Annotated in this window: 47 protein-coding genes and 1 pseudogene (1 of these 48 running past the window's edge); 26 read left to right on the top strand and 22 right to left on the bottom strand. The window is 69.9% G+C overall.

Features of this window, described 5'->3' with window-relative positions:
• A protein-coding gene (locus J8I82_RS03460) for a non-ribosomal peptide synthetase (RefSeq protein WP_245179433.1) crosses the window boundary here: on the top strand, positions 1-1817 show its 3' portion. Its footprint begins 1291 nt before the window's first position; only the last 1817 of its 3108 coding nucleotides appear in the window; its start codon lies beyond the left edge, outside the window; its stop codon occupies positions 1815-1817.
• Between the two features lie 35 nt (positions 1818-1852).
• On the top strand, positions 1853-7909 hold the full coding sequence (locus J8I82_RS03455; protein WP_209754459.1) for a non-ribosomal peptide synthetase: 6057 nt from the start codon (positions 1853-1855) through the stop codon (positions 7907-7909).
• Positions 7910-7930: 21 nt separating this feature from the next.
• Here the strand turns inward: J8I82_RS03455 and fhuF are convergent, their stop codons facing one another.
• Positions 7931-8689 (bottom strand): siderophore-iron reductase FhuF, encoded by a 759-nt coding sequence (gene fhuF, locus J8I82_RS03450; protein ID WP_209754458.1) that lies wholly within the window; start codon positions 8687-8689, stop codon positions 7931-7933.
• A gap of 251 nt (positions 8690-8940) precedes the next feature.
• Between fhuF and J8I82_RS03445 the strand changes: the two genes are divergently transcribed.
• The 8 genes from J8I82_RS03445 to J8I82_RS03410 all read left to right on the top strand — a co-directional run bounded on the left by J8I82_RS03445 (position 8941) and on the right by J8I82_RS03410 (position 21133).
• A complete protein-coding gene (locus J8I82_RS03445) occupies positions 8941-12168 on the top strand; it encodes a non-ribosomal peptide synthetase (RefSeq protein ID WP_209754457.1) in 3228 nt (1075 codons plus the stop codon).
• Positions 12165-13856 (top strand): cyclic peptide export ABC transporter, encoded by a 1692-nt coding sequence (locus tag J8I82_RS03440; protein WP_209754456.1) that lies wholly within the window; start codon positions 12165-12167, stop codon positions 13854-13856. Before J8I82_RS03445 ends, J8I82_RS03440 begins: the two co-directional genes overlap by 4 nt.
• A 53-nt stretch (positions 13857-13909) precedes the next feature.
• Complete coding sequence (locus J8I82_RS03435) at positions 13910-14992, top strand: GNAT family N-acetyltransferase (protein WP_245179373.1); 1083 nt, start codon at positions 13910-13912, stop codon at positions 14990-14992.
• A gap of 23 nt (positions 14993-15015) precedes the next feature.
• Positions 15016-16422 carry a lysine N(6)-hydroxylase/L-ornithine N(5)-oxygenase family protein gene (locus J8I82_RS03430; RefSeq protein ID WP_209754454.1) on the top strand — a complete coding sequence of 469 codons (1407 nt, stop codon included), beginning with the start codon at positions 15016-15018 and terminating at the stop codon, positions 16420-16422.
• Positions 16423-16522: 100 nt separating this feature from the next.
• The gene (locus J8I82_RS03425) at positions 16523-18796 is read left to right on the top strand and encodes a TonB-dependent siderophore receptor (RefSeq protein WP_209754453.1); all 2274 of its coding nucleotides are present in this window, start codon (positions 16523-16525) and stop codon (positions 18794-18796) included.
• 69 nt (positions 18797-18865) lie between these two features.
• Complete coding sequence (locus J8I82_RS03420; protein WP_209754452.1) at positions 18866-19189, top strand: iron uptake protein; 324 nt, start codon at positions 18866-18868, stop codon at positions 19187-19189.
• Entirely contained in the window at positions 19186-20808 is a 1623-nt protein-coding gene (locus tag J8I82_RS03415) for a PepSY-associated TM helix domain-containing protein (protein WP_284182829.1), read from the top strand. The genes J8I82_RS03420 and J8I82_RS03415 overlap by 4 nt, the downstream gene beginning before the upstream one ends.
• The gene (locus tag J8I82_RS03410) at positions 20792-21133 is read left to right on the top strand and encodes a DUF3325 domain-containing protein (RefSeq protein WP_209754451.1); all 342 of its coding nucleotides are present in this window, start codon (positions 20792-20794) and stop codon (positions 21131-21133) included. Before J8I82_RS03415 ends, J8I82_RS03410 begins: the two co-directional genes overlap by 17 nt.
• A 119-nt stretch (positions 21134-21252) precedes the next feature.
• Here the strand turns inward: J8I82_RS03410 and J8I82_RS03405 are convergent, their stop codons facing one another.
• The 3 genes from J8I82_RS03405 to J8I82_RS03395 form a co-directional block, all read right to left on the bottom strand.
• Positions 21253-21582 carry a DUF2917 domain-containing protein gene (locus J8I82_RS03405; protein WP_209754450.1) on the bottom strand — a complete coding sequence of 110 codons (330 nt, stop codon included), beginning with the start codon at positions 21580-21582 and terminating at the stop codon, positions 21253-21255.
• Between the two features lie 14 nt (positions 21583-21596).
• On the bottom strand, positions 21597-22580 hold the full coding sequence (locus tag J8I82_RS03400; RefSeq protein ID WP_209754449.1) for an alpha/beta fold hydrolase: 984 nt from the start codon (positions 22578-22580) through the stop codon (positions 21597-21599).
• 189 nt (positions 22581-22769) lie between these two features.
• Complete coding sequence (locus J8I82_RS03395) at positions 22770-23375, bottom strand: TetR/AcrR family transcriptional regulator (protein ID WP_245179371.1); 606 nt, start codon at positions 23373-23375, stop codon at positions 22770-22772.
• A 337-nt stretch (positions 23376-23712) separates the two neighbouring features.
• Here J8I82_RS03395 and J8I82_RS03390 point away from each other — a divergent pair, with 337 nt between their 5' ends.
• The 4 genes from J8I82_RS03390 (at position 23713) to fahA (ending at position 29056) form a co-directional block, all read left to right on the top strand.
• Complete coding sequence (locus J8I82_RS03390) at positions 23713-24099, top strand: helix-turn-helix domain-containing protein (protein WP_133094433.1); 387 nt, start codon at positions 23713-23715, stop codon at positions 24097-24099.
• 466 nt (positions 24100-24565) lie between these two features.
• On the top strand, positions 24566-26287 hold the full coding sequence (locus J8I82_RS03385) for an FAD-dependent oxidoreductase (protein ID WP_209754448.1): 1722 nt from the start codon (positions 24566-24568) through the stop codon (positions 26285-26287).
• A 43-nt stretch (positions 26288-26330) separates the two neighbouring features.
• Complete coding sequence (hmgA, locus tag J8I82_RS03380; protein ID WP_209754447.1) at positions 26331-27650, top strand: homogentisate 1,2-dioxygenase; 1320 nt, start codon at positions 26331-26333, stop codon at positions 27648-27650.
• A gap of 143 nt (positions 27651-27793) precedes the next feature.
• Positions 27794-29056, top strand: a complete 1263-nt coding sequence (gene fahA / locus J8I82_RS03375; protein WP_209754446.1) for a fumarylacetoacetase — start codon at positions 27794-27796, stop codon at positions 29054-29056.
• Between the two features lie 18 nt (positions 29057-29074).
• Here the strand turns inward: fahA and J8I82_RS03370 are convergent, their stop codons facing one another.
• The 9 genes from J8I82_RS03370 to J8I82_RS03330 are packed head-to-tail and all read right to left on the bottom strand — an operon-like array spanning position 29075 to position 39059.
• On the bottom strand, positions 29075-29545 hold the full coding sequence (locus tag J8I82_RS03370) for an ApeP family dehydratase (RefSeq protein WP_209754988.1): 471 nt from the start codon (positions 29543-29545) through the stop codon (positions 29075-29077).
• A gap of 10 nt (positions 29546-29555) precedes the next feature.
• On the bottom strand, positions 29556-30380 hold the full coding sequence (locus tag J8I82_RS03365) for a beta-ketoacyl synthase chain length factor (protein ID WP_209754445.1): 825 nt from the start codon (positions 30378-30380) through the stop codon (positions 29556-29558).
• A gap of 9 nt (positions 30381-30389) precedes the next feature.
• Positions 30390-31592 (bottom strand): beta-ketoacyl-[acyl-carrier-protein] synthase family protein, encoded by a 1203-nt coding sequence (locus J8I82_RS03360; RefSeq protein ID WP_209754444.1) that lies wholly within the window; start codon positions 31590-31592, stop codon positions 30390-30392.
• Positions 31593-31641: 49 nt separating this feature from the next.
• Positions 31642-32526, bottom strand: a complete 885-nt coding sequence (locus J8I82_RS03355; protein ID WP_209754443.1) for a polysaccharide deacetylase family protein — start codon at positions 32524-32526, stop codon at positions 31642-31644.
• A complete protein-coding gene (locus J8I82_RS03350; protein ID WP_209754442.1) occupies positions 32523-35003 on the bottom strand; it encodes an MMPL family transporter in 2481 nt (826 codons plus the stop codon). Before J8I82_RS03350 ends, J8I82_RS03355 begins: the two co-directional genes overlap by 4 nt.
• Complete coding sequence (locus tag J8I82_RS03345; protein ID WP_431831524.1) at positions 35000-35626, bottom strand: LolA-related protein; 627 nt, start codon at positions 35624-35626, stop codon at positions 35000-35002. Before J8I82_RS03345 ends, J8I82_RS03350 begins: the two co-directional genes overlap by 4 nt.
• Positions 35627-35684: 58 nt before the next feature.
• Complete coding sequence (locus J8I82_RS03340; RefSeq protein WP_209754440.1) at positions 35685-36662, bottom strand: lysophospholipid acyltransferase family protein; 978 nt, start codon at positions 36660-36662, stop codon at positions 35685-35687.
• Positions 36656-38368, bottom strand: a complete 1713-nt coding sequence (locus tag J8I82_RS03335; RefSeq protein ID WP_209754439.1) for an AMP-binding protein — start codon at positions 38366-38368, stop codon at positions 36656-36658. Before J8I82_RS03335 ends, J8I82_RS03340 begins: the two co-directional genes overlap by 7 nt.
• A gap of 19 nt (positions 38369-38387) precedes the next feature.
• Complete coding sequence (locus tag J8I82_RS03330; RefSeq protein ID WP_209754438.1) at positions 38388-39059, bottom strand: COG4648 family protein; 672 nt, start codon at positions 39057-39059, stop codon at positions 38388-38390.
• Positions 39060-39447: 388 nt separating this feature from the next.
• Here J8I82_RS03330 and J8I82_RS03325 point away from each other — a divergent pair, with 388 nt between their 5' ends.
• Entirely contained in the window at positions 39448-39708 is a 261-nt protein-coding gene (locus J8I82_RS03325; RefSeq protein WP_209754437.1) for a phosphopantetheine-binding protein, read from the top strand.
• A gap of 29 nt (positions 39709-39737) precedes the next feature.
• Complete coding sequence (locus J8I82_RS03320) at positions 39738-40562, top strand: glycosyltransferase family 2 protein (protein WP_209754436.1); 825 nt, start codon at positions 39738-39740, stop codon at positions 40560-40562.
• 103 nt (positions 40563-40665) lie between these two features.
• Here J8I82_RS03320 and J8I82_RS03315 read toward each other — a convergent pair whose 3' ends face one another.
• The 3 genes from J8I82_RS03315 to J8I82_RS03305 form a co-directional block, all read right to left on the bottom strand.
• A complete protein-coding gene (locus J8I82_RS03315) occupies positions 40666-40842 on the bottom strand; it encodes a glycine zipper 2TM domain-containing protein (protein ID WP_029046952.1) in 177 nt (58 codons plus the stop codon).
• Between the two features lie 143 nt (positions 40843-40985).
• Complete coding sequence (locus J8I82_RS03310; protein WP_431831523.1) at positions 40986-41885, bottom strand: NAD(P)-dependent oxidoreductase; 900 nt, start codon at positions 41883-41885, stop codon at positions 40986-40988.
• A gap of 262 nt (positions 41886-42147) precedes the next feature.
• Positions 42148-43182, bottom strand: coding sequence for a Bug family tripartite tricarboxylate transporter substrate binding protein (locus J8I82_RS03305; RefSeq protein ID WP_209754434.1), 1035 nt, complete (start codon positions 43180-43182; stop codon positions 42148-42150).
• A gap of 258 nt (positions 43183-43440) precedes the next feature.
• On the opposite strand from J8I82_RS03305, the gene J8I82_RS03300 reads away from it, so the two are divergent.
• The 3 genes from J8I82_RS03300 (at position 43441) to J8I82_RS03290 (ending at position 46231) form a co-directional block, all read left to right on the top strand.
• A complete protein-coding gene (locus J8I82_RS03300) occupies positions 43441-45195 on the top strand; it encodes an IlvD/Edd family dehydratase (protein ID WP_209754433.1) in 1755 nt (584 codons plus the stop codon).
• A 3-nt stretch (positions 45196-45198) separates the two neighbouring features.
• Entirely contained in the window at positions 45199-45870 is a 672-nt protein-coding gene (locus J8I82_RS03295) for a GntR family transcriptional regulator (protein ID WP_209754432.1), read from the top strand.
• A gap of 190 nt (positions 45871-46060) precedes the next feature.
• Complete coding sequence (locus tag J8I82_RS03290; protein ID WP_165971468.1) at positions 46061-46231, top strand: hypothetical protein; 171 nt, start codon at positions 46061-46063, stop codon at positions 46229-46231.
• A 232-nt stretch (positions 46232-46463) separates the two neighbouring features.
• Here J8I82_RS03290 and J8I82_RS03285 read toward each other — a convergent pair whose 3' ends face one another.
• Together J8I82_RS03285 and J8I82_RS03280 are read right to left on the bottom strand one after the other, a co-directional pair.
• Positions 46464-46613: a hypothetical protein gene (locus tag J8I82_RS03285; RefSeq protein ID WP_209754431.1), complete on the bottom strand. Its 150-nt coding sequence runs from the start codon at positions 46611-46613 to the stop codon at positions 46464-46466.
• On the bottom strand, positions 46610-47554 hold the full coding sequence (locus J8I82_RS03280; RefSeq protein WP_209754430.1) for a LysR family transcriptional regulator: 945 nt from the start codon (positions 47552-47554) through the stop codon (positions 46610-46612). The genes J8I82_RS03285 and J8I82_RS03280 overlap by 4 nt, the downstream gene beginning before the upstream one ends.
• A 212-nt stretch (positions 47555-47766) precedes the next feature.
• Here J8I82_RS03280 and J8I82_RS03275 point away from each other — a divergent pair, with 212 nt between their 5' ends.
• Together J8I82_RS03275 and J8I82_RS03270 are read left to right on the top strand one after the other, a co-directional pair.
• Positions 47767-48744: a 3-hydroxyacyl-CoA dehydrogenase family protein gene (locus tag J8I82_RS03275; protein WP_209754429.1), complete on the top strand. Its 978-nt coding sequence runs from the start codon at positions 47767-47769 to the stop codon at positions 48742-48744.
• Complete coding sequence (locus J8I82_RS03270) at positions 48741-49628, top strand: beta-keto acid cleavage family enzyme (protein WP_209754428.1); 888 nt, start codon at positions 48741-48743, stop codon at positions 49626-49628. Before J8I82_RS03275 ends, J8I82_RS03270 begins: the two co-directional genes overlap by 4 nt.
• A gap of 48 nt (positions 49629-49676) precedes the next feature.
• Here J8I82_RS03270 and J8I82_RS03265 read toward each other — a convergent pair whose 3' ends face one another.
• On the bottom strand, positions 49677-49952 hold the full coding sequence (locus J8I82_RS03265; protein ID WP_209754427.1) for a hydroxyquinol 1,2-dioxygenase: 276 nt from the start codon (positions 49950-49952) through the stop codon (positions 49677-49679).
• Between the two features lie 281 nt (positions 49953-50233).
• Here J8I82_RS03265 and J8I82_RS03260 point away from each other — a divergent pair, with 281 nt between their 5' ends.
• Positions 50234-50548, top strand: coding sequence for an H-NS family nucleoid-associated regulatory protein (locus J8I82_RS03260; RefSeq protein WP_209754426.1), 315 nt, complete (start codon positions 50234-50236; stop codon positions 50546-50548).
• 77 nt (positions 50549-50625) lie between these two features.
• On the opposite strand, the gene J8I82_RS03255 is transcribed toward J8I82_RS03260, so the two are convergent.
• Positions 50626-51060 (bottom strand): hypothetical protein, encoded by a 435-nt coding sequence (locus tag J8I82_RS03255; protein WP_209754425.1) that lies wholly within the window; start codon positions 51058-51060, stop codon positions 50626-50628.
• Positions 51061-51276: 216 nt separating this feature from the next.
• On the opposite strand from J8I82_RS03255, the gene J8I82_RS03250 reads away from it, so the two are divergent.
• The 4 genes from J8I82_RS03250 (at position 51277) to J8I82_RS03235 (ending at position 56461) form a co-directional block, all read left to right on the top strand.
• Positions 51277-51978 carry a heavy metal response regulator transcription factor gene (locus tag J8I82_RS03250; RefSeq protein WP_209754424.1) on the top strand — a complete coding sequence of 234 codons (702 nt, stop codon included), beginning with the start codon at positions 51277-51279 and terminating at the stop codon, positions 51976-51978.
• A complete protein-coding gene (locus tag J8I82_RS03245) occupies positions 51975-53426 on the top strand; it encodes a heavy metal sensor histidine kinase (protein WP_209754423.1) in 1452 nt (483 codons plus the stop codon). Before J8I82_RS03250 ends, J8I82_RS03245 begins: the two co-directional genes overlap by 4 nt.
• A 132-nt stretch (positions 53427-53558) precedes the next feature.
• Positions 53559-53969 carry a VOC family protein gene (locus J8I82_RS03240; RefSeq protein ID WP_063240632.1) on the top strand — a complete coding sequence of 137 codons (411 nt, stop codon included), beginning with the start codon at positions 53559-53561 and terminating at the stop codon, positions 53967-53969.
• 71 nt (positions 53970-54040) lie between these two features.
• A complete protein-coding gene (locus J8I82_RS03235; protein ID WP_209754422.1) occupies positions 54041-56461 on the top strand; it encodes a heavy metal translocating P-type ATPase in 2421 nt (806 codons plus the stop codon).
• Between the two features lie 168 nt (positions 56462-56629).
• On the opposite strand, the gene J8I82_RS03230 is transcribed toward J8I82_RS03235, so the two are convergent.
• Positions 56630-57529 (bottom strand): polysaccharide deacetylase family protein, encoded by a 900-nt coding sequence (locus tag J8I82_RS03230; RefSeq protein ID WP_209754421.1) that lies wholly within the window; start codon positions 57527-57529, stop codon positions 56630-56632.
• Positions 57530-57542: 13 nt separating this feature from the next.
• Positions 57543-57671 (bottom strand): annotated as a pseudogene (locus tag J8I82_RS38235) (bifunctional UDP-4-keto-pentose/UDP-xylose synthase); the annotation flags it as partial.

Below are 57671 nucleotides of genomic sequence, written 5' to 3'. Positions count from 1 at the left end.
CACGCGGCACGCCGACGGCCCCTGCGCTGGATGCCGCCGACCTCGTACTCGACTATGTGGGACTGCAGCGCACGGTGCACGCCGCCGCGCAACGGCTGCGCGCGCTCGGCGTCGGCCCCGGTACGCGCGTGGCGTTGGCGCTGCCGCGCAGCGGCGCGCTGGTAGCCAGCCTGCTGGCGGTATGGGCCGCCGGCGGCGCCTATGTCCCGCTCGACCCGGCGTGGCCGCAGGCGCGGCGCCGCAGCGTGCTGGCGCAGGCAGCGCCGGTGCTGACGATCGCGCAACAGGCGTCGCCGGACGACGGCGCCATCATCGGTGCCGACGCCTTGCTGGCGGCGGCAACTGCGCCGGAGGACAGTGCGCCGGAGGACACGGCGCCGGCCAAGCCCTACGCCGCTGCCTACGTGCTGTTCACCTCCGGCTCCACCGGCGAGCCCAAGGGCGTGGTGATCGGCCACGCCCAGATCAGCCACTACACCGCGGCGGCTTGCGATGCGCTGTCGCTGTCGTCGTGCCAACGCTTCGGGCTGACATCGTCCGTGGCGGCCGACCTCGGCAACACCACGCTGTTCGCGGCCCTGTGGCAGGGCGGCTGCCTGGTCGTGGCCAGCGATGACGACATGGCCCATCCCGCGGCCTTTGCCCGCTACCTGCGCGGCCGCGCGGTGGATGCCATCAAGATCGTGCCGTCGCACCTGGCGGCGCTACTGGAGACGGAAGCGCCCGCGGTGCCGTCTACCATCATCCTTGGCGGCGAGCCTTTGCCCGCCAGCCTGGTCGGCACGCTGCGCCGCCACGCGCCCGGCTGCCGCATCTTCAACCATTACGGTCCGACCGAAACCACCATCGGCGTGATGGTCCATGCGCTGGGCGCGGAGGTGCCGGCGTGGCCAGCCGGCACGGCACCGCTGAGCCGCGCGCTGGGTGCGACCCGCGTGCGCCTGCTGGACGATGCGCTGCGGCCGGTGCCGGCCGGCGTAGCCGGGCAGCTATACGTCGGCGGTCCGCAACTCGCGCTCGGCTACCTCGGCCGGGCGGACCTCGATGCGGCGGCGTTCGTCGACGATCCCTTCGTTGCCGGCGAGCGCCTTTATCGCACCGGCGATCTCGCGCGCGCCACGCCGGCCGGACTGCAACTGCTGGGCCGTGCCGACCAGCAGGTCAAGATCCGCGGCATCCGTGTCGAGCCCGCCGAAATCGAAGCCGCGCTGCTGGCCCAGCCGGCGGTTGCGCAGGCAGCGGTGTGCGCGGTGGCGGGACCCGGTGGCGAAGCCGTGCTGTGTGCCTTCCTCGTGCCGGCAGCGGCCGGAGCCATCGACGCCCCCGCACTGCGCCACACGCTGGCCGCGATGCTGCCCGACGCGATGGTGCCGGCGCGCTTCGTTGCACTGGCAGCGCTGCCGCGCCTGCCCAACGGCAAGACCGACCGCGTCGCGCTGCGCGAGCTGGTTCGCGCCGACAGTGCGCCAGCTCCGGCCGCAGCGCCCGCCGCAGCGCCCGCATCCGACGCGGTGGAAGCGCTGGTGTGCGCGCTGATGGCCGAGCTGCTGGAACGGGGCCAGGTCGACCCGCACGCCGACTTCTTTGCCCTCGGCGGCCATTCGCTGCTGGTGATCAAGCTGGTGGCGCGCCTGCGCCGCCGGCTGCAGGTGGAGATCGCACCCGGCATGGTGTTCGACCACCCGAGCGCGCACGCGCTGGCCGCTGCGGTCAGGCGGGAAGCCTCGGACCGCGACCTCGACACGCTGGCGCATACGGCACTGGCCGCTGCTGCACCGCCTGCGCCGGCCGCGCTGCCGGCCACGATGGTGGCATAAGCGCTCCCTGAAATACATTGACCGATCCCGCCCCCATGTCAGACGCATTGAGTACCGCGCAAGCACAAGGCGCCGCACAAGGCGCCGCACAAGTCGCCGCACGCTTCGCCCGGTTGGAGCCGGCGCAGCGCGCGGCGTTCCTGGCCGCGCTGCACGGCAAAGGCGTGGCGTTTTCCACGCTGCCCATCGTGCCGGCGCCGCGCGCCGGCGCGCTGCCGCTGTCGTATGCGCAGCAACGGCTGTGGTTCCTGCAGCAGCTGGCACCCGCCAGCACCGCCTACCACATGCCGGGCGTGTACCGGCTCGAAGGCCCGCTCGACGCCGCGGCGCTGCGCCGCGCGTTCGCGCAGATCGGCGCGCGCCATGAAGTGCTGCGCACCACCTATGCGACCGATGCTGATGGCGTTGCCTGCCAGCACGTGCATGAAGACCTGCCGCCGGCCTTTGCCGTCATGGATGCCGATCCGGACGGCCTTGACGCAATGGTCGCCCGCATCGTCCATGAACCGTTCGATCTCGCCGCGGGACCGCTGTGGCGTGTGGCGCTGTTCCGCGAGAGCGAGCAGTCGCACGTGCTGGTCGTGGTGCTGCACCACATCGTTGCCGACGGCGCTTCGATCGTCCGCCTCGTTGCCGAACTGGCCGCCTACTATGCAGGTACGCAAGCCGGCACGCATGCCGGCCTGCCGCCATTGCCGGTCCAGTACGCCGACTATGCGGCCTGGCAGCGCAACTGGATGGAGGCCGGCGAGGCCCAGCGCCAGCTCGGTTACTGGCGCGAACGCCTGGGTGACAGCACGGCCGACGCGCTTGACCTGCCGGCCGACCGTCCGCGCCGCGCCGCACGCAGCGGCGAGGGTGCGGAGCACGTGTTCACCATCCCCGCCGCGGTGGCCGAAGCCTTGCGCACGCTTGCCGCCTCGCGCCATGCGACGCTGAACATGGCCCTGCTGGCCGCCTACGCGGTGCTGCTGGGCCGCCATACCGGCCAGTCCGACCTGCGCATCGGCGTGCCGGTCGCCAACCGCCAGCGCAGCGAGACCGAGGCGCTGATCGGCTGCTTCGTCAACATGCAGGTGATGCGGGCAGAGGTCGACCCGGACCAGCCATTCGCCGATCTGCTGGCGCGGCTCGCCACGCAGGCCGCCGCGGATCAGGAGCACCAGTCGCTGCCGTTCGACCTGCTGGTCGAGGCGCTGCAGCCCGAGCGCAGCCTCGGCCAGCCGGCGCTGTTCAACGTCACCTTCGACCATCGCACCGCCAGCGCGGCAGCACTGCCCCAACTGGCGGGGCTGCGCGTCACGCCGCTGCAGCTGCCGGTCACCGCCGCGCGCTTCGAGCTGAGCCTGGCCACGGCCGAGCTGGCCGATGGCAGCCTGTGCGGCCGCATTGCCTACGCCGCCGACCTGTTCGATGCCGCCACCGTGGCGCGCATGGCGGGGCATTATGTGCGCCTGCTGCAGACCTTCGCGGCCGATCCGGCGACCACGCCCGGCACCGCGGTGCTGCTTGCCGACGACGAGCGCGCCGAGCTGGCACGCTGGAGCCGGCCCGACTGCCCGGCAACACCGTTCGTGGCCGTGCCTGCGCAGGTGGCCGCGCACGCACGCCGCGCGCCCGCCGCGCCGGCGGTGCTGTATGGCGACGACATCCTGACTTATGGCGAGCTTGAACGCCAGGCCAACCGGCTGGCGCACCGGCTGATCGCGCAAGGCATCGGCGCCGAGTGCTGCGTCGGGGTGGCGCTGAACCGTTCGCCGCGCATGCTGGTGGCGCTGCTGGCGGTGCTCAAGGCCGGCGCCTGCTTCGTGCCGTTCGATCCCGCCTATCCGGCACGGCGCCTGCTCGACATGCAGGAAGATGCTGCGCCGCGTCTGCTGCTGACCGAGCGCGCGTTGGGCGATACCTTCCCGGTCGCGCCGGACCTGCCGGTGCTGCTCGCGGACGACGGCGGCGCTGCATCGTGGCCCGAACATGACCCAGGCGTGACAATCCATGCCGAACAGCTGGCCTACGTGATCTACACCTCCGGCTCGACCGGCCGGCCCAAGGGCGTGGCCGTGGCACACGGCCCGCTGGCGATGCACGTGATCACCACCGCCGCGTGCTACGACATCACCGCGGCCAGCCGCGAGCTGCATTTCCTGTCGTTCAGCTTCGACGGCGCGCACGAGCGCTGGATGGTGCCCCTCGCCAGCGGTGCCAGCATCGTGCTGCGCGACGACACGCTGTGGAGCGTCGAGCAGACCTACGCCGCGCTGCGCCGCCACGCCGTCACGCACGCGGGCTTTCCGCCGCGCTACCTGCACCAGCTCGCCGCGTGGGCCGAGGCGCAAGGCAACCCGCCGGCGCTGTGGCTCTATTCCTTCGGCGGCGAGGCCATGCCTCGCGCCGGCGTGGAACGGCTGACGCAGGCGCTGCGGCCGCAGCACATCATCAACGGCTATGGCCCGACCGAGACCGTGGTGACGCCGCTGGTGTGGAAGGCCGCGGCGGACGAAGCCGCCGCGCAGGTGACCGGGGCCTATGCGCCGATCGGCCGGCCGGTCGGCACGCGCAGCGCGCACGTGCTGGACAGCCGGCTGGAGCCAGCTCCGGTCGGCGTGCCGGGCGAGCTCTACCTCGGCGGCGAAGGGCTGGCACGCGGCTATCTCGGCCGCGCCGGCATGACCGCCGACCGCTTCATTCCGGATCCCTTCGGCGCGCCCGGCGCGCGCCTGTACCGCACCGGCGACCTGGTGCGCTGGCGCCAGGATGGCTGCATCGAATATCTCGGCCGCCAGGACCACCAGGTCAAGATCCGCGGCTTCCGTATCGAACTGGGCGAGATCGAGGCGCACCTGCTGGCCCAGCCCGACGTGCGCCAGGCGGTGGTGCTGCCGCACGAGACGCCGGCCGGCACCCGGCTGGTTGGCTACGTGGCCGCGCCGGCCACGGTGCAGGCCGATGCGCTGCGCAGCGCGCTCGCCGCGGCCTTGCCCGACTACATGGTGCCGGCCGCGGTGCTGCGCCTCGACAGACTGCCGGTCACGCCCAACGGCAAGCTCGACCGGCGCGCGCTGCCCGAGCCGCAGTGGCAGGCCGAGGCAGCCTACGCCGCGCCGGTGTCGGCGCCGGAGCGGATGCTGGCGGCGGTGTGGGCGGACGTGCTCGGCATCGCGCAGGTGGGCTTGCACGATAACTTCTTCGCGCTCGGTGGCGACTCGATCCTCAGCTTGCAGATCGTTGCGCGTGCCCGCCTGCAGGGGTGGCGGCTGACACCCCGACAAGTGTTCGAGCACCAGTCCGTGGCCGCCCTGGCGCAGGTCGCACAGCGCGTGGACGTGGTGGCGGAGGATGCCGCCAATGACGCGGCGGAACTCGGCGCGGCGCCGCTGACACCGGTGCAGCGCGCGTTCCTCGGGCAGCCGCTGGCCGCGGCCGCGCGCAACCGCTTCAACCAGTCGGTATTGCTGCAGTCCGGGTTGGCCATCGACACGGCGGCGTTGCGTGCCGCGCTGGCGGACGTGGTCGGCCACCACGCGGCGTTGCGCTTCCGCTTCGGCCATACCGAAGACGGCTGGCACCAGCAGGCCATAGCGGAGGCCGCCGATGCGTTCGTGCTGACGACCGCCGATGCGCCCGACGCGGCGGCCATCACCGCCGCCTGCGACGCCGAGCAGGGAAAGCTGGATATCGAGCAGGGTCCGCTGCTGCGCGCCCTGCAACTTCACGTCGCGGACGGCAGCGAGCGCCTGTTCCTGGTGTGCCATCACCTTGTGGTGGACGGCGTGTCGTGGCGCATCGTGCTGGAAGACCTGCAGGCGGCGTATGCCGCGCGGCTGGCCGGCCAGGCGCCGGCGCTGGCTGCTGTCGCCGCCAGTTATGCCGAATGGAGCCGCACGCTGGCCGGCCCGGCGCGCGCGCTGTTTGCCGGCGAAGGCGCTTACTGGCAAGCGGTGGCAGAAGGCGATCTTGCCCTGCCGGCCGATGCACCCGAGGCGTCGCAGCCGCGTACCGATGGCGCCCGCACGGCGAGCTTCGCGCTCGACGCGGCCACCACCGACGCCTTGCTGCGGCGCGCCCACGCTGCCTACCGCACCGGCGTCAACGACCTGTTGCTGGCAGGTTTCGCGCGCGCGTTGTGCGACTTCACCGGCCGTGACGAGATCCGCATCCATGTCGAGGGCCACGGGCGCGAAGCCGAAGCGGCCGGCACCACGCTCGATCTCAGCCGCACGGTGGGGTGGTTCACCAGCATCTTCCCGGTGCGGCTGGCGCGTCTCGACAATCTTGGCGATACCATCGCCGGCGTCAAGGAAGCCCTGCGCGCCGTGCCGCGGCAAGGATTGGGCTACGGCGTGCTCGGGACCGCGGTGGCGGCGCCGCAGGTGCTGTTCAACTACCTGGGCCAGTTCGACGGCAGCCTGCGCGCCGGGACGGGCGGCTGGCAGGTGGCGGCAGAGGACACCGGCAGCGGCGTGTCCGCCGGGATCCCGTTGCCGGCACCGCTGGCCTTCGACGGCCGGGGCCGGCATGGCTGCCTGCAGTTCCGCTGCACGTATCGCGGCGGCCAGTTCCGCGAGGCCACCATCGACGCGCTGCTGGCGCGCATCGCCCAGGCCTTGCGCGACGTGGTATCACATTGCGTGGCGCAACCCGCCACGCGGCTGACGCCGTCGGACGTGCCGGCCAGCGGCTTGTCGCAGCCGCAGCTGGATACGCTGGCGCTGTCCGCCGACGAGATCGAGGACATCTGGCGGCCGACGCCGATGCAGCGCGGCATGGTGCGCCATGGCGCGCGCCATCCGGCATCGCCGGCGTACATGGTGCAGGTGCAGGCGACCATGGACGGCCTCGACGTCGAGCGCATGGTCGCGGCATGGCAGGCCGCGATGCGGCGCCATCCGGTGCTGCGCGCCCGGGTGGCGTGGCTGCCAGTGCCTGACGGGGCCGAGCCCCTGCTGGTGGTACCAGTCCAGGCGCAGCTTCCGGTCACCCGCCACGACTGGCGCGACCGCAGCAACCGGCAACGGTCCGCCGCCGACGATACGGCATGGCAGGCGCTATGCGAGGCCGAGTTCCGCCAACCCTTCGACCTGTGCCGCGCACCGCTGATGCGCCTGACGCTGGTGCGCATTGCCGACGACGCGTGGCGCTTCCTCTGGACCTGGCACCACCTGCTGCTGGATGGCTGGAGCATGTCGCGGCTGCTGGGCGAAGTGCTGCGCGGCTATGACGGCGAACTGCCTGCCCAGGCGGCCTCGTCGCTGCGCCGCTACGTGGCGTGGCAGCAGGCGCAGCCCGGCGCGGACGAGCAATGGAAGGCGCGGCTGGCGCCGCTGCGGCGGCAGCCGGTCCGCATCACCCGCGATATCGAGCCCGCGCAGCACGGCCAGCGCGGCCAACGCATGGGCGCCGTCGAGCATGTGGTGCAGGCCGACGCGCTGCGCACGCTGGCCGCCTTTGCCAGCCGCCAGCACGTCACCGTCAACACGCTGGTGCAGGCCGCCTGGCTGCTGGCACTGCGCCAGGCCACCGGCGCCCGCACCGTCGGCATGGCGGTGGTAGGTTCGGGACGCTCGGCGGAACTACCCGGCATCGAAGACATCATGGGCCTGCTGGCCAGCACGCTGCCGCTGGTGCAGGACCTGCCCGACACGCTGCGCGTGGCCGACTGGCTGCCCGCGCTGCAGGCGGACAACCTGGCCCTGCGCGAGACCGAGCACGCGCCGCCGGCGTGGCTGCAGTCCTGGGCGGCTGGCAGCGACGACACGGCGCAGGCGCCGTTCGACACCATGCTGATCTACGAGAACTACCCGGTCGACAGCACGCTGCGCGAAACCGAGCGCGGCGCGCTGCGCTTCAGCGATGTCGACAACCGCGGCCAGATGAGCTACCCGGTGACCGCCATCGTGATCCCGCGCGAAACGCTGACGTTGCGGGTGGAATACGACACGGCGGCGCTTGACGACGCCGCGGCGCAGGACCTCGCACGGCAATGCCTGGTGTTGTTGCTGGCGCTGCCGGCACTGGCCGATGCGACGCTGGCCGAACTGCCGGCACGCATCGCCGGCGCCAGCGAGGGCCGGGCCAGCGCGCTGGCGGCGTAAGAGGAGCAGGAGGCGATGGTTTCAGCGCAGCAGCTGGCGCGGGCAGTCGCCACACAACGGGAAGCCGTGCAGCCGGTAGCGCAGGCAGCACAGCCGGCGCAGCCACAGCGTGGTGGTGATGCCGTCGCGGGTCACGCGGTGCGCGCGCATCGGCGCATGCAGCGGGTTGTCGCGGCCGTCGGGGCGCGTGCGGGTGTCCATCAGCCATGCCGCATCGTGCGCCAGCGTGGCCTCGGTGGCCGGCAGGGCCGGTTGCAGCAGGCCGGGCGCGTGGCGGAACACCTCGGCGACGACGGCACCGGCATTGGCCCACAGCAGCCGCGGCGACGCGCCGCTGGCTGCGGCAAGTGCCTGTACCAGCGGTGCCAGCAGGTCGTCCAGCAGCGGGCCGTAGCGCTGCTGCGGCGGCGCTTGATGCAGTGCCTCGCCGCCATGCGGCAACAACAGCGTCACGGCGCGGCCGTGCCGGTCGGCCCGGATCGCTGCGTCGCGCAGCGGCAGCACGTGGTGCGCCAGCGCGGCAGCGGCCACCACGCCGGGCAGCAGCGACGCGAAGCCATGCCGCGCCCAGACCGAGGCGGTCACGCGCGCATCGTCGCTGCCGTGGTGCGCGGCGCTGGCCTGCAGCGCGCGGGCGAGGGGGCCTGCGGGCGGCGAGCCGAGCGCGGCGATGGCGATGTCCGCAGGCGCGGGCGGGCCAGCCGCCACAGCTTCGGCGTATTGGCGCAGCGGCCCCGGAAACAGTTCAAGCAACAGCGGTAGCGGTAGTAGAGCAGACAAGAGGCAGCCCTGAACGGCGTTGTTTTTGTGCATGTAACGCCATCTTTCAAGTTGAAGATGAGAATGATTATCAGGTATATTCGCAATTGCATTTGTAGAGACAATCCCGTACCCGGGCGTTTTCCTGACCGCCGGCAGTGGCAACGCCGCGGTGGCGAAGCGTTTGCGGCCATGCCGAGTCCACGGCGGGCCCGCGTGGGTCGAGGCAGCCAGGCCAGCAGCGCCTGCATCGCCGCTCCGGAGAGGACCCGATGACCCAGCCCGATTTGACGATCCGCGCGCGCGCCGCGCATGGCCCGGCGCCGCTCTCCTTCGCCCAGCAGCGGCTGTGGTTCCTGCAGCGCTACGCGCCGGACGGCACCGCCTACAACCTGGTGCGCGCGTGGCGCCTGCACGGGCCGCTGTCGGCGCCGGCGCTGGAGCGGGCGCTGGCGCTGGTGACATTGCGCCACGCCGTGCTGCGTACCCGTTTCTCGGCCGGCGACGGCGAGCCCTGCCAGTGGATTGGCGATGCGGCACCCGCCGTGCAGTGGCTCGACCTTCCTGCCGGCGAGGTTGACGCGCTGCTGCGCCGCGAAGCCGCGCGCGTGTTCGACCTGCATGCCGCCGCGCCATTCCAGGTCACCGTGGCCAGGCTGGATGACGGCGCCCACGTGCTGGTAATGGCCATGCACCACATCGTTTCCGACGGCTGGTCGAACCCGATCCTGGCGCGCGACCTGGCACGCGCCTATGGCGCTGCGCTGGATGGCACCGATCCGGGCTGGACTCCGCTGCCCGTGCAATACGCGGACTACGCTGCCTGGCAGCGCGAGCGCCTCGCCGGCCCCGCGCTCGACGCCGCGCTGTCGCGCTGCGCGCAACGGCTGGGCACCGCCATTCCCGCGCTGGAACTGCCGCTCGACGCACCGCGTCCGGCGCGCCCGGCAGGCAAGGGCGGGCGTATCCGCTGGACGCTGTCAGACGGCGTGGTGGCCGCGCTGCGCGACTACTGCAGCGGCACTGCCGACGGCGGCCGCACCACGCCGTTTGCCGTGCTGCTGGCGGCCTGGCAGGCGCTGCTGGCGCGCTACAGCGGCCAATACGATTTCGCGGTCGGCGTGCCCATCGCCGCGCGCACCCATGAAGAACTCGACGACCTGATCGGCTGCTTTATCAACACCCAGGTCTATCGCGCACGGCTGGCGCCCGGCCTGACTGGCCGCGCACTGTGCCAGCAGGTGCGCGACGACGCCCGCGCCGCGCTCGACCATGCCGACCTGCCGTTCGAACTGCTGGTCGACAAGCTCGCACCGGCGCGCGACCCCAGTCGCACGCCGGTATTCCAGGCGATGTTCAACCTGCAGATGGGCGAAGCCGCGTCGTTTGCGCTGCCCGGCCTCCAGGCGAGCGCACTGCCGGTGCCCGACGACAGCGCCAAGTTCGACGTCACGCTCGACCTGCAGGCCGGCGCGAAGCGCGTGTCGGCCACGCTCGAATACGATGCCGTGCTGTTTGCCGGAGCGACAGCGCAACGCATGGCCCGGCACTACGAGCAACTGCTCGGCACGATGCTGGCGACGCCCGACGTGCCGCTCGACGCGCTGCCGCTGATGGACGCAGGCGAGCGCGCCAACACGCTGGCCAGTGCCAACGGCACCGGCCTGGCCCTCGATGCTGACGACGACGTGGTGGCCCGTATCGCGCGCGCCGCCGCGGCCACGCCGGACGCCATCGCCATCACCGACGGCAGTGCCAGCCTGACCTACGCGGAACTGGAAGCCGGCGCCAACCGCATCGCGCACTGGCTGGCGGGGCAACAGGTGGGCACCGACACCCTGGTCGGCGTCTGCCTGCCGCGCACGCCGGAATTGGTGGCGGTGCTGCTCGGCATCCTCAAGGCAGGCGCCGCCTACCTGCCGATCGATGCGCATCATCCGCCCGCGCGCAACGCGCACATCCTGCGCCACGCCAGCCCGCGCCTGATCCTGGCGGCGGCCAGCACGCGCGCAGCGCTGGGCGAAAGCGGCGGCGTGGTGCTGGTCGACGGCCAGACCTCGCCGTTGCCGCCTTGGCACGCGGCGCCCGCAATCTCCCCTGCGCCGGACTGCCATCCGGCGCAGCTCGCCTACACGCTCTACACCTCCGGTTCGACCGGCACGCCCAAGGGCGTGCAGATTTCGCGCGCTGCCTTTGCCAACTTCCTGCGCGCGATGACGCCGGTGGTGCCGATGGACGGCAACGACCGCCTGCTGGCGGTGACCACGCTGGGCTTCGATATCGCCGGGCTGGAGCTGTTCCTGCCGCTGGCCAGCGGCGCGCGCGTGGTGATCGCCACGCGTGACGACGCGCGCGATCCAGCGCGGCTGGCGGCGCTGATGACCGACCACGGCATCACCGTGATGCAGGCCACGCCGGCCACCTGGCAGATGCTGGTCACGCAAGCCACGCCGGCATGGCAGGGCCTGCGCGTGCTGTGCGGCGGAGAGGCGCTGGGGCGCGAGCTGGCGACGGCGCTGCTGGCGCGCGGCGCCGACGTTTGCAACGTCTACGGCCCGACCGAGACCACGGTCTGGTCCGCCGCGCATGCGCTGGCGGGCAAGGGGGAAGGCATGCCAGCATGGGCGGTGGCGCCGGTCGGGCATCCGCTCGCCAACAACCAGCTTTACGTGCTGGACGCGCGCCTGGAGCCGGTGCCCGCGGACGTGGCCGGCGAGCTCTATATCGGCGGTGCCGGCCTGGCGCGCGGCTATGCCGCCGACCCGTCGCGCACTGCCGCGGCCTTCGTGCCCAACCCGTTCCCGCAAGGCTCGCCCGGCGCCATGGCGGGCGACCGGCTCTATCGCACCGGCGACCTGGCGCGCAAGCGTGCCGACGGCATCGTCGAGTTCTTCGGCCGCCGTGACCACCAGGTCAAGGTGCGCGGCTTCCGCGTCGAGCCAGGCGAGGTCGAGGCCGTGCTGGCCGCCTGCCCGGGCGTGCAGCACGCCGTGTGCGTGGCCCGCCCCGGTCCGGACGGCATGCCGCGGCTGTGCGCGTACTACGTGGGTGGTGAGGAAGCGATCGACGACGCCATCCTGGCCCGCCTGCGCGAGCAGCTGCCCGGCTACATGGTGCCGTCCAGCCTGACGCGCCTCGACGCGCTGCCGCTCAATGCCAACGGCAAGGTTGACCGCCAGGCGCTGCCGGAGCCGGCTGCGGCACCCGCCGCGGCCGCGCTGTCGACGCCCACCGAGCACGCGCTGGCCGGAGTGTGGCGCGCGGTGCTTGGCGTGGCCCAGGCCGGCGGCGACGACGACTTCTTCCTGCTGGGCGGCCATTCGCTGCTGCTGGTGCGGCTGCAGACCCGCATCCGCGAGCAGCTGGCGTGCGAGCTGGCGCTGCCGGCACTGTTCGCCGCGCCCGTGCTGCGCGACATGGCCGCGGCGATCGACCAGGCCGGACGGCGCGATGCCGATGCCGACCTGGCCTTCATGAACGACCTGCTGGAGACCCTGTGAACCTGTTCCTGTCATTGCGCCGCCGCTTTGGCGGCCTGCTGTTGCTGGCGCTGGCCGCGGGTACGTGCAGTGCGCTCGCGGGCATCGCGCTGATCGCCGAGATCAACCGCATGATTGCGGCGCCGGCTGCGCTTGAAGCTGGCCGCATCCTCATCCTGCTGGGCCTGCTGGCCGTCTTGTTCGGCTGCGGCTTTGGCTCGCAAGCGCTGCTGACCGCGCTGGGCCACCGCGTGGTCTACGACATGCGCATGCGCATGCTCAAGCGCGTGCTCGATACCGACGTCGAGCGCCTGGAAGCGATCGGCGGCCCCACCGTCTATGCCACGCTGACCAAGGACATCGCCTCGATCGGCATGGCCTTCAACCGCGTGCCGTTCGTGTTCTACAACGGCGTGCTGGTGGCGGGCGGCCTGCTGTACCTGGGCTGGCTGTCGTGGCAGCTGTTCGTGCTTGGCGCCGCCGTGCTGGGTGGCGGCGTGCTGCTGGCGCAGCGCTGGGTGCTGCGCATGCGCGGCCTGATGAAGGCAGTGCGCGACACCGACGACCGCCTCTACGCCGGCTACCAGGGCGCCATCGATGGCCGCTACGAGCTGGCGCTGAACGCCTGGCGCAAGCAGAGTTTCTACCAGCGCGACTTCGAGCCCGCCGCCGAGTTTGCGCGCGCGCATGAAGTGCGCGCCGACCGCTACTGGGTGCTGAGCCTGTCGTTCACCGCGGCGCTGATCCTGGGGCTGGCCTGCGCGATCTTTGTCGCCGGCGATGCGCTGGGCATAGCCCGCGAGCGCATCACCGCCTTCGTGCTGGTGCTGATGTTCCTGCGCATGCCGCTGAACGACCTGGTCGGCACGCTGCCGATCCTGATGACCGGCAACGTCGCGCTGCGCAAGATCGACACGCTGCGGCTGGCGCCGTACACCGAGGACTTCGCGCTGAATGCCGGCCACAACGCCGCCGCCACGGCGCCGGCCCCGGGCACGCCGCTGCTGGCGCTGAAGGACGTGCGCTATGACTACCCGGGGCAGGGCGACGAGCGTGGCTTCCGGCTGGGCCCGGTGTCGCTGACGCTGGCCGCCGGGGAGACGGTGTTCATCGTCGGCGGCAACGGCAGCGGCAAATCGACGCTGATGAAGCTGCTGGCGGGCTTGTACCAGCCCACGGACGGCAGTGTGTCGCTGGGCGGCGCCACGCTAGGCGCGGCGCAACTGCCCTGGTACCGCAGCCATTTCGCCACCGTGTTCTCCAACGCGCATCTGTTTGCGCGGCTGGTTGGCCCGGACGGCAAGTTCGACGCCGCGGTGGCCAACGCTTTCCTCAAGCGGCTGCACATGGACCACAAGGTCTCGATCCGCGACGACCTGCTGTCGACCACGCAGCTTTCGCAGGGCCAGCGCAAGCGGCTGGCGCTGCTGGCGGCCTATGTCGAGACGCGCCCGGTGCTGCTGCTGGATGAGTGGGCCGCCGACCAGGATCCGGTATTCCGCGCCTACTTCTATGAATCGCTGCTGCCGGAACTCAAGCGCAGCGGCAAGACCATCGTCGCGGTCAGCCACGACGACCGCTATTTCCACGTGGCCGACCGCGTGATCCGCTGCGACAGCGGCGTCATCCGCACCGACAGCGCCGACAGCGCCAACGCCGGCACCGATGCCGGCGACAACGAACACAACGCACAACAGGCCGCCGCATGACGCGCGCCAACATTCAGAGGGAGTCAGCTCAAATGCAAAGCAACGCGTCTTCGATGACCCACGCCGTCGCAGGCCAGCCCTGGTCGTCCGCATCCTCCGCCATCCTGCAAAGCGGCTGGGAGGGTGCGACGCTGCAGCTGAGCCTGGACGGCACGCCGCTGCAGGCGTGGCAGTTCACGGCGGGCGCGCAGCCCCGCCTCGCGCTTGCCGGTCCCGCGTCGGACCACCCGCTGGCACGCGCGGCCGCGTTCGCCGCCTGCGAAGCGGCGCTGGCGCGCACGCCTGCCGCCGAATCCATCGCATTGGACGTACCCGGGGCCCTCGCCGCGGCCATGCTGTGCGAAGGCAGTGCCGTGCGCGATGCCAGCGGCCGGCTGGTATCGCGCGTCGAGCAGTTGTGGCAGCTGCCGGCACTGTGGCACACCGGCACCTCGGGTCGTGATTTCCCGCTGCAGTACGCCATGAGCGCGGGCAAGCGCCATCCGCTGCGCGCGCCCAAGCCGAGCGGCCAGGTCTATGCGCGCCATATTCCCTGGCTCGACCAGGTGTTCTCGATGCGGGTTGCCGACCTCGATGTCGACCTGCAGTGTTTCCATGGATGGATGAACGACCCGCGCGTGGCGGTGTTCTGGCAGGAGGAGGGCGACCTCGCCAGGCATCGCGGCTACCTCCAGGCGCAGCTCGATGATCCGCACACGATCCCGCTGATCGGCTGCCTGGGCGGCAAGCCCTTCGCCTACTTCGAGGTGTACTGGGCCAGGGAAAACCGCATCGGCCCGTACTACGACGCCGACGACTTCGACCGCGGCTGGCATGTGCTGATCGGCGATGGCGAGATCCGCGGCAAGGCGTATATCAGCGCCTGGCTGCCGTCGCTGATGCACTACATCTTCCTCGACGATCCGCGCACACAGCGCATCGTCGGCGAGCCGCGCATCGACCATGTGCAGCAGATCCGCAACCTCGACCGTTCCGGGTTCGCCAAGGTCAAGGCCTTCGACTTCCCGCACAAGCGCGCCATGCTGGTGATGCTGCTGCGCGAACGTTTTTTCGGCGAGCGCCTGTGGGTGCCGCAGGAAGACGCGCCGGCACAAGCCCCCGCAGAACTCGTCGCGCATCCCGCGCTTGCCGCCTGAACCCGCCGCGCAAGGAGACCCCAATGCTCTACTCAGCTTCGACCTGCGCCGCGAACGGTGCCCGCGTGGGTACCGGCGCACCGCCCGTGCTCGACCTGCTCGGCATCGGCTTCGGCCCGTCCAACCTCGCGCTGGCCGTGGCGCTGCGCGAGATGCTGCCGCAGCAGGCGCCGTTCCGCTTCGGCTTTATCGAGAAAAAGCCCGGCTTCGTCTGGCACGGCAACATGCTGCTCGACAACAGCCGCATGCAGATCTCGTTCCTGAAGGACCTGGTCACGATGCGCAACCCGGCCAGCCGCTATACCTTCATCAATTACCTGCACGAGCGCGAGCGGCTGCTGGACTTCATCAACACGCGCACCTTCTACCCGAGTCGCTACGAATTCAATGACTACCTGTCGTGGGTGGCGGCGGACTTTGCCGACAGCTGCCACTATGGCGAGGAAGTGGTTTCGGTCGAGCCCGAAAGCGCTGGCGGCAACGGCGCGCTGGCATGCCTGCGCGTGACCTCGCGCGCCGCCGATGGCGCGCTGACGGTGCGCCGCGCGCGCAATGTGGTGGTCAGCGTGGGCGGTGCGCCCAGCATTCCCGACACCTTCGTGCCGCTGCGCGGGCATGCGCGCGTATTCCATTCGTCGTCATACCTGGAATCGCTGGAGCGGCTGGAACAGTCCGGGCCGGTGCGCCGGGTCGCGGTAATCGGCTCGGGGCAGAGCGCCGCCGAGATCTTCCTCGACCTGCACGGCCGCGAAGGCAATATCGAGGTCGACCTGGTCAGCCGGGCGCCGGCGCTCAAGCCGGCCGACGACAGCCCGTTCGTCAACGAGATCTTCAACCCGCGCTATATCGACTACCTGTTCTCGCGCGCGCCCAACGAGCGCGAGCAACTGCTGAGCGAATTCGGCAACACCAACTACGCGGTGGTCGATACCGACCTGATCGAAGCCATCTATGAAGTGCTGTACCAGCAGAAGGTCACCGGCAAGGCGCGCCACCGCCTGCTGGCCGGCTGCGAGGCGCGCCACGCCGAGGCCGACGCCGACGGCGTGCGGCTCGACATCGCGCGCCGCGACGACGGCGCGCACCAGTTGCAGCGCTATGACGCGGTGATCCTCGCCACGGGCTACCGGCGCGAGCTGCACCAGTCGCTGCTGGCGCCGCTGGCGTCCTACCTGGACGACGCCAAAGGCTTCCAGGCTGACCGCGACTACCGGCTGCAGATGGCGCCTGGCTGCCAGGCCGGCGTGTTCCTGCAGGGCTGCTGCGAAGCGACGCATGGGCTGTCGGACACGTTGCTGTCGGTGCTGGCGGTGCGCGCGCAGGAGATCGCCGCGGCGGTGCTGGGCACTGGCGAGGGCGAACCGCGCGTGTTGGCGCCGGAGCCGGCGCGAAGCCGTCCCGCGCGGATGGCGCACGCCGGCACGCACTGAACACAAGAACAAGATCACGTAGCGGCGGCGGGCCGTCGGCCCGCCAGCCGGCTCGCATGGCCAATTTCATTCAACAACAGAGCAGGGGAGTAAGACGGGCATGAAACACAGCAACAGACGCGCGAACGCACGCGCGCGGGCAGCACGGAACGTGGCCGCAACGTCGTGCCGCACTGCCATGCGCTGGATCCCGGCCGCGGTCGGCCTGGTCTTCAGCGCATCGGCTTTTGGACAGGAAGCCACCACGGGAACGACGCCGGCAACGGCCGCTGCCCCTACCGGCAGCGCTGCCAGGCCTTCGGAGCATGCGCTGCCGGCGGTGACAGTCAACGGCGTGCGCGAGAATCCGGTCAACCCGCCGACGACGGCCGGCAGCAAGGTGCCGCTGACCGCGCGCGAAGTCCCGCAATCGGTGACCGTGGTCAACAGCGAGCGCATCAGGGAACAGAATCTGGTGACGCTGGAAGACGCGCTGGCGCAGGCCACCGGCGTGTTCGTGGAAAAGCGCGACCAGGAACGCACCATCTACTATTCGCGCGGCCTGGAGATCGACACCTTCCTGCTGGATGGCGTGCCGACCAAGTATGACTGGCGCAACACCGTGCAGCCCGACCTGTCGATGATCGACCGCGTCGAAGTGCTGAAGGGCCCGTCCGGCCTGCTGTCCGGCGCCGGCAAGACCGGCGGCGCGATCAACCTGGTGCGCAAGAAGCCCACGCGCGAGACGCAGGTGCAGGGAGCGCTGTCGGTAGGGTCGTGGAACAACTACCGCGCCGAGATCGACGCCGGCGGTGCGCTGAATGCCGACGGCACGCTGCGCGCGCGCCTGACCGGCGCTTTCCAGGACAAGGACTCGTTCATCGACAAGGCCAATATGCGCACCGGTGCGCTCTATGGCGTGGTCGAGTACGACATTACGCCCAGCACCATGGTGACGGTGGGCGCGAGCTACCAGGACTCGGAGGGACGCCAGCCGTGGACGCTGCCGGCCTACTACAACCCGGTTACGCGCCAGGCGAGCCTGCTCGACGTGCCGCGCTCGACCTACCTCGGCGCTGACTGGAACAGCGACCACTTCTATACGACCTCGGCCTTTGCCGAGCTGGAGCACAAGTTCGACAGCGGCTGGCAGGTCAAGGGCGCGCTGCGCTACCTCAACAACCAGATGCATCGCGAGCAGGCGTACGCCTACTCGCCGGTCATTCCGGGCGTCAACACCACTACGCTGTTTGCGGCCAAGCAGACCTACACGCAAGAGCAGACCAGCTTCGACGTCTATGCCAACGGTCCGTTCTCGCTGTTCGGGCGCCGGCACAAGGCGCTGATCGGCTTCAATTTCTCGGACTCGGAGCGACGCGACCCGCGCTACTCTTCGACGCCCTTCTCGCAGGTCGTGAACGTCTTCAGCCCGCGCAGCGACTTCGCCAAGCCGGTCTTCACGCCCAATGGCTCGGGCACCACGACCAGCACCCGGCAATATGGCGTCTACGGCGACGCACGCTTCTCGCTGCTGGACCCGGTGACCCTGGTGCTGGGCGGGCGCCTGAGCTGGTGGGATATCAATGCGCGCCAGTACACGCCGACCGCCAGCTTGACCAGGCAAGACGACATCAACGCCAAGTTCACCCCCTTCGCCGGGCTGATCTACGACTTCACCGAGCACTGGTCGGCCTACGCGAGCTACGCCGAGATCTTCCAGCCGCAGGACGAGTATTTCACCGCCAGCGGCAACCTGGTCGATCCGATCAAGGGCAAGCAGTATGAAGTGGGCGTGAAGGGCGAGTTCTTCGAAGGCGCGCTGAACACCTCGGTGGCGCTGTTCCAGGTGCGCGAGACCGGCCGCGCCACGGTCGACTACGTCAACACCACCAACCCGAGCAACCCATTCTACGTGTCGCAGGGCGAGACCAGGAGCCAGGGCTTCGAGCTGGAGGCCAGCGGCCGCATCACGCCGAACTGGACCGTCTACGCCGGCTATACCTTCAACGTCACCACCGACCTGCAGGACCGCTCCGGCCAGCTCAACACGGCGTTCTCGGCGATTGCGCCCAAGCACCTGTTCAAGCTGTGGACGCAGTACCGCCTGCCCGGCGACTTCAAGCGCTGGCGCATCGGCGGCGGCATGACCGCGGTCAGCCACGTGCAGAACACCGCGCTGTTCCCGGCGCCGATCGGCGCGGTCACGCTGCGCCGAGGCGGCTATGCGACCTTCGATGCGGCGATCGGCTATGACTTCAACAAGCATGTCTCGGCCGACCTGAATCTGACCAACCTGTTCGACCGCAGCTACTATGCGCGGATCAACAACCCGCGCGAAGGCAACATCTATGGCCAGCCGCGCGCGGCGATGTTCACCGTGCGCATGAAGATGTAAGCGCGGTGCCGGCGTGGCAGTGCGGCAAGATCGCACCGCCACGCCGGCCGCGTGTTGCTGGATATTCCAATGAACAATAGTCCCTCATCCCTGCCGTTGCGCAGCGCCATGGGTCCGGCGCTGGCGATGACCGCTCGCGCGCTGGCCGCCCTGGCCGGCAGCTACGCTTTCACCTGGGGCGTCACCGCCGGTGGCGCCGTGCTTGGCTGGCGCCTGGGCCTGGCGCGCAGCGAAGCTGTGCTCTGGTTTTCGATGCTTGCGTTCCTGCTGTTCCCGCTGATGTCGCTGTGGGCGCTGGTGACGCGGCGGCTGTGTCGCGTGTGGCTGGTGCTGGCGGCCGGCGCGGTTATCGGCGCCGGCGTGGCGCAAAGGCTCGGGGAGCGGCTGGCGTGAGCAAGACCGTGCGCAAGAACAATAGCCGTGCCGCGGCGAACAAGACTGCGGCACACGAAGGCGGGCTGCGCCAGGCCATGACCTGGGCGCATACCTGGATCGGCGTGCTGCTCGGCGGCGTGCTGATGGTGGCCTTTTTCATGGGGTCGGTCGCGGTGTTCGACCGCGAGGTCGACCGCTGGATGATGCCGGCCACGCGCATCGAAGCCGCACCAGTCACCATCGATATCGACACCGTGGTGCTGCGCGCGGTGGACGCGCTGGCCGCCGGCAAGCCGCTGCGCGAATGGGCCGTAACGCTGCCCGAGGCGCGCACGCCGGTGATGATCGCCCGCGTGCGCTATGCCGCGGCCGGCGGACAGATCCGGCTGGCCGACCCGCGCGCCGGCGCGCTGCTGCCGGATGTCGGCACGCTGGGGGCATCGTCCTTCTTCTACCCGCTGCACTACAACCTGCACCTGCGCGTGTGGAACATCGGCTACTGGCTGGTGGGGCTGGCTGCGATGGCAATGCTGGCCGCGATCGTGTCCGGCGTGATCGTGCACGTGCGCATCTTCCGCGATTTCTTCACCTTCCGGCCGCGCAAGCAATTGCAGCGCAGCCTGCTCGACCTGCACAACCTGACCGGCGTGCTGGCGCTGCCGTTCCATGCGGTGATTTCCTTCTCCGGCATCTGCATCGTCTACATGATCCTGATCCCGGCCGGCATCAACGCGCTGTACCAGCAGCCCAATGCCTTCTACGAGCAGGCCTTGTCGGGCTATTCGCGGCAGGCCGCGGGCGTGGCCGCGCCGATGGCGCCGCTCGGTCCGATGGTCGAGGCGGCGCGCGCGCGCTGGGGCGGGGCGGCGCCTGCCGCGATCCGCGTCTGGAACCCGGGCGACGCCAACGCGGTGGTCAAGGTCAGCCGCTCGGTGGGCGACCGCGTCAGCCTGGCGGACGACGCCGCCTACTTCGACGGCGCCACCGGGGCGCTGCTGCACCACGCGCCGCTGCAGCCCGCGGCGACCACGCAGCGTTTCCTGACCGGCATGCATTTCATTGCCTTCGACCACTGGCCGCTGCGCTGGCTGTACTTCCTGGGCGGGCTGGCCGGTTGCGTGCTGATCGGCACGGGCCAGCTGTACTGGCTCGACAAGCGCCATGCGCGCCATGGCGAGCGCGGCGTGCGCCTGGCCGCCGCGGTCACCGCGGCCATGACGACCGGGCTGGTGATCGCGACGCTGGCGATGATGGTGGCCAATCGGTTGCTGCCGATGACACTGCCGTCGCGCGAGTTCATCGAGGCCGGGTTGTTCTTCCTGGTCTGGCTGGCCACCGCCATCCACGCGCGTGTGGCGATGCGGCCCGGCAGCCGCACGCTGGTGCCGTGGCGTCAGCAATGCCTGGCGATCGCCGTGCTGGCGCTGGCAGCGCCGGTGTGCAACGGCCTCACCACCGGCGACTGGCTGCCGCGGGCGCTGGCCCGCGGGCAGTTTGCCGTGGCGGGTGTCGATATCGCGCTGCTGCTGACCGGCGCGCTGGCCCTGACGACGGCACGCCGGGTCAGGCAAGTGGAAGCGGCCCGCGTGGCGGCTGCTCCAGACCTGGAGGAGGCAGATCATGCCGAATGCGCTTGACCACCTGTTGCTGATCGCGCTGGCACTGTGCGCGTATGGCGCGTTCGTGCTGTTTGCCTGCGCCAGTGAGCGGCACTGGAACGAGCTATCGGGGCAGGGCGGCGATTTGCCGGACCGGTTGTGCCGGCGCCTGCGCGGCGCGGCCTGGGCGCTGGTGGCCTTTGGCGCCGCGGCCGCACTGCCGGGCAACGGCGCCGGCTTTGGCGTGCTGTTGTGGGCGCTGGCGATGATGGCCGGCGCGATGGCGGTCGCCTTCACGCTGACATGGCGGCGCGGCTGGCTGCAGCCGATCGCGCGCGGGATGCTGGCGGCGCTGCGGATCTGAGCCGGAGCCGGATACGGGCGGTACGCCGCCCGTCGGCGATAATGCAATTAACCGCCTGAAATCACAGCCGTCCACCAACGCGCGAGCGCGCAGGTGCCTGCAGACGAGGGTGTGGAGGCTCAGCGGGGGGTACCCGCGTAGCCGGCACGTTGCCTCGGGAGGAAACGTGCAAGCCAGTGCCGCCAGCCGCGCGCCCCCGCCGCTCCCGTCCTGCAGCGCGTGACACGCACGCTGGCACGGGTGATGGCATAGAGCTCCACGGTGGCCGCCTCTGGCACCGTGAACGATTCGCTGGCGGCGAGGGATGTGTCTTTCGGATCCCCGTCACGGATCAGCCACAACTCGCCCTCGGTACAGCGCACCGCGACGTGCTCGCCCGCGTCGGCCACCAGCCGCAGAGAACTGCGTGCGGGCAGGGTGGCGGTCATATCGTTGCTTACCAGGAACATGATGTTCTCCGGGTTCAATTCATTGCGATGGCGGCCGTCGGCGCTGTCACCGTGCCTGCGGCCATGGGCCGGACAAAGGCGGCGATCCGGTCGATCACTGCGGAATCCTGCAGGATGCGGCGATGGCCCAGCCCCTCGGTGGTGACTAGTTCCGCGCCGGGCCAGGCGCCGGCGATCGCGGCCCCGTCTTCCCAGCGCACCTCCTTGTCGCCACGGTCATGGATCACCAGCGTCGGCGGCACCGGGCGCGAGCGCCCGATTTCCGGTACGTTGAACGCGGACCATGGCATGCCGAGCCAACGCTCGCTCTGCCGCTGCATCCGTGCCAGCACGGCAGGCGCGATACCGAGCTGCCAGGCCAGCGCCGCGCATGCGGCGTGCATGTCGGCCGGCGCACCGAGCAGCACCGTGGCGCGTGCCGGCAGGCCCTCGCGCAATGCCAGGGCGGTGGCCGCGCCGCCGAGCGAATGTGCTACCACGGCGTGGACCGGCCCGGCGTGCCAGGCGGCGGCCAGCAGCGAGCGCGACATTTCGAGCACAGAGGTCTGCGCCGCGCCGCGCGTGCCTGCATCGGAAGCGCCATGCGACAGCGCATCGAAGGCCACCACGCGCATCCCGGCTGCCACCAGGCTGTCGGCCGCCGCATGCCACTGCCCGGCATGGCCGCCCCAGCCGTGGGCGAGCAATACCACCGGGCCGGAATCGCCCCAACGGTAGACGCGCACCCGGCGGCTGGGCCCGTGACCGGTCACCAGGGCCCAGTCGCTGCGGGCGCTGTCCAGGAAGCGGCGGGCAGCCGACGTCGGGGCGGCACGCGGCGGCGTGAACCAAAGGCGCTCGAGCGCACGCGCGGTCGCGGATGGCGATACCAGGCTGCCCGCCTGCCAGCGTAGCCGCTGCCAGGCGGGCAGGGCGACGGGTCGGTTACCTGGTGGCCTGGCGCCGGGCGCCGGGGCGGCGGTAGTCGCCGGGGAAGGGGAAGAGACTGCTTGCGTCACGACCTGCACCTCCAATCGGTTGCTTGGATTGGCGCGGCATCATTGGAGCCGGCGCCAGCCGGCGGCTCTCCGCGCGCATTTTAAGACCGACCAGTCGTGCTTTTTTTAGTATAAAAAAAGCCGCCGGAAGGCTGTTTGCCCGCCAGCGGGATAGTGCCGGCGCCAATTTGTCGTTTCCTGGTTTTTCCCTCAGCCCGGCGTCGCGCCCTCGGCGGCGCGTGCCACCAGCGCGCCAAACGCGCGCCGCGCCATGGCCTCGGCATCGGCTCGGCCCAGCAGTTTGAATGACTGCTGGAACGCCATGCCGATGCCTGACAGCTCGAAGGCAAACTGCCGCGGCTCCACGACCGTGCCGAACTGGCCTTCGTCGATCGCATCGGCCACCACGCGCGCCACGGTGCTGTGCCAGTCCTTCAGCGACTGCACCACCAGATCCCGGATCGTTCCCGGCCGGTCGCGGTATTCCTGCCCCAGCGCCATGAAGAGGCACCGGCCCTGCGTCACCGTCCCGCCCAGCCACTCCAGGTAGCCCTCGAAGAGAGCCTCCAGCCGCGGCATGCCGCGTGGCTGGCGCATTGCCGGCCGCACCACGATCTCGCCGAAGCGTTCGATGGCGCGGTCCAGCACGGCCTGCTGCAACGCCTCCTTGGACTTGAAGTGCGCATACAGGCCGCTCTTGGACATATTGGTGTCCGCGGCGAGCGTGGCCAGCGACAGCTGCTCGAAGCCGACCTTGGTCGCGGTGTCGAGCGCCTGCTGGATGATCGCGTGGCGGGTGTGTTGTCCCTTTTGCATGTTGTGCAGAATAGCACGACCGGTCGGTTTGTCAACGAAACCGGATGCATGGTAGTTGCCCCGACTTGCGAAGTTGTGCAGCGAAGGCCATAACGTCATACGCAGGGCGTGTGACGTCAACGCAAACCGGCAAGGGTCGTTAATTTCTTGGCGATGCGGCGACGTTGTGCACGATGCGGCCTTTTGCCTTCCGTTTGCCGGCCGGGGCAAGAGGCGAATTGCGGACTTGGAAGAAATCTGCACAAAGTGTTTCGGCGGTTACATACGGAACGCTTTGCGTGCTCTATACTCGAATGCACGTCCGCGCACTTTTTTTCACTGGTGACTGGAGACCGACATGAACAGTACAGCCGTGCCGAGAGGCGCTAGCGAACCGTTCCGGCAACTGCGGGCGCTGCGCCGCGCGCGCAAGCTCAAGCAAGAGGACGTCGCCCGCAAAGCGGGCATCTCGCGGGAAGCCTACCTGCGGGCAGAATCGGGGCAAGCCGATCCCCGCATGTCGACATTCCTCGCTGCCTGCGAGGCGCTGGGCCTGGAAGTGGTGCTGGCCCCGCAGCATCTCGCAGCAGACGTCAACGCCTTTATCGCCAGCCGCAACGGCGGCGTGACGGCAGCCTCGATGGCCGGCCAGCCGGCCGCGGGCGGTGCGCAGGCACCCGCCGCGGCACCGGCACAGGGCGGCGGATTCGGCTCCGGCACCGGCGAAGGCCACAAGCCGGTCTGATCCGGCCGCTGCCTGGCCGGCCACGTCTCCCACGGGCCGGCGCAGGCGGACGGCATTCCAGACCACCATCCAGCAACCGGCGCGGCGCGGCCTTCGCTCCGCGCCGGTTGTGGTTGTCATCGACCCGGGCGCTGTCTGCGCCGCCCGGTGCCTCCATCACGCCGCCGCGGTCGCTGCGCGCGGTGATTGCCGGCGCCTTCTGTACGACTTCCCTGAAACCGCCGCGTCCCATGCCTGACGCGCGCTGAAGGTCGCACTTTTCCCCTTTTTTCTCGTTCCGGCCTACAACTCCAGTGGGTGCGCTGCCTTGCGCATTCGCCGAGCGGGTTTGACACGCCTGTTTTATAGAATTACGATATGGTAAATCAATTACGGAATACGTAATTCCGTACCGAACTCACCCAGACCGGCAGGGCCCGCCAAAAAGGGTTCCCGGGGCGCCAGCGCAGCGCCGCATGGAGACGCCGTGAACACCACCGCCAACCCGCAACGCACCTTCGCGTACCAGCCCGGCGCCGAGCAACGCTCGCAGCCGGTGGCCGCGCATGGGATCCGCCCGGTGGCGGTGGTAGGCGCCGGGCCGGTCGGGCTCACCGCCGCGATCGACCTGGCGCAGCGCGGCGTTCCCGTGGTCGTGCTGGATGACGACGACACGCTCGCCGCCGGCTCGCGCGCCATCTGCTTTGCCAAGCGCACGCTGGATATCCTCGATCGCCTCGGCTGCGGCGAACGGGTCGCGGCCAAGGGCGTCAGCTGGCATGTCGGCAAGGTGTTTTTCGGGGACGAGGAGGTGTACCGCTTCGACCTGCTGCCAGAGGCCGGCCATCGCCGGCCGGCCTTCGTCAACCTGCAGCAGTACTACCTGGAAAGCTTCCTGGTCGAACGCGCGGCCAGGTTACCCGGCATAGAACTCCGCTGGCGGCATCGCGTCGTCGACGTTGTGCCGGGCCAGGACAAGATCGCGCTGACGGTCTCGACGCCTGACGGGGACTACCTGCTGCATGCGCGCTACGTGGTGGCCGCCGATGGCGCCCACAGCGCTGTGCGCCAGTGCCTTGGCCTGGAAAGCAAGGGCCGCGTGTTCCACGACCGTTTCCTCATCGCCGATGTGAAGATGGCGGCGCCGTTCCCGGCCGAGCGCTGGTTCTGGTTCGACCCGCCCTTCAACCCGGGCCGGTCCGCGCTGCTGCACCGGCAGCCCGACGATGTCTGGCGCCTCGATTTCCAGCTAGGCTGGGATGCCGATCCTGAAACCGAGAAGCAGCCGGAGCGCGTGATCCCTCGCATCCGGGCCATGCTGGGCGATGACGTGGCCTTCACGCTGGAGTGGGTCAGCGTCTATACCTTCTGCTGCCAGCGCATGGATGCCTTCCGCCACGGCCGCGTGCTGTTCGCCGGCGACGCCGCACACCGCGTCTCGCCGTTCGGCGCGCGCGGTGCCAACAGCGGCATGCAGGATGCGGAAAACCTTGCGTGGAAGCTGGCACTGGTGCTGGCCGGACGCGCTGGCGATGCGCTGCTCGACAGTTATGCCAGCGAGCGCGAGGCCGCGGCCGACGAGAACATCCGCCACTCGACGCGCTCGACCGATTTCATCACGCCCAAGAGCGCCGTAAGCCGGACCTTCCGCGATGCGGTGCTGCGCCTGGCGCGCCGCCATGCGTTCGCGCGCCAGCTGGTCAACAGCGGCCGGCTGTCGCTGCCCACGGTGCTAGGGGATTCGCCGCTCAACACGCCGGATCGCGATGTGTTCGCGGGTGCGATGGTGCCCGGTGCGCCATGCGTGGATGCACCGCTGCAGCGCCACGGCGACGCGCAGCCGGGCTGGCTGCTGGGCGAACTGGCCGGACTGGCCGATGGCTTTACGCTGCTGGTCTTTGGCGACGGCGGCGCGATCCCGGACGATGCGCGCCGCCGGCTGGCAACGGCCGCGGTGCCGGTGCGCCTGCTGTTCGTGGAGCCGCCGGGCCAGCCCGCCACACCGCCCGCCGCACCGTCCGATGGCCCGCGCCACGTGAGCGATGCCGAAGGCCTTGCTGCAGGCCGCTACGACGGACGTCCGGGCACCTGCTATCTGATCCGTCCCGACCAGCACGTCTGTGCCCGGTGGCGAGCCTTTGATGCCGAAGCCGTGCAGGCCGCGCTGTTGCGCGCCTTGTGCATGCCAGCCAACGGCCAGATTCACTAGAGAACCCTGAACCACCGACCGACACCGCAACGCTGACGACACCATGAACCTCACGCACACCCAGCTCGCCGAGCACGGCTACATGTCCGGCTTCGCCAACGAATTCGCCACCGAGGCGCTGCCCGGTGCGCTGCCCGTGGGCCAGAATTCGCCGCAGCGCGCGCCTTACGGCCTCTATGCCGAGCAGCTGTCCGGCACCGCCTTCACCGCGCCGCGCGCGCACAACCGCCGCTCGTGGCTGTACCGCATCCGCCCGGCGTCGATGCACAACCCGTTCACGCAGGTCGAGCAGTCGCGTTTCCTGAGCCGCTTCGACCAGGTGCCGCCGTCGCCCAACCAGATGCGCTGGAGCCCGCCGGCAATGCCGTCGGTGCCGACCGATTTCGTGGACGGCATCGTCACCATGGCCGGCAATGGCGGCCCGGAAGCGATGAGCGGCTGCGGCATCCACCTGTACCTGGCCAACCAGTCGATGCATGACCGCTTCTTCTACAACGCCGACGGCGAGATGCTGATCGTGCCGCAGCAAGGGCGCCTGCTGATGGTGACCGAGCTGGGCCGCCTGGAAGTGGAACCGCAGGAGATCGTCGTGATCCCGCGCGGCGTGCGTTTCCGCGTTGAGCTGCCGGATGGCGAGGCGCGCGGCTATATCTGCGAAAACTACGGCGCATTGTTCAAGCTGCCCGACCTGGGCGTGATCGGCTCCAACGGCCTGGCCAACCCGCGCGATTTCCTGTCGCCGGTGGCCAGCTATGAAGACCGCGAGGGCGATTTCGAGCTGGTGGCCAAGTTCCAGGGCAACCTGTGGCGCGCCGGGATCGGCCATTCGCCGCTGGACGTGGTGGCCTGGCACGGCAACTACGTGCCGTACAAGTACGACCTGCGCCGCTTCAACACCATCGGCTCGATCAGCTTCGACCACCCGGACCCGTCGATCTTCCTGGTGCTGCAGTCGCCGTCGGACACCCCGGGCGTGGACACCATCGACTTTGTCATCTTCGGGCCGCGCTGGCTGGCGATGCAGGACTCGTTCCGCCCGCCCTGGTTCCACCGCAATATCGCCAGCGAATTCATGGGCCTGATCAGCGGCGTCTACGACGCCAAGGCCGAGGGTTTCGCACCGGGCGGCGCCAGCCTGCATAACTGCATGAGCGGCCACGGCCCCGATGCCGAGACCTTCGAAAAGGCCAGCGCTGCAGATACCTCGACGCCGCACCACATCGAAAACACCATGGCTTTCATGTTCGAGACACCGGGCGTGATCCGCCCGACGCCTTACGCGGCGCAGTCGGCCTCGCTGCAGCAGGAGTACTACACCTGCTGGCAAGGCCTGAAGAAGAACTTCAACCCGAACGTCCGCTAAACCGCTAGCGCCCGCCATCCCCGCCTGGTTTGCCCCTCTCCTGCATGCGGGAGAGGGGCCAGGGGAGAGGGGCGGCGCCCGCCAGGCACGATGAATTACCGGTACGCGCCACGCCGTGCCATTCCAACTATCCGGAGCCACACATGACCGCCCCCCAAACCAGCTGGATCGATAGCGCCAACGACGGCCAGACCCATTTCCCGCTGCAGAACCTGCCTTACGGCGTGTTCTCCGTCAAAGGCCAGTCGCCGCGCGTCGGCGTTGCCATCGGCGACCAGATCCTCGACCTGGCCGCGCTCGATGACGCCGGCCTGCTGCCGGCCGCAGCAAAGGGCACCTTCGCCGGCACGACCCTGAACCGCTTCATCGCCCTCGGCAAGCCTGCCTGGACCGAGACCCGCAAGCGCCTGTCCGCGCTGCTGTCCGGCGAAGACGCAGCGCTGCGCGACAACGCCGCGTTGCGCGACCAGGCGCTGGTGCCGATGTCGGCCGCGGCGCTGCACCTGCCGGTCGACATCCCCGGCTACACCGACTTCTATTCGTCGAAGGAACACGCCACCAATGTCGGCCGCATGTTCCGCGACCCGGACAACGCGCTGCTGCCGAACTGGCTGGAAATCCCCATCGGCTATAACGGCCGCGCCAGCTCGGTGGTGGTGAGCGGCACGCCGCTGCATCGCCCGAACGGCCAGATCAAGCTGCCGAACGAAGCGCGCCCGGTGTTCAGCGCCTGCCGCAAGCTGGATTTCGAACTGGAGATGGGCTTTATCGTCGGCAAGGAATCGGCGCTGGGCGAGCCCGTCAGCACTGCCGACGCGCCGGCCCATATGTTCGGCATGGTGCTGCTCAACGACTGGAGCGCGCGCGATATCCAGCAGTGGGAATACGTGCCGCTGGGGCCGTTCAACAGCAAGGGCTTCGGCACTTCGATCTCGCCGTGGGTGGTGACGATGGACGCGCTGGAACCGTTCCGCCGCGACAATCCCGAGCAGTCGCCGCAGCCGCTGCCGTACCTGCAGCAGCAGGACAAGAACGCCTATGACATCGCGCTGGAAGTGGCGCTGCAGCCGGAACGCGCGCCCGCGCCGAGCACGATCTGCCGCACCAACTTCAAGGCGATGTACTGGACCATGGCACAGCAGCTGGCGCACCACACGGTGTCGGGCTGCAATGTGCGCGTGGGCGACCTGATGGGCTCGGGCACGATCTCGGGCACCACGCCGGACTCCTACGGCAGCATGCTGGAGCTGACCCGCAACGGCGCCGAGCCGGTGACGCTTGCCGACGGCAGCCAGCGCGGCTTCCTGCAGGACGGCGACAGCGTGATCATGACCGGCTACTGCCAGGGCGAGGGCTACCGCGTCGGTTTCGGCACGGTCTCGGGCAAGATCCTGCCCGCGCGCTAAGGAGTGTCAGCCGGCGCTTCAGCCGTCATGCGAGCCATGCCGGGCGGCATCGAGGATCACCGCTGCCCGGCCTGACAGCAAGGCCTGGCCCTCCGCGCTGACGGTGAAGGCGTACAGCACACTGGCGCCTTCGCCGCTGACGCGCCGCGCTTCGATCAGCAGCGGCGCGTCGATATCGTCCAGCCTTTCCACCAGCAGTTCGAGCTTGCGTACCGACGCCAGATAGCCGGAGCGCGGACGCGAAGGGCTGACTTCCTGCGCGGCCAGCAGCGCGCCGTGCACGGCCATCGCCTGTGCCGCGTATTCGATGCCGCAGACCGCCGCCAGCCGCCCCTGCGCCCGCAGCGGGTTGTCCGCCCGCACATGCGTGCCGGACATGCAGCGCACCACGTTCTCATCCCAGTCCAGCACGCCATCGAGCAGGCACATCGTGCCCTGGTGCGGAATGCGCGCCGCGATCCAGTCGCGGCCGCGCGCGGGGGCGGGCAGCTTCACGGTATCAGGCCCCGGCGGCGGTGCCGAGGCTGGCCACGCTGGCCCGGATCTGCAGCCTGTCCAGGTAGTCGAGCACGACCGTGCCGGTGTCTCCGCGTGCGATGGCGGCCAGCAGCGGCAGCGCGCGCGCGGCCGGTGCCGACTTGCGCAGCGCTTCCAGGGAGGCATCCGGCATCGCATCGGCGCCGGCCTGCGTCAGCGAGACCTCGATCTGCGCCAGCGACTGCGGCGTTGGCTGCGGTGTCATCAGCAGCGCTACGCCGAACGGGTCGGGGATGGGCCGATGGCTGTGCAGCGGCTCGGGGTAGCCGGTGTCGTAGGCAATCAGCAGGCAGGGCTCGGCATCGCCCGCCACCTGCAGCGCGCATTCGAGCAGGCCGGCGCCGAAGCTGCCGTCCATCGCGCACAGCACGTTGGAGGTGCGCATCGCGCCGGCCGCGATCGCCCAGTAGCCCGCGGTGGCGTTGTGGACGGAGTTGTGGAAGCGCGTCGGCGACATCAGCGGGTCCGGTTCGGCCAGCGCTTCGCAGATTGCGTGGAAATTCTGGCCGTCGGCGCTCGACGAGGTAAAGATCGTCGGCAGTTGCGCGGCATCGCGGCCGCTGGCGGCGACGGCCTGCTGGCCGACGCCCAGCGCCAGGCGCACGGTCGGGCCGGTGCGCCGGCGCTCCGCGGGCGGCAGGCCGGCGGGCGGCGGCAATTCCGTAGGCGCGTGTGTGTAGGGAGCGCGGCCCGCCAGCATCTCGCGGGCTGCATCCCAGCCATTCATGCCCGGGCCGAGCAGGCCGATGCTTTCGATATAGACGGGTTGCAAAGCGGGTTGCGGCATGGCGCTGGCTCAGTGAGACGCCGCGTCCGCGCGCGCGAACAGCAGGCTGCAGTTGGAACCGCCGAAGCCGAACGCATTGCTCATGGCATAGCGCAGCGGCGCGCTGCGGCTCTCGAGCAGGTAGTTCACGCCCAGCGCCGGGTCCGGCTGCGTGGTGTTGATGCCGGCCGGCAGCAGGCCATGGCGCAATGCCAGGGCGCAGATGACGGCCTCCAGTGCGCCGGCAGCGCCGAGCGCATGGCCGGTCGCGCCCTTGGTCGAACTGCATGGCGTACCCGGCAGCACCGCGGCCATGGCCAGCGCCTCCGCGGCGTCGTTGCTGCGCGTGGCGGTGCCGTGCAGGTTGACGTAGCTTACCCGCGCCGCGGCGATGCCGGCGCTGGCCAGCGCCTGTTCCATGGCCAGGCGGGCTCCGAGTCCTTCCGGGTGCGGGGTCGACATATGGTGCGCGTCGCTCGACTCGCCGATGCCGGCCAGCAGGATGGCATCGGCAGCCGGCGCTTCCGGGGCGCGCTCGAGCAGCCCGAACGCCGCGCCTTCGCCGATCGAGATGCCATCGCGCGCCACATCGTATGGGCGGCACGGCCGCTTTGACAGCAGCTCGAGCGAATTGAAGCCATACAGCGTGGTGTGGCACAGGGAATCGACGCCGCCGACGATGGCCGCATCGATCCATCCTGCCTCGATCATGCGCCGGGCCGAGCTGAAGACCTTGGCGCCGGACGAGCACGCCGACGAAACCGCTGCGGCCGGGCCGCCAAGGCCGAGATACTCGCGCACGAAGCCGGGCAGGGAATAGGGGTTATGCGTGCCGCCGTAGTGGAAGCCCGGCGGCAGCGCGCCGGTATCGGGATCGCGCTGCCGATAACCCAGTTCCGTCTGCAGCACGCCGGCGGTGCTGGTGCCGAGAAAGACACCGATGCGGTCCGCGCCATAGCGGGCCGCGGCTTCGCGTACGCGCTCGGCGAAACGATCGGCCTCGAGCCCAAGCCATGCCAGGCGGTTGTTGCGGCAGTCGAAGTGCGACAGGTGCGTTGGCAACGTCACCGCATCCAGTCCCGGCACTTCACCAACATAGGTATCCAGGCGCACGTCGCCAAAGCGGCAGGGCGCCAGGCCGCCACGCCGCTCGCGCAGCGCTGACAAAGTGGCGTCTGCACCGGTACCGATGCAGCTGGTGGCCGTGAAGTGAGAAAAGAGTAGCGGAGACAAGGCTTTGCGCGATCTTGGGGGTAGGCTAATTGTAACAAGCCCCGGCAGGTCAATTTGTCGGCGACTGTCCGGTATGGCTGTCGGCATGCCCTGATTCCACCGCTGCGCGCAACGTCACGCAGTGCAGTCCGGCGCGGTCGATGGCGGCGAACAGCGCGGGCAGCACCGTCGTGCAGTGCGGATTGCCGGCGGGATCCAGGCCGGGATTACCGTCATGCAGCAGCAGGATGTCGCGGCCCGCGAGCTTGCCGGTAAGGCGCTGCGCCACGCGCGCCGCGATGTCGCCGGAGCGGGTGTCGAAGCCGCGCCGCGTCCACGCCGCCAGGTGGAGCCCGAGGCGGCACAGCACCGGTTCCAGGAACGGGTTGCGCAGCCCGGCCGGCGCGCGGAAGAAGCGCGGCGCCTGCCCGGTGATGTCGCTCAGCACCTGCTGGGCTGCGCTGATGTCGCGCAGCATCCGGCCCGGTCCGAAAAGAGAGAAATGCAGCCGGTGATGCATGCTGTGGTTTTCCACCGCATGGCCGCGGCGCACGATCTCGCGCACCAGCGCCGGATGCGCCGCGGCGCGTTCGCCGACGCAGAAGAAGGTGGCGCGCGCGCCGTGCTGGTCGAGCAGGTCGAGCACGCGCGGCGTCAGCGCCGGATTGGGGCCATCGTCGAAGGTCAGTGCTACGCAATCCTGCGCGGACGGCGGCAGCTGCAGCAGGTTGGGCCCCAGCCACGAGCTGCGCGGCCACAAGCCGCCGGCGCACATCGCCACGTGGGTGGCGGCAATGCCTGCCAGTGCCGGGATCATGCTGCCGGGATGCGTGAGCATGGCGCCGATGCCGGCCACGTGGACCGCGGCTGCGCCGTACAGCAGCGGGCTGGGTCGCCACGGGCGGCTTTGCGGCGTGTGGCGCCAGGCGCCGCCGGATGCGGAAAAGCGGTTCATGTCGTACTCCCGGCCTGTGCGGGCCCGGCATTCCCGGCATTCCCGGCATTCCCGGCATTCGCGGGCCGCGCCAGGATCGCCGAAAACCACAACGCCAGGATGGCGCCGGGGCCGACGGTCAGGCCGAACGCCTGCAGCAAGGGCAGGCTCGACAGCGCCAGCAGCCCGAAAGCGGCCACCGTCGTCAGGTTTGCGAGCAGCAGGGAGACCAGCGTGTGCGGGGAATGGGCCGCGCCAGGCTCGCCCGCTGCGGCGCCATTGAAGAATAGCGCGTAGTTCGAACCCACTGCCACCAGCAGCAAGAGGCCCACCAGGTGCAGCAGCGTCAGCGGCTGGCCCAGCGCTGCCAGCCCGCCCAGCACGACCACTGCGGCGGCGGCCAGCGGCAGTACCGTGGCCGCCACGCGGCGCGGCGAGCGCAGCGCGACCGCCAGCAGGGCCACGATCGCCAGCAGGCCGGCCAGCGACAGCAGCAGCGCCTCGCGCAGGTAGCCGGCGTAGAGACGGTCGGATTCGCCCTTGAGGTCGACGAACAGCGTATCGGGCACGTCGGCGCGGGCGACGGCGGCGCGTACCGCGGCACTGTCGACGCCGTCGCCGGCATGCGCCGTGGCCGGGGCCCGCAGCGGCAGCGTCGCGCTCCAGCGCCCGTCGCGATGCGTGAGCAGCGCATCCACCGCCAGTGCCATCGACGTCCCGCGCAGGTCTTCGCGCCGCAGCAGCGGGCCGGCGCGCGCCTGCCCGGCTTCGGCCAGGAATGGTGCGAACAGGTCGGCGCGCACCGGCTGGCTTGAGACGGCGGCGCGCAGCCGCTGCGCCAGCTCGGCGGGCGGCGGCAGGCTGGCCTGGCGCGCGCGCTGGGTGGCGTCGCTGGGCAGGTAGCGGGCGGGGCTTTCATAGCCGCCGATGAAGTTCTGCGCCACCAACGGGTCGAGTTCGTGGGCCACGCGCTCCGCGCCCTGCAGCACGCTTTCCTGGTCGGGGCCGGACAGCACCACCAGGAAGCGCACGTCGGGCGCGCCCAGGTCGGCGCGCAGCGAGGCGTCGAGGGCCTGGTCGCTCGCGGGCACCGGGCTCAGCCCGGCCAGTTCGCGGCCCCACAGCGTGCCGCGATGCGTCGCCAGCACAGTGCTTGCCGCGACCACCAGCACCAGTACCAGCCAGCGCAGCCGGTGCGCGCGGCCGGCCAGCCATGCGAGGCGGCGCCCCAGCGGCGTCACATCGCGCAGGTGCAGCGTGGCAGGCACCAGCTGCGGCAGCACGAAGCGCGTCACCAGCGCCGCCGTCGCCAGCCCTGCAATCGAATACAGCCCGAGCTGCGCGAGCCCGGGAAAGCCCGACAGCAGCAGCGAGGCAAAACCGCAGACCGAGGTCAGCACGCCCAGGCGCACCGTGGGCCAGAACCCGCCGAGCCAGGCGCGGTTGTCGCGCTGGCCGTTGCGCGTGTATTGCGCCGACTGCACGAACAGGTAGATCGAATAATCGACCGCCTCGCCGATCAGCGTGGTGCCGAAGCCCAGCGTCAGTCCGTGCACGATGCCGCCAAAACCCAGGCTCACCGCCGCGATGCCGGCCAGTGCGCCGCTCAGTACCGGCACCAGTCCCATCACCAGCAGTGGCACCGAGCGGTAGACCACCAGCAGCAGCGTGACGATGATGGCCACGCCGATGGTCGACAAGCGCTCGACGTCGTGCCGGATGGTGTCGCGGGACTGAACCGAGAAGACGCCCGGACCGGTCATCGCAAGCTGGTAAGGGCCGTCTGCCGCCGCCCTGGCGAAGGCATCGCGGATGGCGTCGATAGCCTGCGCCTGTGCGTCCGTATCCGAACCCGCGGCCGCGCTCTGCGCCAGCAGCACCGCGCGCTTGCCGTCGCGCGAGGCCCAGGCGCCGGCATGCAGCGCGGGGCGCTGGCCGGCGTCGAGCTGCGTCAGCATTGCCGCGACCTCGCCGGTGGGGTCGCGTGGCAACAGCGCCTTGGTGAAGAGGCCTGCCGACGAGGCCAGCAGCTCGAGCGAATCGTTCACGGCGCGCGCCAATCCCTGCTCGCTGAAGCGCTCCGGCGTGACCGTCGGGCTGAGCAGGTAGCGGTGTTCGTAGACGTACTTGCGGTCGGCGTCCTGGTTCAATGGCTCGCCGTTCTGGATCGCGGTGAAGCGCGGATCGCGCCGCAATTGCGCCGCCATCGCGCGAGAGACCGCGGCGCGGCCATCGGCGTCGCCGCCTTCGATGCCGACCAGGATCAGCCGCGAGACCAGCCCGTCGCGCAGCTGGCTGACCAGCAACTGCTGTTCGGCACTGGGCAGCCGCGGCAGGAAGGCGGACAGGTCGGCGGTGAAGCTGGTGCGGCTGATCACCGCCGCACACGCCAGCAGCGCGACCAGCCACAGCGCAAGCGCCAGGCGCGCGCCGGGCAGCGTAAAGCGACGCGGCGCCGAGGGGGGCGCGGGGGGCGGCGTACGGGGGGCAGCGCTCATGGGCGGCCGGCGGCGCGGATCGTCATGACGGAGCGGTCGCCGTCGGCCTGGCGGATCTCGACGCGGTCCAGCGCGTCCTGGCTGCCGTCGATGCGCACCTGGCTGACGACCGCCGCCATGCGCGAGTCCGCCGGCGTCAGCGTCAGCGTCCAGCGGCTGGCGCGGCCTTCGAGGCCGAGCTTGTAGTAGCGTTCCAGCGTGTGGCGGTTGCCGGCGAGCGTGCCGCGGATGCTTTCGATAAAGGCCGCCAGCTCGGGGTAGTTATGCAGCGGCATGGTGAAGCGCTTGCCGTCGCGTTCCACCGTCAGCATGTCGCCGTCGAGCACCATGTTTTCGGCCTTGGGCGATACGGTGCGCTTCTCCAGGTGATCGGGCGCGGTGAAGAGCAGTTCGCCGGAAGACTGCACCGGCTTGGCGAGCATCGCCAGGTACTTGGTCTCGGTGAAGCGGACCCGGCCGGATTTGCGCTGCGCCAGCGTGGACATCAGCTGGTCGACGCCGAAGGCGGGCGCGGCCTGTCCCGCGGCAGGGGCGGCAGGCGCGGCCGGTGCCGCGGCCCTGCCTGGCACCGCGATGCCGAACACGGCGCCTGCCAGCAGCAACGGCAGTAGCGGGCGGACCAGGCGCCGGACGGAACAGATCGGATCAGTGTCGAAGGCTTTCAAGACGCTCACGGGGCGCTCATGGCTCGTTGCCCGGTGGCGGCTGCTCGGAGAGCGGCGGGCCGGCGTGCCAGAAGTCATAGAAGTTGAACCAGTTGTACGGCGCCTTGCGGCTGAATTTCTCCAGCAGCCGCACGTAGCCGTCCAGTGCCGATTGCACTGCGGCTTCGCGCTGGCCGCGCGCGGTCTGCGAGAAGTCCGCCAGCGGCACGAAATGGACATCGTAGCGGTTGCCGCCGCGATACAGGCCGGTGATGAAGAACACCGGCCGGCGCAGCATGGCGGCCATGCGCAGCGGCCCGGTCGGGAAGCCGGTGGGCGCGCCGAGGAAATCGCATTGCTGCACCGGATCGGTGGCGCGCTGCGACAAGGTACGGTCGGCCAGCATGCCGATCATGTAGCCACGGTCAAGGTAGTCGCGCACGCGCAGCATGGTATCGAAGCGGCCCAGCGCGATCACGTCCTGGCGCATGGCAGGGTTGATCGACTGCAGCACGTCGTTGAGCTTGTGCGCGTTTTCCTCGTACATGGTGATGGCGACTTCCATGTCCGGGTGCTGCCGGCCGAGCGCGCGCACGACCTCGAAGCTGCCCAGGTGGGCGCCCAGCAGGATCGCGCCGCGGCCGCGCGCCATGGCGGCTTCGAGCAAGCCTTCGCCATGGAGGCGGATGTCGAACAGGTCGAAGCGGCCATTGAGCAGGTAGATGCGGTCGTGAATGGTCGAGGCAAAGGTGAACACATGCCGGTAGCCGTCGATCCAGTTGGCCTCGCGGCCCAGCGCGCGGTCCAGGTAGGCGCGCGAGGCATGGCGCGCCGCCGGCGAGAACAGCGTGAAATAGGCCGCGATCAGGCGCAGCACCACGCGCCCGGCCGGACGTCCCAGCGCCAGCGAGATCCACGTCATGAGGCGCAGCAGCGGGATGTTGCTGCGCTCCTTGCGCCGGGACCAGTCCGTGGCCTGCACCGGCGCCTGTCGTTTCCACAGCCAGGTCAGCATGGCGTGCCCTCCGATGCAGAGGCGCGCAGCTGTAGCGTGCCGCTGGCCACTTCGCGTCCCGCGCTGCGCAGCGTGATGCGCAGGCGTTCGCTGCCGTCCGTGGCCGGCTCGGCGTCGTGTTCGATTTCCACCCGCTCCCCGGGGCGCACGGGGCTGAGGAACTTGATCGTGCCGGCCTGCGTAGGCACCAGCGGCCGCCCCAGCGCGGATCCGAGCGCGAGCAAGGCGTGGTCGAGCAGCACCACGCCGGGCACGATCGGATTGCCGGGGAAATGGCCGGCCATGGCGGGGTGGCCGGCGTCGATGACAAAGGCGGGCAGCGCGGGTGCGCGGTCGCGGGCTTCGGACAACTGCGCCACCAGCGCCGCCAGCGCGTCGCGCGGCAGCTTGCCGGCGGCATTGCGCGGCAGGCGTTCGGCGAACAGCAGCGGGCGCGGCAGGAAGGCCGGGTCGATGCGTGCGCGCAGCGCCTGCAGGATCGCCGCCGAGGTCACGCCCGGCGCGACGACGACTGCCACCAGCCGTACCACGTGACCGTGCGCATCGCCTTCGTGGCTGTCGCCGGGCATGAAGAAGGCGCCGTCCTGCACGCCGTCGATGGCATTGAGCTGGTGCTCCAGGTAGGCCAGCGAGGTGCGCTTGCCGGCGATATTGAGCAGGTCGCCCTTGCGGCCGTGCAGCAGGAAGTGCCCGGCATCCAGCGGTTCGATGGCATCGCCGAGCGCCACCGGCTGCTCGAGATGACCGCCCTCGGCCCATGTAATGGTGTCTTCGTCGCCGTCCGCCGTGCGCGGCTGCAGCCGGACGCCGGGCACCAGCGTCCAGATCTCTTCCTGCGCGGTGCGGCGGGTGGCAAGCTGGCCGGTCTCGGTGCTGCCGTAGATTTCACGCAACGGGCCGCGGAACAGGTCTTCCGCCGCTGTAGCCAGCTCGCGGCCGAGCGGCGCGGTGGCGCACAGCAGCAGGTCGGCGGCTGGCATGGCCATGTCCGCCTGCACCAGCGTGCGCAGGTGCACCGGCGAGCTGACCAGCGCGCGCGGCGCGGGCACCGCGGCCAGTGCGTCGCGGACGTCGGCGGGGTAGAACGCCGGCGCCGACGCCAGCGCGGCGCCGCCCTGCAGCGCCAGCATGACGGTGGCTTCCAGGCCGAACATATGCTGCGGCGGCACCGTGCCGACCAGGGTCCATGCGCGCCCGTCGCACAGGCCCAGCCGTTGCGCCGCGGCACGCGCGCCCCCGGCCATCGCGCCCCAGGTCTTGCGGTGCGGCACCGGGGTGCCGGTCGAGCCCGAGGTGAAGACGTAGGCCAGGACACGGTCGGCAGGAATCGACGGCACATCGGCGCACGCGTCCGACGCCGCGGCGGCAACGCCCTCGTGATACTCGAACACCGGCATTGCCATTGCCGGGGCCGGCTGGTCCCGCAGGCAAAACACATCCGGTGCGAATGCACAGAGCTGGCGCACCGTCTCGGGGGTTTGCGACGACGGCAGCAGCGTGGCCTTGCCGCGCAGCAGCGCGGCGCACAGGCCGACGGTGAAGCGGTAGCGGTCGGCGCAGGCATTGAAGACATGGCCTCCCTCCGGGAGCGCGGCGGCCAGCAGCGCCACGTCGGCCAGGAACCTGCGCGCGGTGACGGGGCGGCCGTTTACCCATGCCAGGATGGCGGCAGGAGAGGTATGCGCGATGAGCGGAATTGCAGTCATGGCGGAAGTGCGGCGCGCGTCAGCGCTGCATCCCGGTGCGGGCCGGTGCCACGGTCCGGGCAGCCACCTCGGCCCGGGCGGCCCGGGCCGCCATCACGGCGCGATAGCCGTGCACCGCATCGAGCAGGCCGCCGTGGCGCATGCCGGGGAAGGCGATGCGGCGGCATGCCGCTTCGGCCGCGAACATCGCGGCGATCAGCAAGGGAGTGCCCAGGTTGGCGAAGTTCGACCATGTCGCCACCGGTGCCAGCACGAACAGCAGCGTCGAGGCGCCGGCCATGGCCGCGAAAAACAAGGTCCAGGCCTGCGTCACGCGCCTGGCATAGAGGGCGTGCGACGGCGTCAGTTCGCCGTGCAACGCGGCGGCGATCTGCGCGCACAAGGGGGTGCGGCCGGCACGCAAGGTCAGGCCGAACATCAGCCCCAGCGCAACGTTGACACCCGCGTGCTGCATCAGGTAAGTCCAGCCGAAATGGTGCGACAGCGGCGTACGCCAGAGCCAGAGCGCTGCGCATGCCGCAAACAGTGCGAACAGCGCTGGTTTGCGCCCGGCCGTGCGCAACGCCGTCAGGAAACCGATCGCAACGAACGGAAGGGCGCCAAGAAACAATGCGGCGACTTCGGCTCCTGCCCGATGGGCGGCATAATGCAGCGCGCATTCATAGGCGACGAACCCGGCGACCCCGAACATCCATCCCCGGCCGGCTACCAAAGGGGATGCCTGCCGCGTAGCGGCCCTGGCGATCGGCTGGTCCGGCGCGGACCGACCGTGGGGGAAGGAAGATTGGCTCGAGGACATCGTTAGTCGTTATCATGTATGGCAAACGGCACTTCAATCGGTGGCCCAAGATTGGCAAAACTCAAAAGCCGCACGAGTGTGCCAGGCTACCGAAGCGAACGCTTTATACCTTAAAAGACCTCCTGCGCGGGGCCAGGATTCCCCAAAGCCCAGTTGATGTTGTTACCAAACTTCTCTCGGCTAGCCCGCCATCGGGGCCTTTGGTAGCATCGGCTGGCCCCCACGGCGCGCCGGGACGATCCGGACCGGCTGCGTGCCGCGGCGGCCCCTCTGTTGCAACATGACCGAACTCGAAACCGAACTCGCCCGCCTGATCATCGACGAACTCGACATCGCAGACCTGCGACTGGAAGACGTCACCGCCGACACGCCGCTTTACGGCGAAGGCTTCGGGCTGGACTCCATCGACATCCTGGAGATTGCCCTGCTGGTGTCGCGCAAGTATGGGGTCGAACTGCGTTCGGACAACCCCGACAACAAGACCATTTTCGCCTCGCTCGGCAGCCTCGCCGCCTACGTCGCGGCGCAGCGCGCCAGCTAAGCCCGCCCACCCGGGATCCGGAGCGCGACATGCCCCAGCATGCCACGCCACGCCCCGCGCCGGGCGCCGACGCAGCGCACCGTTCCCACCTGGTGCTGATCCCCAGCTTCAACCCCGGCACCCGTTTGCACGGCACGCTGCAGGCGGCGCGCGCGGCGTGGGCGCCGGTCTGGGTCGTGGTCGACGGCAGCACCGATGGCAGCGAGCGCTGGCTGCGCGCTGAAGCCGCCACCGACCCGGCGCTGCGCGTGCTGACGCTGCCCACCAACCAGGGCAAAGGCGCGGCCGTGCTGCACGGCATCGAAGCCGCGGCGGCCGAGGGCTTCACCCATGTGCTGGTCATGGATTCGGACGGCCAGCATCCCGCCCATCTGATCGCCGAGTTCATGGCCCTGTCGCAGCGCGAGCCGGACGCGCTGGTGCTGGGCCGGCCGGTATTCGACGACAGCGCGCCTCGCGAACGGGTCTACTGGCGGCGCATGTCCAATTTCTGGGCCGATGTCGAGACGCTATGGGCCGGGATCGGCGATTCCCTCTATGGCTTCCGCGTGTACCCGATCGCGCCGCTGCGCGCGGTGATGCGCGAGACGCGCTGGATGCGGCGTTTCGATTTCGATCCCGAGGCGGCGGTCCGCCTGTGCTGGCGTGGAGTCCGCCCCATCAATGTGGCCGCACCGGTCCGCTACTTTGCACGGGGCGAAGGCGGCGTCTCGCACTTTCGCTACCTGCGTGACAACCTGCTGCTGACCGGTATGCACCTGCGGCTGCTGGCAGGTTGCGTGGTGCGGCTGCCGGTGCTGCTGTGGCGGCGCTTGCGCCTGGCCGGCAAGGCGGCGCCCCGGCACCTGCGCTGAGCACGGCCGCCGGCCGATGCCCGCCAAAGCAAGGAAGGCCGCGCAATGCGGCCTTCCTGCCTTTCCGAGGTTGCAGTGCCGATCGGCGCGAGACTGTCAGCGGTTACTTGCCCAGTTCGTGCCCGATCACGCCGCCAACCACGGCGCCGCCGATGGTACCGGCCGTGCTGCCGTCGGTCAGTTCATGGCCGGCCACGCCGCCGGCCACTGCGCCCGCTGCGGTACAACCAGCCAGCGCCATGCTTGCGCCTATCAGGAGCGCGCCTGCGAGTTTCCACATGATGGTCTCCTGCATCGTTGCCGGGCCGGCCCGGGTGGACGGGCCCATACGTCCAGCTTAGGCACGGTCCGCCCGGCGGCCTTTCAGTCACGCGCCGAAATCGCTGTAGGAATCGGACGACGCCAGGTGGCGCAGGCGTTATGTCAAGCGTCCTTTGCGTGCTGACGCAGGCGCTTGATCAGCGACGAGGTGTCGGCGCGGCCGCATCCCATCTGCTGCAGGTCGGCATAGAACTGGTCCACCAGCGCGGTCACCGGCAGCGCGGCGCCGTTGCGGCGCGATTCGTCCAGGCACAGGCCAAGGTCCTTGCGCATCCAGTCCACCGCGAAGCCGAAATCGAACTTGCCGTCGATCATGGTGGGGCCGCGGTGTTCCAGCTGCCAGGAGCCGGCGGCGCCCTTGCTGATGACATCCAGCACCAGCCGCATGTCCAGCCCGGCGCGCTCGCCGAAGGCAATGGCCTCGGACAGGCCCTGGATCAGGCCGGCAATGCTGATCTGGTTGACCATCTTGGCCAGTTGCCCGGCGCCGGCCTCGCCGATGCGGGTGACGGCGCGGGCATAGGCGGCGATGACCGGCTCGGCGCGCGCGTAGACGTCGGCATCGCCGCCGCACATGATGGTCAGGATGCCTTTTTCCGCGCCGACTTCGCCGCCCGAGACCGGGCCGTCGACGAAGTGCAGGCCGCGCTCGCCGGCCGCGGCGTAGAGCTCGCGCGCGACATTGGCGCTGGCCGTGGTGTGGTCGACGAAAATGCAGCCGCTCGGCGCGCCGAAGAAGGCGCCATCAGGGCCGGTCAGCACCGCGCGCAGGTCGTCGTCATTGCCGACGCAGGAACACACCACCTGTGCGTCGCGCACTGCCAGTGCCGGAGTCGCTGCCGCCTTGCCGCCGAACTGTTCGGCCCAGGCCTGCGCCTTGGCGGCGGTGCGGTTGTAAACCGTGACCTCGTGCCCCTTGGCGGCGAGGTGGCCGGCCATGTGGAAACCCATGACGCCCAGGCCGAGAAATGCGACACGCATGCTGCTGCTCCGTTGCTTGATCTGTTTGTGGAATCGGTGAGGGCGCGGGCTGGGGCCGCGCGCCCGGCCCCAGAGTATACGGGCGGGAGCAGGCGGGGCACAGATACAGCAGGGCGGTATGGGTGCATAACAGGGTGACCAGGGAGGGATTTGCAGCCAGGTCACTGTTAAATCGGAAATACCCATGTCATGGGTATCCGGACCGCATGAGTTCTTAACCACGGGCAGGCAAGAGCAGGCAAGAGCAAGCGGTACGGCGCCTGTTCTTGCTTTCGGGCGGCGGCTACTCCGGCTTCACCCCCGCCTCCCGGATCACCGTATTCCACTTGCCGACCTCAGCCTTGATCCGCGCACCCGCCTGCGCCGGCGTGGTCCAAGTGGCAATTGCGCCTTGCTTGAGCAGGGTGGCCTGGACCTCCGGCTCGGCCAGGATCTTCTTCAGGTCGGCGCCGAGCCGGTCGATCACCGGTGCCGGCGTGCCCGCCGGCGCGACGATGCCGAACATCGAGCTGACTTCGAAATCCTTCAGCCCGGCCTCGGTGGCGGTCGGCACGTCGGGCAGCGCATTGACGCGCTCGGACGAGGCCACCGCCAGGGCGCGGATCTTGCCGCTCTTCACGTAGGCCTGGGCCGCCGGAACGGTCTCGACCATGCTCAGCACCTGCCCGCCGATCAGGTCGGTCATGGCCGGTCCGCTGCCCTTGTACGGCACGTGCAGCATCTCCACGCCGGTCATGCGCTTGAACATCTCGCCGGCCAGGTGCTGCGGCGAACCGTTGCCTGCCGAGGCAAAGGTGATGGCGCCGGGTCTGGATTTCGCCAGCGAGACCAGTTGCGGCAGGCTGCTGGCGCTGACCGAAGGATTGACCACGAACACCAGCGGCACCGTGCCGACGATCGAGACCGGCGCAAAGCTCTTCTCCAGGTCGTAAGGCACGCGGCTCTTGTACAGCGCGGCGTTGATGGCGTGGCTGGTGAGCGCGCCCATCAGCAGGGTATAGCCATCGGCGGGCGACTTGGCGACCAGCTCGGCGCCGATATTGCCCGCGGCGCCGGCGCGGTTGTCGACCACCACCTGCTGGCCGAGCGTAGTCGACAGGCGCTGGGCCAGCGTGCGGCCGATCACGTCGGTGGCGCCGCCGGGCGGATAGGGCACGACCAGCCGGATCGGCTTGGCGGGATAGGCGTCCGCGGCCATGCCCGATACCGGGGCGAGCAGCATGCCGGCAAATGCGAGAGAAGCGACCAGGACGGAGCGGCGAAGGGTGCGGCGCGCCGCAGTGGCGGCGCGGACGGCCGTGGGCGTAATGCCAGGCATGTGGGTCTCCTGTGCCGGGAAATCGTTGGAATGGAATGGATCGGCGGGCGGCGGGTGGCCGCCGGCGGATGACGCCCGGCTCGTTATCGGGGCCAAGTGTAGGTCGGGCCGCTTGATTGATGAATCCGTATTTTTCTATCGACTGATCTCCATAATGAATTAATCAACACAGGACGCTGCCGGGCTTGCGCTAGACCTGCAATGGCCGCTAAGCTATGTGGCCATAGATTATCAATAATTTCATTGGAGATTGCCCGCATGTCCGCCAACGACCCCAGCAAGCCCGACGCCCCCCCGCCGCAAGGCCTGGCCAAGGGGCTGACCAACTACGGCGACACCGGCTTCTCGCTGTTCCTGCGCAAGGCCTTTATCAAGGGCGCCGGCTATACCGACGACGCGCTGTCGCGGCCGGTGATCGGCATCGTCAACACCGGCAGCAGCTATAACCCCTGCCACGGCAACGCGCCGCAGCTGATCGATGCGGTCCGGCGCGGCGTGATGCTGGCCGGCGGCCTGCCGGTGGATTTCCCGACCATTTCGGTGCACGAGAGCTTTTCCGCGCCGACCAGCATGTACCTGCGCAACCTGATGTCGATGGACACCGAGGAAATGATCCGCGCGCAGCCCATGGACGCGGTGGTGCTGATCGGCGGCTGCGACAAGACCGTGCCGGCGCAGCTGATGGGCGCGGCCTCGGCCGGGGTGCCGGCGATCCAGCTGGTGACGGGCTCCATGCTCACCGGGGCGCATCGCGGCGAGCGCGTGGGCGCCTGCACGGACTGCCGCCGCTACTGGGGCCGCTATCGCGCGGAAGAGATCGATGCCGCCGAGATCGCCGACGTCAACAACCAGCTGGTGGCCAGCGTCGGCACCTGCTCGGTGATGGGCACGGCCAGCACCATGGCATGCGTGACCGAGGCGCTCGGCATGATGGTGGCCGGCGGCGCGTCGGCGCCCGCGGTGACGGCCGACCGCATCCGCGTGGCCGAGCGCACCGGCACCACGGCGGTGGCGATGGCCAGGGCGCGCCTGACGCCGGACCGCATCCTGACCGGCAAGGCTTTCGAGAACGCGCTGCGCGTGCTGCTGGCGATCGGCGGCTCGACCAACGGCATCGTGCACCTGACCGCCATTGCCGGCCGTCTCGGCATCGATATCGACCTGGCGGGACTGGACCGCATGAGCCGCGAGACGCCGGTGCTGGTCGACCTCAAGCCTTCCGGCCAGCACTACATGGAGGACTTCCACAAGGCCGGCGGCATGGCCGCGCTGCTGCGCGAGCTGCGCCCGCTGCTGCACCTGGACACGCTGACCGTGTCCGGCCGCACGCTCGGCGAAGAGCTTGACGCCGCGCCGCCCCCGTTCGCGCAGGACGTGATCCGCAGCGCGTCCGACCCGATCTACCCGGCCGGCGGCCTGGCCGTGCTGCGCGGCAACCTGGCACCGGGCGGCGCCATCATCAAGCAGTCCGCCGCCGATCCGGTGCTGATGGAGCACGAGGGCCGCGCGGTGGTGTTCGAGAACGCCGAGGACATGGCGCTGCGCATCGACGACGAGGCGCTCGACGTCAGGCCCGACGATATCCTGGTGCTCAAGCGCATCGGGCCCACCGGCGCGCCCGGCATGCCGGAAGCGGGCTACATGCCGATCCCGCGCAAGCTGGCGCGCGCCGGCGTCAAGGACATGGTGCGCATCTCGGACGGCCGCATGAGCGGCACCGCGGCCGGCACCATCGTGCTGCACGTGACGCCCGAAGCGGCCATCGGCGGGCCGCTGGCGCTGGTGCGGAGCGGCGACCGCATCCGCCTGTCGGTGCGCGAGCGCGACCTGACGCTGCTGGTCGACGACGCCGAACTGGCCCGCCGCGCCGCGGCGCAGCCGGTGGAGCGCCCGCGTGCCGAGCGCGGCTACCGCAAGCTGTTCCTGGAGACCGTGACGCAGGCCGACCAGGGCGTCGACTTCGACTTCCTGCGCGCGACGCAGACCGTCGATACCGTGCCGCACCAGCGCTGAGCCATGCACGACATCAGCCCACAGGCCGAAGCCGGCGCCATGCAGCAGGCCGTCGATACGCTGGAGGAAGACATCGTCTTCGGCCGCCTGCATCCGCGCGAGCGGCTCACCGAGGACGACCTGATGGCGCGCTTCGCCCTCAAGCGGCATGTGGTGCGGCAGGTGCTGGCGGGGCTGGAGGCGATCGGCGTGGTCGAGCGCAAGCGCAACGTCGGCGCGGTGGTGCGCGCGTTCTCGGCGCGCGAGGTGCTGGAGCTGTACGCACTGCGCGAGGTGCTGGAATGCCATGCTGCCGCGCAGATCGACCTGCCGGTGCCGCCGGCGCGGCTGGCGCCGCTGGCCGCCGTGCAGAAGCAGCACGACGCCGCCGTGGCCGCCGGCGATGCGCGCGCGGTGTTCCGCATCAACCAGGCCTTCCACCGCGAGCTGTTCGCGCTGACCGGCAATGCCGTGCTGCAGCAGGCCATCGGCGACTATGCGCGCCGCACCCATCCGATCCGCTTCGGCACGCTGGCGGCCGCGGCCTATCGCGAGCGCGCGCGGCAGGAGCACTGGGCCATGATCGAGGCGTTGCAGCAGGGCGACCGCGAGGCGCTGGTCGACCTGTGCCGCCGCCATCTGCTGCCGTCGCGCGATGCCTATCTCGCCGCGGCGCAGGCCCGGGGCGCGGCCTGAGCGCCGCGTCGACGGTGCCTGGATGCCGCCTGGATGCCGGAATGGGCAGTGCCCGCAGCCCGCGCCGCATGGCTGCGGCATCACAGTGAAGTCAGAACCCGCCTACGCCGCCGTCCGCCATCGTCCTATCCCTAGCGCGCGTGACTCTGCCTACATTGGAAGCAGCGTCACCACCGCAAGGAGCCGATTCATGTCATTCGCGCTATACATCATTGGCTTGCTGGTACTGGTCGGCGGCATCGCCTGGGCGATGTCGACGGCCGGCCTCGCGACCGTTTATATCGGCATTGCCTGCCTGATCGTGCTCGGCGTGGGCATCATGATGGCCGTCTCCCGCACGCGTACCAAAGACCCTTCCTGAAGCCTGCGGGCCCGGCTGCATGCCGGGCCTGTCCTGGCGCCCGTGCCGTCCGTCGCGCAGCGGCGGACGCAGCCGGCTGGCCTGCCATGCCTGCTGTATCGCCTGGGCGATCTGGTTGAACGCCTGCTTCGAAATCACCGCTTCCTCGCGCATCGTTTCCAGCGACAGCCCCCTTGCGCAGCGCAAACAGCATCAGCAGGCGCCGTTCCAGCGCCTCGGTAGTCGCCGAATTTCACCCGCATCTCGGCCAGGCCTTCGCCGGCGGGCTGGAAGCGGTCCTCCAGCACGCCGGCAAGCAGACCAGCCGCGCGGCCGTGACCTGCACCACCGCGACGATCAGCAGCGCGCCGGCCAGGATCAGGATATCGACGATGATGCTCATGCGCTGGCCGTCGTGGCGGCGGCGTCGGTGCCGGCAGCGGGGGGATGCGCCAGCTGCGCGCGCACCGCCGCGGCAAGTTCGGCGGCGGCGGGCGACAGCGTGCGGTTGCGCGAGGTCACCAGCCCGATCGAGCGCTCGGTCACGGGCGCGGTCAGCAGCCTCTCTACGATGCCGGACTGGCGCACCGTGCCGGCTGCGATCTCCGGCAGCGCCGCCACACCGAAGCCGCATTCGACCATGGCTGCGATGGTGGCAAGGTGCTCGGCCTCGAACACCGGCTGGAAGCGGATCCTGTTTTGCAGGAAGGCCCATTCGGCGTACTGGCGCACGCTGCTGGGATGCGTCATCGAGACGTGCGGGGCGGCGGCGGTATCGGCCCAGCGCAACGGGCCGCTGCTGCGCGCCATCGGGTGCGCCGAGGGGATCAGCAGCACGAAGCGGTCGGACAGCAACGGCTCGTATTGCAGGTCGGCCTGCTGCGGATCGGCCGCGGTCAGCGCAAAGTCCACCTCGCCCGCGCGCACCAGGTCGAAGGCCGGGCCGGAGAGCGTGTCGATCACCTTCAGCGCTACTTCCGGGCGCGCCCGGTGGTAGGCCATCAGCACGCGCGGCAGCATGCGGGCCGCGAGCGACGGCAGCGCGGCCACCGCCACCTGGCCGCGCTCGGCGCTGGCAATGCCGGTGACGGCGTCGATGGCGCCGCGGAAGGCGGCCTGCAGCAGCGCGGCCTGCTGCATGAAGACCTGGCCCGCGGCGGTCAGGCGCACGGTGCGGGTGGTGCGGTCGAACAGGCGCACGCCGAGCGATTCCTCGATACGCAGGATCTGCGTGGACAGGGCGGACTGCGACAGGTGCAGCTGGCTGGCGGCCTGGCGGTAATTGAGCGTACGGCCGAGCACCAGCGTGGTCTCGATGTCCCGCATCGACAGGTTGATTTTCATGGTCAGGAGGTGGCGGGCGCTGTGTGCGCCGCAGAGGACATGAGAGGCACGACGGGTCTGATCGTGCGATTGATCTGATTTGTGGATCATTTTATCCATAGAATCGACTTCATCAATCAAAGCGAGTTCTCTACACTGCCGGGATTCCGTTGCCCGGCGTGCCACTGCGGCCGGGCACCCCGCCAATCCCGCAGGATTCCCCCGGAGTACCTATGCCGAACCCGACCGAACCGGTCACCGCCAGTCCGCTGGTCCGTCCCGGCGCCGCCCACGCGGTGGTGGTGGGCGGCGGCACCATGGGCGCCGACGTCGCCGTGGTGCTGACGCGCGCCCTGTGCCGCACCACCGTGATCGAGCCTGACGCCACGCGCGGCGCCGCGCTGCCCGGGCGGGTGCGCGACAACCTGGCCGCCATCGGCCGCGCCGAAGGTGCCCCATGCCTGTCCGTGGCCGCCACGCTGGACCAGGTCGACTGGGAGACCGTCGACCTCGTGATCGAGTGCATCCCCGAGCGCCTGGAACTCAAGCAGCAACTGTTCGCCGAGCTGGTCTGGCGCGCGCGGCCGGACGCGGTGCTCGCCAGCAACAGCTCCAGCTTCCCGATCAGCGCGATCGGAGCCGGGCTGGAGTCGCGCGAGCGCATGCTGGGCCTGCATTTCTTCATGCCGGCGCACCTGGTGCCGCTGGTCGAAGTGGTGATGGGCGAGGACAGCGACGAAGGCTGCGCCGACGCGCTGATCGCGTTCATGCGCCGCTGCGCGATGGTGCCGGTGAAAGTGCGCAAGGACCTGCCCGGCTTCCTTGCCAACCGGCTGCAGCATGCGCTGTCGCGCGAGGCTTTCAGCCTGATCGACCGCGGCATCGCCTCGCCCGAGGACGTGGATGCGGCGGTGCGCTTCGGCTTCGGCTTCCGCTTCCTGGCCGCGGGCCCGGTGCTGCAGCGCGACCATGCCGGCATCGACGTGCATGCCGCCGCCGGTGCCACCATGTATCCGAGCTTCTGCAATGACGACCAACCCGCGCGCTGCCTGGCCGAGCGCGCGGCCGACGGGCGCCACGGCATGAAGCGCGGCGAGGGCTTCTATGTCTGGAGCCCCGAAGCCATTGCCGCCGAGCGCGCGCGCTACGATTGCCTGCTGCGTGCCGGCCTCGACCTGATCGCCCCTGAATTGCCCGAGATCCAGCCATGACCCAAGCCAATCCATCCGCCTCGGCACCATCCGCCGCCACCCGCGCGGCGCTGGCCGATTCGCCGCTGATTGTCACGGTGGCGCCCAACGGCGCCTACAAGCAGGTTGCCGACCATCCCGCGGTGCCGCTGACCGCGGCGGCACTGGCACAGGAAGCGCGCGCCTGCGTCGAGGCCGGCGCCGCCATGATGCATATGCACGTGCGCGACGCGCAGGGTCGCCATTCGCTCGATGTGCAGGCCTACCGCGACGCGCTGGCCGCCGTCAGGCAGGCGGTCGGTGACGCATTGCTGGTGCAGGTGACCAGCGAAGCCGCCGGCGTGTACAAGGCCCCCGCGCAGATGGCAATGGTGCGCGAGCTGCGGCCCGAAGCGGTGTCAGTGGGCCTGCGCGAGGTGGCGGTGCCGGAGATCCCGGAAAGCGAGCTGGCCGCGTACTTCGCCTGGCTGGCGCGCGAGCGGGTGATGACGCAGGTGATCCTGTACGACGCGGCCGACGTGCGCCGCTGGCATGGGCTTCGTGAACGCGGGCTGGTGCCGGCGGGTGCGTGGTCGCTGCTGTATGTGCTGGGGCGCTATTCCGCGGGGCAGGTCTCGTCGCCACACGACCTGCTGCCGTTCCTGCAGGTGGCCGCGGAAAGCGACGATGCGCTGCCGTGGGCGATCTGCGCCTTCGGCCGAGAGGAGAATGCCTGTGTGACCGCGGCCGCCGCGTTCGGCGGCCATGTGCGAGTGGGCTTCGAGAACAACCTGCTGCTGCGCGACGGCAGCCGCGCGCCCGGCAACGCCGCGCTGGTGGCGCAGGCCGTGCAGGGCGGGCTCACGCTGGGCCGGCCGATCGCCGACGCCGCGGATGCGCGCCGGATCTACGGCGCGGTGCGCTGATGCGGTCCCGCGTGCGCGGCGTGGCGGCCGCGTGGCGGGCGGCGCAGGTCAGGCGCCGTCGCTGAAGCTGTCGCGCGGGCCGTTCGGGTTGTGCGCGCCGTCGGTGAACGTGCTGCGCGTGCCGGTGGCGGTGTGTGCGCCATCGGTAAAGCTGTTGCGGGTGCCGGTGGCCGTACGCGCGCCGTCGGTGAACGGGCTGCGCGTGCCCGTGACGCTGTGCGCGCCGTCGCTGAACGGATCGACGCCGCGCGGTGCAGCTTGCGCGGTGCCGACCACGGCCGCAACCAGTGCGGTGGCGACAAAGACTTGCCTGAGTGCTTGCATGGATGCTTCTCCGTAAGGTTGCCAGCCCGGGACGGGTGGCGGTAGAGAGAAGTCTAGGCACTCGCCATCCACGCCAGCATGACGCCCACATGACATTGCCGTCATGCAGCATTGGCCTGCGCGGCAAGCGCACGGCAAAAGCGAGGAAATGCGCTGCGCCGTCGCGCGCAAATGCCGGCAGCGCCGGCAAAGGCTGTAGAATCACGGCTATCCGACCGGCCTGTGGTTCCATCGCCGGTCTTCATTGCCCGCGGAAATGCAGCGGGCCTCTCACGATAGTCATGTCCGAGTCTGATTCAGCCAAACTCGCTGCGGTGGCGTGGATCCACGAGCAAATGGACCGTCATGCGCTGACGCTTGACGACCTGGTCGCCGCGGGATGCTTCGACAAGGTCCCGGCGCCCGCTGTGGAATCCTCACGCAAGGCCGCTCCCGAGACCGGCGCCGATGTTGTCAGCGCCAAGACCAACGGCGCACCGCGTCCGCTCTACCGCAATGCCCTGGGGCAAAGCTGGGACGGCGTGGGCGAATACCCCGACTGGCTGCAGCGCGCGGTCAATGCGGGGCAATCGATCGAGTTCTTTCGCGTCGAATAAGCCGCACGCGCGGCGCCAGCGGCTTGCGGCAACAAGCGGGCAGCAGTCAGGAACGCCGCCAGGCGCGGCGTGGCGCTTCAGCAGCGCGTGGCAAAAGGCAGCAGGTCGTTGAATACCGCTGGTGTCGCCATCGGGGCCGCATGCGCCCAGTGGGCCATGACCTCGGGTGGCAGTTCCGGCAGTTCGCCCGCGGCGGTGGCAGGTTGGCCCGGAAGCGCTGCGGTGTCGTCGTTGGACGGCTGCGGCGCCCCCTCCTGCAGTTGCAGCGGCACGCCTTGTCCGCCGGGCTCCACCATGACCTGCACGGCGGCGCCACGGCAGCTGCCTTCGCTGCCGCCGCCCAGTGCGGCTTCGGCTTCCATCTTGGCCGCCGCGTGCCGTTCCGGCAGCGACAGCCCCGCGGCCTGCACCGCGCTGCATACGGTCGTCACGGCTGCAAGGGCGCCGGATACCGGCGCGAGCATGGCAAGCGACAGCAGCAGGGAGTTGGACAGGCGCGGCAGGCGTTTCATCTGGGGCGGGCGAAGGCTAAGCGGACAGGAAATCGAATTCGCGCGGCGCGCGGCGGGAACCATCGGCCAGGCCGGCGGTCACCGCGCATTTTACTGGCATTTACCCGCAATAAGCCGTCTTTGCGATGACATTTCTGAAATCTTTGCCCTTTTCCGGCCGTCCTCGGCTAGCGTTACGCCATGGCGGCACTGGTGCCGCCGGAAAGTGACTGACACATGCGTATCCTGATTGTCGAGGACGAACCCAAGGCGGGCGATTACCTGCTCAAGGGCCTCACTGAATCCGGCTTCGTGGTGGACCTGGCGCGCGACGGCGTCGACGGCCTGGCCCACGCGCGCGAACACCCCTACGACCTGATCGTGCTGGACGTGATGCTGCCGAACCTGGACGGCTGGCAGGTGCTGCGCGAGCTGCGCCGCGAGCGCGACACGCCGGTGCTGTTCCTGACCGCGCGCGACGAGTTGTCCGACCGCCTCAAGGGCCTGGAGCTTGGTGCCGACGACTACATGGTCAAGCCGTTCGCCTTCGCGGAGCTGGTGCTGCGCATCCGCACCATCCTGCGCCGCGGGCCGTTGCGCGAGAGCGAATTCATCGAGGTGGCCGACCTGCAGATCGATGCCATCCGCCGCCGCGTGGTGCGCGCCGGCCAGAAGATTGACCTGACTTCGAAGGAATTTGCGCTGCTATACCTGCTGGCGCGCCGCCGCGGCGAGGTGCTGTCGCGCTCGCTGATCGCGTCCCAGGTGTGGGACGTCAACTTCGACAGCAACACCAACGTGGTCGACGTATCGATCCGGCGCCTGCGCGCCAAGGTCGACGACCCGTTTCCGCGCAAGCTGATCCATACCCGGCGCGGCATGGGCTATGTCCTGGATGATGGCGAAGACAGCGATGGCTTCGGGCCCGCCGCGGCATGATGCGGCTGCCGTCGTCCCTGACCACGCGGCTGGCGCTGGCGTACGGCCTGGCCACGGCCGCCATCCTGGTGAGCGTGGCCGCGTACCTGTCCAGCGCGCTGTCGGCTCAGCTTGAGGGCCGTGATGAGAGCGAACTGGTAGGCGAAGTGCTGCTGGTGCGCCACCTGCTGCGTGAAGTGCGCAGCGAGGCCGAGATCCGCGCCGATACGCATCGCTTCGCCGATATCGCCATGGGCCATGAAGGGCTGATCCTGGTGGTCCGCACCCGGCAGGGCGAGCCGCTCGTCACGCTCAATCCGCGCAACGAGACCGTGCCGCCGCTGCGCGTGCTGCCGGCCGGTACGCAGCCCGAGAAGGACATGCTGCAGACCTGGCGTCCGCGCAACGGCGTGCCCTCGCGCGGCATTGCCGCGCTCGGCCAGCTCGGCGATTCCGACAAGGCGGTCGAGATCGTGGTGCTGCGCGATGCCGGCTATCGCGTGGCGCTGATCCGCGAATACCGCTACCGGCTGCTGTGGGCGACGCTGTGCGGCGCGGCAGTGGCGGCGGGGCTCGGTTTCGTGCTGGCGCGGCGCGGGCTGCGGCCGCTGCGGCGCATGGCAACCGATGCGGCCGCGGTGACCACCAGCCGCCTCGCCACGCGGCTCGATGTGGGCAGTGCGCCCGCCGAGCTGCGCGAGCTGGCGGCCGCGTTCAACGACATGCTGGCGCGGCTGCAGGACAGCTTCTCGCGGCTCTCAGAGTTCTCCGCCGACCTGGCGCATGATTTCCGCACGCCGATCAGCAACCTGATCGGCCAGACCCAGGTGACGCTGGCGCAAAGCCGCGGCGCGGCGGAATACGAGGCGCTGCTCGAATCGAACCTGGAAGAGTACGAACGGCTGGCGCGCATGATCGAAAACATGCTGTTCCTCGCGCGCGCCGACCATGCGCAGGTGGCACTGGGCGTGCGCACGCTGGATGCGCGTGAAGAGCTCGACAAGATGGCCGAGTATTTCGAGGCGGTCGCGGCCGACCGCGACGTCACGCTGGCGGTTGGCGGACACGCGCTGGTGCAGGCCGACCAGACGCTGCTGCGGCGCGCGGTCACCAACCTGCTCGACAACGCGCTGCGCCACGCGCCCGAGGGAACCACGGTGCAGCTGGATGCCACGCGCGTTCCCGCGCCCGGTGGGGCGGCCAACACCTGCATCCGCGTCAGCAACGCGGGACCGGCGATCCCGCCGGACACCCTGCCGCATATCTTTGGCCGCTTCTACCGCGCGGACCCGTCGCGCCGCAATTCCGCCACCTCGACCGGCCTCGGGCTGGCAATCGTCGACACCATCATGCGATTGCATGGCGGCAGCGTGACCGTGCGCAGCGCTGACGGCGAAACGGTGTTTTCGCTGCAGTTCCCGGTTGAAACCCCGGCCGCCGCGACGCAGGCTCCCGCCACGGTGGCCTGAACCGGCCCGCCGCGGGCCGCTGCGCTTGCACGGGCCCGGCACGCGCGCATAATGGCGCACGTGTGCCGGCAGCGGCAACTCCGGCCGGCGCACCCATACGCAACCAGGATCACAACCCACAAGGAGAGTGACATGCAGGTGCAACCCTATCTGGATTTTGGCGGCCGCTTCGACGAAGCCGTGGCGTTCTACGGCAAGGTACTGGGCGCGCAGGTGACCTTCGCGATGCGCTACAAGGAGGCTCCGCCGGACCAGGGCATGCAGATCCCGGAAGACTGGAAGGACAAGGTGATGCACGCCAATATCCAGTTCGGCGAGACCCAGCTGATGGCCTCCGATGGCCGCCCTGGCGAGCGTCCGGCCTTCAGCGGCTTCAGCCTGTCGGTCGGCGCGGTCAGCAAGGAAGAGGGCGAGCGCATCTTCAACGGGCTGGCCGAAGGCGGCCAGGTGGTGGTGCCGTACCAGAAGACGTTCTGGGCCGAAGGCTTTGGCATGCTGGTCGACCGCTTCGGCATGTCGTGGATGGTCAATTGCGAGCACTGAGGGCCCGCTTGACTCTGTAGCCGCTACAGGGTCTTCAATGTCATCAGGTCAAACCACGCGAACAACAAGAGATGGCTCGCACGTCACCTGAAGACGCACTGCCCCGGGATCATGCCCGCCCGGGGCACGATCACTCCAAACACCGCCATGAACATGGCCACGATCACGCCCATGATCACGGGCACGATCACACGCATGATCACGATCATGGCGACGCTCATGCCCACGATCACGATCACGGACTTTCGCAGGCCGCTCCGGCTGCCGAGGCGCACACCTGCTGCGGAGGTGGCTGCTCGTCAACGATTGCCCTGACGCCGGCAGCGGCAGCCGCGCCCGTCGAGGTGCCGGCCGGCGCCCGCACGGCTGCCTATCGCATCGACGCGATGGACTGCCCCACCGAGGAAACGCTGATCCGCAACAAGCTGGGCAATATGGCCGGCGTGGCGGCGCTGGAGTTCAACCTGATCCAGCGAGTGCTGACGGTCCACCATACGCTGCCGTCGCCGGAGCCGGTGGTCGCTGCCATCCGCAGCCTCGGCATGCAGGCGGTGCCGCTGGATGCCGAAGCCGCGCAGCAGGTGCTGCCCGAGACCACCGCGCGCAAGCCGTGGTGGCCGCTGGCGCTGGCCGGCGTGGCCGCGGTCGGCGCGGAAGCGACCGAATGGCTGGCGCTCGGCCTGCCGTGGTTGCCGGCCGCGCTGGCGCTGGCGGCGGTGGCGCTGGGCGGCCTGACCACTTACCGCAAGGGCTGGATCGCGCTGCGCAACGGCAACCTGAATATCAATGCGTTGATGAGCATCGCCGTTACCGGCGCGTTGCTGCTGCGCCAGTGGCCCGAAGCGGCGATGGTGATGGTGCTGTTCGCGCTGGCCGAGCGCATCGAGGCCGCCTCGCTGGACCGCGCTCGCAATGCAATCCGCGGACTGATGGCGATGGCGCCGGAGCAGGCGACAGTGCGCCGCGACGACGGCAGCTGGGAAGCCGTGTCCGCGGCCAGCGTCGCCGTTGGCGCGCTGGTGCGGCTGCGCCCCGGCGAGCGCGTGGCGCTGGACGGCATGGTCGTGCGCGGCCAGTCGGCGCTGGACCAGGCGCCGATCACCGGCGAAAGCGCGCCGGTCGACAAGGCCGAGGGCGATCCGCTCTTCGCCGGCTCGATCAACCAGTCCGGCGAACTGGAATACACCGTGACCGCGCCGGCCAGCGACTCGACGCTGGCGCGCATCATCCACGCGGTGGAAGCCGCGCAGGGCAGACGCGCGCCGACGCAGCGCTTTGTCGACCAGTTCTCGCGCATCTACACCCCCACGGTGTTTGCGATTGCGGTGGCGGTGGCGGTGGTGCCGCCGCTGCTGGCTGGCGGCGGTTGGGCCGACTGGATCTACAAGGCGCTCGTGCTGCTGGTGATCGCCTGCCCGTGCGCGCTGGTGATCTCCACGCCGGTGACCATCGTCAGCGGCCTGGCCGCGGCCGCGCGCCGGGGCATCCTGGTCAAGGGCGGGGTCTACCTGGAGCAGGGCCGGCACCTGGCCTGGGTGGCGCTGGACAAGACCGGCACGATCACGCACGGCAAGCCGGTGCAGACCGGCCATGCGCTGCTGGGCGACGCACCGCCGCAGGCGCGCGCCATTGCCGCCAGCCTGGCCGCGCGCTCGGACCACCCGGTGTCGCGCGCGGTGGCCGCGGCGGCGGCGGGCGAGGGCATTGCGACGTTGCCGGTGGACGATTTCGAGGCGCTCGCGGGCCGCGGCACGCGCGGCACGGTGCAGGGCGTGGAATACCGGCTTGGCAACCACCGGCTGGTGCATGACCTGGGCGCCTGCTCTCCGGCGCTGGAGGCGCGGCTGGAAGCGATCGAGCGCGAAGGCAAGACCGTGGTGCTGCTGGCACGCGTCGAAGACAACGGCGCCGCCACCGCGCTTGCACTCTTCGCGGTAGCCGATACGGTACGCCAGACCAGCCGGCAGGCAATCGCCGAACTGCATGCGCTGGGCGTGAAGACGCTGATGCTGTCGGGCGACAACCCGCATACCGCGCAAGCCATCGCGGCCGAGGTCGGCATCGACGAGGCGCGCGGCAACCAGTTGCCGCAGGACAAGGCCGACGGCATCGCCGCGCTGGCCGACGCCGCGCATGCGCGCAGCGGCCGCATCGGCATGGTCGGCGACGGCATCAACGATGCGCCGGCGCTGGCGCGTGCCGATATCGGCTTCGCCATGGGCGCGGCCGGCACCGACACCGCCATCGAGACCGCCGACGTGGCGCTGATGGACGACGATCTGCGCAAGATCCCGGAGTTCGTCCGCCTGTCGCGCCGCACCTCGCGCATCCTGGTGCAGAACATCACGCTGGCGCTGGGCATCAAGGGGGTTTTCCTGGCGCTGACGGTGATGGGGATGGGGACGATGTGGATGGCGGTGTTCGCCGATATGGGGGCGAGTTTGCTGGTGGTGTTCAATGGGCTGCGGGTGGGAGCGCAGCGCGGGGCTTAACCAACGGCTGATGGTTTGTACCCCTCTCCCGCAAGCGGGAGAGGGGCCGGGGGTGAGGGCAGGCCCTGGCATGCCACTAGCCTGGACTTCGTGGGCACACCTGCCCTCACCCCAACCCCCTCCCGCAAGCGGGAGAGGGAGCACCCAGTCGGTATTGTGGAGGCCTCGTCAGCCCACCTGCGGCTGGATAATCAACTCCCCGCTCCGCCCCGGAATCTCCCCCCACGTGACCGGTAGCCGCGGCAGCCCGCTTCGCTCCAGCCCGCGATACCACGCCGCCATCGACACCAGCTCGTGCCCCTGCGCGCGCCATCCCGCCAGCAGCCGCTCGAACACCGGCGCCAGCTTGCCGCCTTCCAGTTCGGTATGCAGCGTAAAGACATGGTCGCCCGGGCCTGCGGTCAGTTGCAGCAGCGCGGTATGGACATTGTCTTCGGTCAGCCCGTCGGTGCCGATCAACTCGTCCAGCGTCGGCAGCGTGGTCGGCATCTGCACGTGCCGGCACGGCACGCCGTCGATGGTGGGGATATAAGGCGCCGTGCCGCGCCCGTCCGACGCATAGGCCATGCCCCAGTCGTCGATCTGGCGGAATGCATCCTCGTTCATCTGCCAGCCCGCCGCGCCATGCGTCGCCGGCGCTTCGCCGAAGATCTCGGTGTAGCGCGCGAACGCCTGCTGCATCTGGCGCCGGGTCCAGGCCGCATCGCGCTCGCGCACGTTGTCCTGCCAGTAGACGTGGTCCCACGTGTGGATCCCGCACTCGTGGCCGGCGGCGCGGGCCGCGCGCATTTGCGCCGCCCCCTTGCGCCCGATGTCCGGGCCCGGCAGCAGCACGCCGTACATCAGCGTGCGCAAGCCGTAGTTCGATACCACCGAGGTGCGCGACACCTTTTTCAGGAAGCCCGGCCGGAACACGCGCCGCAGCGCCCAGCCGGTATGGTCTGGCCCGAGGCTGAACAGGAACGTGGCCTGTGCCTGGGCGGCGTTCAGCATCGACAACAGCTTCGGCACGCCTTCGCGCGTGCCGCGCAGCGTGTCGACGTCGACCTTCAGGGCAATGCGTGCCATCTGCGGTGCGTGCTCAGTTGGCCGAGTCGACCAGCGTGCGCGCTTCGACCACCTTGCAGCGATACGCCTCGAAGATGCGGCGCAGCGACTGCTCCATCGTGACCTCGGGCTTCCAGCCCAGCGCTTCGATGGTGTTGTCGAT

This window comes from Cupriavidus consociatus (assembly GCF_017814975.1).
GTDB classification, from domain to species: Bacteria; Pseudomonadota; Gammaproteobacteria; order Burkholderiales; family Burkholderiaceae; genus Cupriavidus; species Cupriavidus consociatus.
Note: the sequence above shows the minus strand (reverse complement) of the source record. Positions and strands in the feature narration are given on the sequence as shown.

Coding starts and splice junctions, on each gene's coding strand:
- J8I82_RS03330 (WP_209754438.1), bottom strand. CDS start 39,059: ATGTTCGGGGTCGCCGGGTTCGTCGCCTATGAATGCGCGCTGCATTAT.
- J8I82_RS03240 (WP_063240632.1), top strand. CDS start 53,559: ATGCAGGTGCAACCCTATCTGGATTTTGGCGGCCGCTTCGACGAAGCC.
- J8I82_RS03235 (WP_209754422.1), top strand. CDS start 54,041: ATGGCTCGCACGTCACCTGAAGACGCACTGCCCCGGGATCATGCCCGC.
- J8I82_RS03435 (WP_245179373.1), top strand. CDS start 13,910: ATGACCCACGCCGTCGCAGGCCAGCCCTGGTCGTCCGCATCCTCCGCC.
- J8I82_RS03390 (WP_133094433.1), top strand. CDS start 23,713: ATGAACAGTACAGCCGTGCCGAGAGGCGCTAGCGAACCGTTCCGGCAA.
- J8I82_RS03405 (WP_209754450.1), bottom strand. CDS start 21,582: ATGTTCCTGGTAAGCAACGATATGACCGCCACCCTGCCCGCACGCAGT.
- J8I82_RS03255 (WP_209754425.1), bottom strand. CDS start 51,060: ATGAAACGCCTGCCGCGCCTGTCCAACTCCCTGCTGCTGTCGCTTGCC.
- J8I82_RS03410 (WP_209754451.1), top strand. CDS start 20,792: ATGCCGAATGCGCTTGACCACCTGTTGCTGATCGCGCTGGCACTGTGC.
- J8I82_RS03315 (WP_029046952.1), bottom strand. CDS start 40,842: ATGTGGAAACTCGCAGGCGCGCTCCTGATAGGCGCAAGCATGGCGCTG.
- J8I82_RS03350 (WP_209754442.1), bottom strand. CDS start 35,003: ATGAGCGCTGCCCCCCGTACGCCGCCCCCCGCGCCCCCCTCGGCGCCG.
- J8I82_RS03335 (WP_209754439.1), bottom strand. CDS start 38,368: ATGACTGCAATTCCGCTCATCGCGCATACCTCTCCTGCCGCCATCCTG.
- J8I82_RS03425 (WP_209754453.1), top strand. CDS start 16,523: ATGAAACACAGCAACAGACGCGCGAACGCACGCGCGCGGGCAGCACGG.
- J8I82_RS03455 (WP_209754459.1), top strand. CDS start 1,853: ATGTCAGACGCATTGAGTACCGCGCAAGCACAAGGCGCCGCACAAGGC.
- J8I82_RS03340 (WP_209754440.1), bottom strand. CDS start 36,662: ATGCTGACCTGGCTGTGGAAACGACAGGCGCCGGTGCAGGCCACGGAC.
- J8I82_RS03280 (WP_209754430.1), bottom strand. CDS start 47,554: ATGAAAATCAACCTGTCGATGCGGGACATCGAGACCACGCTGGTGCTC.
- J8I82_RS03395 (WP_245179371.1), bottom strand. CDS start 23,375: ATGCAAAAGGGACAACACACCCGCCACGCGATCATCCAGCAGGCGCTC.
- J8I82_RS03420 (WP_209754452.1), top strand. CDS start 18,866: ATGAACAATAGTCCCTCATCCCTGCCGTTGCGCAGCGCCATGGGTCCG.
- J8I82_RS03270 (WP_209754428.1), top strand. CDS start 48,741: ATGACCCAAGCCAATCCATCCGCCTCGGCACCATCCGCCGCCACCCGC.
- J8I82_RS03295 (WP_209754432.1), top strand. CDS start 45,199: ATGCACGACATCAGCCCACAGGCCGAAGCCGGCGCCATGCAGCAGGCC.
- hmgA (WP_209754447.1), top strand. CDS start 26,331: ATGAACCTCACGCACACCCAGCTCGCCGAGCACGGCTACATGTCCGGC.
- J8I82_RS03320 (WP_209754436.1), top strand. CDS start 39,738: ATGCCCCAGCATGCCACGCCACGCCCCGCGCCGGGCGCCGACGCAGCG.
- J8I82_RS03445 (WP_209754457.1), top strand. CDS start 8,941: ATGACCCAGCCCGATTTGACGATCCGCGCGCGCGCCGCGCATGGCCCG.
- J8I82_RS03430 (WP_209754454.1), top strand. CDS start 15,016: ATGCTCTACTCAGCTTCGACCTGCGCCGCGAACGGTGCCCGCGTGGGT.
- J8I82_RS03325 (WP_209754437.1), top strand. CDS start 39,448: ATGACCGAACTCGAAACCGAACTCGCCCGCCTGATCATCGACGAACTC.
- J8I82_RS03260 (WP_209754426.1), top strand. CDS start 50,234: ATGTCCGAGTCTGATTCAGCCAAACTCGCTGCGGTGGCGTGGATCCAC.
- J8I82_RS03230 (WP_209754421.1), bottom strand. CDS start 57,529: ATGGCACGCATTGCCCTGAAGGTCGACGTCGACACGCTGCGCGGCACG.
- J8I82_RS03285 (WP_209754431.1), bottom strand. CDS start 46,613: ATGAGCATCATCGTCGATATCCTGATCCTGGCCGGCGCGCTGCTGATC.
- J8I82_RS03250 (WP_209754424.1), top strand. CDS start 51,277: ATGCGTATCCTGATTGTCGAGGACGAACCCAAGGCGGGCGATTACCTG.
- J8I82_RS03365 (WP_209754445.1), bottom strand. CDS start 30,380: ATGCCGCAACCCGCTTTGCAACCCGTCTATATCGAAAGCATCGGCCTG.
- J8I82_RS03290 (WP_165971468.1), top strand. CDS start 46,061: ATGTCATTCGCGCTATACATCATTGGCTTGCTGGTACTGGTCGGCGGC.
- fahA (WP_209754446.1), top strand. CDS start 27,794: ATGACCGCCCCCCAAACCAGCTGGATCGATAGCGCCAACGACGGCCAG.
- J8I82_RS03265 (WP_209754427.1), bottom strand. CDS start 49,952: ATGCAAGCACTCAGGCAAGTCTTTGTCGCCACCGCACTGGTTGCGGCC.
- J8I82_RS03305 (WP_209754434.1), bottom strand. CDS start 43,182: ATGCCTGGCATTACGCCCACGGCCGTCCGCGCCGCCACTGCGGCGCGC.
- J8I82_RS03275 (WP_209754429.1), top strand. CDS start 47,767: ATGCCGAACCCGACCGAACCGGTCACCGCCAGTCCGCTGGTCCGTCCC.
- J8I82_RS03300 (WP_209754433.1), top strand. CDS start 43,441: ATGTCCGCCAACGACCCCAGCAAGCCCGACGCCCCCCCGCCGCAAGGC.
- J8I82_RS03245 (WP_209754423.1), top strand. CDS start 51,975: ATGATGCGGCTGCCGTCGTCCCTGACCACGCGGCTGGCGCTGGCGTAC.
- J8I82_RS03355 (WP_209754443.1), bottom strand. CDS start 32,526: ATGAACCGCTTTTCCGCATCCGGCGGCGCCTGGCGCCACACGCCGCAA.